Raw genomic sequence first — 57,671 nt, 5'->3', positions numbered from 1 at the left:
GCGTCTTTTCAAAGATTTTCTCGTTCTTTCTTTCTGTTAAAGTTCTGGTTTCATTTAATGCTCTGGTAGAGTCGTAATATGATCTGATGATTTCTGCATCAATGTTTAGGGCCATCATCGCGATGAACACCAGATACATCAGGTTGATCATCTTCTGACGAGGGGTCTGTTTTCCTTGTGCCATTCTCTTTTCTTTGTTTTTTGATTAAGTAGTTAAATTTAGAAATGGTTAGGAATTAAGACTTCATAGCAGTTAGCATACCACCATAAACTCTGTTTAAATTATTCAGATTAGAGGTTAAACCTTGTAGCTCTTGGTTGAATTTTTCAGATTGCTCTGCAGATTTCTGCATATCAGCAACATATTTGTTTGCGTACTCAGATTGTTTTTTACCATTCTCAAGTTGCATAGCATATAAAGCATTCATACTTTCCATATGCTGAGCAGCTTTATTCAACTGATCATTATATTTATGAGTAGAAGCTGATACATCTACAGTTTGGTTGATTTGATCTACAGAATTTGAAAATTTATCAATTCCTGTTCTTAATCTGTCAAATAACTGAACATCCAATTTAGCATCCTCAAGCATCTTATCCAATTTCTTAGAAAGAGAATTTTCCAATTCGGCAAATTGAGCTGCAGCATTGTTATTTCTAGAAGAAACATTAGAATGTAAAGGGTTTGGGTTAGCATGCTTATCTAATAGTTCAGGATAAACATTTTCCCATGCATAAGACTCTTCAGATTTTGGAGGGTCGAATGCAAAAATGATAAAGATAATTGCCTCTGTAATAAGCCCTACTGTAAGAGCGATATTACCATTAATGGGTCCCAAGGTAATGTGAGTAATTTTAAGCCAAGCTCCAAGAATTACAATTGCAGCACCGAATGAATAAAAGAAATTCATCCAAGCATCTTTAGTCTTAAACATATTGAGTTAGTTTTTTTATGTTAAATAAAATTGTTTTGAAAAATAATTGTCTCGTTATCTGTTAACTCTTCTTGGTTTCACAGCTGCTTCAGGAATATCCTGAACAGTTCTGAATCCGATATAGCTTCTAGCAGAATCTTTTCTTTCCCAATCTCTTGCCCCTGTCATCAATGCATATCCTATATCTTTCCAAGATCCACCTCTTACAGATTTCTTAGTATCCTTTTTATCTTTTGTAGAAGGATTTAATGTAGAAGAGAATCCATATGAAGAATTGTTATATGCAGATTCTGTCCATTCAGAAACGTTTCCAGCCATATCAAATAACCCAAATCCATTTTTCTTAAATTTCTTAACTGGAGCTGTATATGTATAAGTACCTTTTTTCTCGTCTTCCATGTAGTTACCTCTCTTAGGTTTAAAGTTTGCTAAGTAGCAACCTCTGTCATCCATCAAATATGGACCTCCCCAAGGGTAAGTGGCATTTTGCATACCGCCTCTTGCAGCATATTCCCATTCAATTTCTGTTGGAAGACGGAACTGCAATGGTCTTTGTTTTTTTCTTTTTAAACTTTCGTTGTAATCTGTTTTCAATTTAGATCTGAAGTTACAATAAGCTCTTGCCTGATCCCAGGTTACTCCTACTACAGGGTAGTTTTTGTAAGCTTTGTGCCAGAAATATTGTTCAAATAATGGTTCATTGTAAGCAAAGTGGAAATCTTTTACCCAAACTGTAGTATCCGGATAAATCGCGATACTTTCGCTTTTAAGGTAATTAACTCCTCTTTCGTTATCAGCAAGTGCAGCATCCATATCTCCCCAACGGTAAGTATATTTAAGCTTACTAACATCTAAAATTCTTTCGTTTCCAATTCTGGAAGATGCAGGCAAGTATAATGCCTCTAAAACCTCTGCATACTCTACATCCGGATATTTTGAAGTACTCCAATGTAATGGAATTTTCCAATCTAATCTTTTGCTGGCATCATAGGTTCCATCTTCACGGCCTCCCTGGCCTTCCATATATTCCTGATAAGGCGTTAAATTCTCTTCTTTTTTAGCAAGGTATGCATAATCTCCTATGCTTGCTCCTTTACCTCCGCCTTCATCACCACCTTCTCCGGCAGCTTCAGCAAGTAAAGTTCTCGCAATAGAATCTCTTACATAATTGATAAATACCCTGTATTCTGAGTTGGTAGTTTCTGCTTCATCCATGAAGAAAGAAGAAACAGTAACGGTTTTCAATGCTGTTTTTTCAGGTGTATGTGTTGGATCCTGATCTGCGAGACCAGCAACAAATGAACCTGCAGGAATTGCGACCATTCCGTATGGTCTTTCCGCAACAAATGATTTCGTTTTTTCTCTTGGTATCAATTCTCCTTTTGTTCCAGGCTTCCCTACAGAAGAGCTGCCACCACCTGAACAAGATACCGATGCTACCGATGCAGACAATAATAAAAGAAATATCCTTTTCATGTTAATTTTTATAATTAAGCCGTAAATATATAATTTTTTTAAGAAACTTTTAAGATTTTTTTTGAAATAACGGAAGAAATCTAAATTTATTTTATTTACAACAACTTTTTATTCAACAGTAACAGATTTTGCTAAGTTTCTTGGCTGATCAACGTTTGCGCCTCTATAAACTGCAATATAATAAGCAAGCAACTGCAGAGGCACTGATGCAACGATTGGTGAAAAACATTCTGAAGTTTCAGGAATTTCAATCACATAATCTGACATTTCACTTACCTGACGGTCTCCTTTGTTGACTACAGCGATAATTTTCCCTTTTCTAGCTTTAATTTCCTGAACATTACTTACAATTTTATCATAATGCCCTTTTTTAGGTGCTATAATAACAATTGGCATGTTTTCATCAATCAAAGCAATAGGGCCATGCTTCATTTCTGCTGCCGGGTATCCTTCTGCATGGATATAAGAAATTTCTTTTAATTTTAAGGCTCCTTCTAAGGCCGCAGGATAGTTGTACCCTCTTCCTAAGTAAAGGAAATTGGTAGTTTCTACAAAATCTTTTGCAATTTCCTGAACCTGCTCATGGGTAGCACTTAAAACTTCTTCAATTCTCTTAGGAATAGCGTCCAATTCAGCAATTAAGCTCATAAATTCAGCATTCCCCAAGTTTCCGTTATGTTTACCTAATTTAAATGCAATAAGGGTAAGAATGGTAAGCTGAGCTGTAAATGCTTTTGTAGAAGCCACTCCAATCTCAGGACCTGCATGGGTGTATGAACCTGCATCTGTAATTCTTGCAATAGACGAATCTACTACATTACATATCCCGTATATAAATGCACCTTTTTCTTTTGCCAGTTTTAGAGCAGCCATTGTATCTGCTGTTTCTCCGGATTGAGAAATTGCAATAACCACGTCTTTATCAGTAATAATAGGGTTTCTATATCTGAATTCTGAAGCATATTCTACTTCAACAGGAATTCTTGCGTATTCTTCGATAAGATATTCTCCGATAAGACCTGCATGCCAAGATGTACCACAAGCAATAATAATAATCCTGTTGGCATTTTTAAATCTTTCTACATGATCCCAGATCCCTGCCATTTTAATAACTCCCTCATCTACAAGAAGCCTCCCTCTCATGGTATCATGGATAGACTTTGGCTGTTCAAAGATTTCTTTAAGCATAAAATGCTCGTAACCTCCTTTTTCAATCTGCTCCAGGCTCAGTTTAAGCTGTTGGATTTCCGGCTCGATTTTAGAGTTTTCATTGATTGTTCTAATATCCACTCCGTTCTCAAGAGAAATGATAGCCATATGTCCTTCTTCCAGATAAATTGCTTCTTTTGTAAATTCTACAAAAGGAGAAGCATCTGAAGCAATAAAGTATTCATTTTCTCCGATTCCTATTGCTAAAGGTGAACCTAATCTTCCCACTACCAATACTCCAGGATAATCTTCATGAAGTACAGTAATTGCATAAGCTCCATATACTTCATTCAATGCATATCTCACCGCTGTCGGGAAATCAATCTCAGGATTCAGTTCCATGAAATACTGAATAAGATTCACCAATACTTCTGTATCAGTTTCTGATTGGAAAGTATACCCTTTCTCAGTAAGCATTTTTTTAATAGTATCATAATTCTCAATGATCCCATTATGCACAATAGCTATTTTTCCATTATTTGACAAATGCGGGTGTGAGTTTCTGTCACTTGGAACCCCGTGAGTTGCCCAACGTGTGTGTCCCATCCCAATTTTGGCTGTTCCTTTCAATTCTGCTGAAATATTCACCAAATCATCAACCTTACCTTTTGTTTTTTCTACTGAAAATTTCTTTTCTGTATTTTCTAAAACAATTCCTGCACTGTCATATCCTCTGTATTCTAATCTTCTAAGACCATTGATTACTATTTCGTAAGCATCTTGAAAACCTGTATATCCTACTATTCCGCACATATTTTATTTTGTCTAGTGTTATGTTTGTTGTTTATTTTTTTGTACCGTATGTAACTCTCAGCTGAATTCTATTCGCACTTTTGTCACTTCCGGTCAATATCGTTCTGTTCATATCAAATGCTCTTGTTGTAAATGTTGGTCCAAAATAGGCTCCTGAACTTACAACTCTTGCAAATGCACCCTGATTGATAATTAATAGATTATTTTTAAACTGATACTCATTATCCGTAGTAATTTTAATACCATCTGAAGGTCCTTCAACAATACCTTTAATAGTCTTTGTTACCACAAAATCATAATATAATGGTTTTTCATTGATCAGATAAAGAGGGAATCCTGCTGTTAAATCTGCAGTAAAGCCTGGCGAAACGAATTCTCCGTCTTTTCCTTTGTCTTTATTTACAGGAAGAAGTGTAAATCTGCTGTCTCCAAATTTTGAATGCTTATTAGACCATGTCAATGGATCTACATAAACTCTGATCTTTGCACTTATAATTCCTGCTTTATCTTTTACATATAAACTTTTAAGCTTATTAATCTCCTCTTCCGGAATTTTCACTCCTATAGAAGGACCTCCCATTCCCTGAGCATAAAGCTTCGGATCACCAGTGGTTTCATTGCTTGCTGCTAATGCAGATTCAACCTGAGATCCTGTTCTGTTATAAGTATACTGACCTATGTGAACATTACCTCCTCCTAAATTAAATTTAAGCGTAGTTTGTGGTCTTGTCGTTGTACCATTATCTGTTTTATCATATTTATAGTACATAATAAGCTCCATATCATTAGGTGAAAACTGGAAAAGGTATCTATCCGTTTCACTTACTGAAATTTTAATTCCTCTTAAGTATCTGATAAAGTTAGCTGTATTTTGCAATTCAGGCATTCCTTTTTTATCTACAATTCTGGTTTGGAAGAAGTCTTTGTCCAATTTCATTCTAAAGTCATTAGTAGAATTGAATAACGCGGTATTATCAGATTTTTTAGTCACTGCTACCGTGCTTACTCTTCCGTCAAATACTGCTGAACCTAATAATCCGCCCGTACTCACATCTACATTTGAACGGGTGAAAGGTTTAGCGTTAGCATCCAGGAAAGTTGTCACTTCATGTACATTTATGGTCATAGAGTTATACTGACCTCCTATTTTACCATATTTAAAAACCGGGTATGTCTTTTTATCTATAGAAACAGGTACTGTTTCGTTCCCTACCGGGAAATCACTTCTGTCATAAGCACCTGGTGCTTTTACTGAATCTGTGATATAGTTTGGTGTTTTTATAACCAGGACAACAGAGTCTACTTTTGCGTTAGGTCCGGTAAAATCGAAGTTATCGGTAGGCATTCTCAATTGTGTAATATAAGATGCTTTCTGGCCTCCGAACTGACCTTCGGTAAAGGCACCCAGAACACCAACGGTTGTGAATCCTCCTGCAGCATTCTGCTCACTGATAAGTTTGGAAGCATCACTTCTGATGGAATCATGATTATTAATATTATATGCAATAAGATCATATAATGTTTCATTTCCATCTGCTGCATCTTTTATAAACAGTTGTTCTCCAAGGGCATCTGCATCCGGTTCACAGTTATAAAGAATTGCACTTCCGAAAATCGCCAGTAAAAGCATGGCGAAAGTCTTTTTAAGATTATGAGTCATTAAAAATGTGTTTTTAATAAAGTTGGTTTATAGAATCTACGTCAAGATATTCTGACTTTTGGGTAGCTGTTTCATTGAAAGCCTGATCAAGGTCTTCATCCAGAAACTCATCTCCCTTTACAACTGCATCCACGTAGTTCATACTTTCGATAACAAAGCTTTTAATTGTTGGATTATCTAACGCTTTTAATCCTGAAATATTATCAAACTTCAATTTTTCATCAATCTTTTTATCCAAGGCAGCGTCTTTCTCGTTATACAGGGAAAGAACAATTTTAGCGTCTTTGAAATAAGTATCGGATTCGTAATACGTTTTAAGGTAAATAGGGACAAAAGAAGACATCCATCCGTTCAGGTGAATAACATCCGGTACCCAGTTCAGCTTTTTGATGGTTTCAATAACTCCTCTTGCAAAGAAAATAGCTCTTTCGTCGTTATCCTCGAAAGGATTTTCTTCGTCGTCAAAATAGTATTGCTTTCTTTTGAAGTATTCTTCATTATCAATAAAGTAAACCTGAAGTCTTTCCCCCGGAAGAGACGCTACTTTAATAATTAAGGGCTGGTCCAGGTCATTGATAATAATATTCATTCCTGAAAGACGGATTACCTCATGAAGCTGGAATTTCCTCTCACTTATTTGTCCAAATCTTGGCATAAAAACTCTTACATCATTGCCTTCATTGTGCATCTTAAGTGCCATTTTGTTTACCACTGCAGCCATATTGGTATCTTCCTGATATGGATACATCTCTGTAGTAATGTACAGTATTTTTTGATTCGGCATAAACTTTCTATCTAATTTTTTGTAAAAATGCTTTAATGTGCAAAATTACAAAAAAACATCCAACATTATTTTAATTAACATTTTTTTACGAAAATTCCCTTTTCCAAATTATTAAAAACACACTTTATTATGTGATATTTTTAGTATTTTTGAAATAGTATTAAAATAAACTATGGAAGTTATAAGAAATAGGAAAGTCCTTCAGGATTTCATTGAAAGACAGAAAGAAATGGGAAAAAGAATAGGCTTTGCCCCTACTATGGGAGCCCTTCATAAGGGGCATCTTTCTCTATATGAAGAAGCAAAAAAGGAGAATGATCTTGTTATTTCATCAATTTTTGTAAATCCGACTCAATTTAACAATCCTGAAGACCTTGAAAAGTATCCTAGGGACATTAACAGAGATATTTTAATCCTTGAAAACTCTGGGCTTGTAGATGCTGTGTATATTCCCGAAGTAGCAGATATCTATCCTGAAAAAGCAGAAAGCAAGCATTATGATTTTGATGGACTTGAGAATGAAATGGAAGGAAAATCACGACCGGGACATTTTGACGGGGTAGGAACCGTAGTAGAAGAACTTTTCATACAGGTAAAGCCTGACAGCGCTTATTTTGGAGAAAAAGATTTCCAGCAATTAGCCATTATTAAGAAAATGGTTGAAAAAACACATCTTCCGGTTAAAATAACAGGAGTTCCCATCTATAGAGCAGAAAACGGACTTGCACTAAGCTCAAGAAACCAAAGACTTCATGAAGACCGAAAAGAAGCTTCAAAAATCATTTACGAAACCCTGAATAAAGTAAACGACTGGTTCCGAACGGTAACGATTACAGAAATTAAGGAAAGGGTAAAGGATATTTTTGACAACCAGCAAGGAATGCACCTGGAATATTTCCTGATTGCTGATGAAAATACATTAAAAGAAACTGATTTCTTCTATAAAGACAGAAATTTCAGAGCCTTTATTGTAGTGGTGGTAGATGGGGTAAGATTAATTGACAATATACATTTAGATTAAAAAACTATATAACACCTATATAATTTTTATAAAACACAAACTCTGATGGTAACGTCAGAGTTTTTTGATCAGTCTCAAAAGTTGTGGACTAAGCAAATTGGTTAAATCTAGCTCTCAACTTTTGCACCTGATCCGTTTTTTTGATTTATTACTTCTTATGATTATTAACACAAAAAATCAAAGGTCTCTTGAGGAGACCTTTGAAACACCAAATCACAAAATATTAATATGAAAAAAATTTACTTTTCAGTAAACTTGTGACCCGGCTGGGATTCGAACCCAGGACCCATACATTAAAAGTGTATTGCTCTACCAGCTGAGCTACCGAGTCGGCCACAATTAAAATGAATTACTTCATTATTAATTATAAATTTTCTTTGCAGTGCCTGCGACTGGACTCGAACCAGCACATCCTTAGGAAACCACCCCCTCAAGATGGCGTGTCTACCAATTTCACCACGCAGGCAATAAAATTACAAAAAAATAAGTAATTTTTATTGCTAGTGACCCGGCTGGGATTCGAACCCAGGACCCATACATTAAAAGTGTATTGCTCTACCAGCTGAGCTACCGAGTCGGTCACTTACACATCAAGTTTCATTTAAGTAATGTCCCTTGTTTTAAGTGGTGCAAAGATATGACTTTTTTCTTTATCTCAAAACTTTTTCGCAAATTTGTTCAAAAAAAATTCATGATAATTTCACTGATTGGATACATGGGAAGTGGCAAATCTCACATTTCCAAAATATTAAGCGAAAAAATAGATTTTAAATTAATTGACCTCGATAAAGAGATCGTCAGGAGAAATAAATTAACCATTCCTGAAATATTCGAAAAAAGGGGGGAAATCTATTTTAGAAAGCTGGAAAGAGAGGCATTGGAAGAGATTCTGGCTTCTGAAGAAAACGTGGTTTTAAGTCTTGGTGGAGGGACTCCTGTGTATTATAATAATATGGAGATCATTAATCATAACTCAAAGAGCATATTTTTAAGAACATCGGTAGGAACATTGGTAGAAAGACTTTCAAAACAGAAAGAAAAAAGACCAATAATTGCTACTATTACAGATGAAGATCTCCCCGAATTCATTGCCAAGCACCTATTTGAAAGAAATCAATTTTACAGCAAGGCACAGTACAGTTTAAGCACAGATTCCAGAGAACCTGAGGATATCGTTAAGGAAATAATAGAAAAGCTCTATCTCTAGAGCTTTTTATTTTAATCTTCTTTTTCGGTTTCATTGTTTGTTTCTCCAAAGAAATCGTCCCAATCTGTAAAGTCTCCATCAATATCATTTCCTACATATTCATCCATTTCCCTTCTGTCTTTTTTAGTAGGCCTTCCTTCTCCTTTATTTCTGTAATAATCCTGGGACATTTTACGAAGTTTCAGCAATTCATACTGTTCCTTATCTGTCACATCCTGTATGTGAAGTGAGACAAGCTTTGCTCCTATCCTGCTTTTAGGAATCTGAACTACCTTTATTTTATAATCAATCTGATTTTTCCGAATTTTAATAACATCTCCCTCTTTTACCTCTTTTGACGACTTTACGGCGGACGTTCCCATCGAAACCCTGTTCTTTTTAATTTCCTCTGTTGCAATACTTCTCGTCTTATAAAAACGAATGCACCATAAAAATTTATCTATTCTCATAATTTTTTATACTTTTGCCGTTATATTATTTGTAAAGTAATTAAACTTTTTTGAAATGAAAAAAATATTTTTATATATCCTTGCAGGATCTTTATGTTTTACGGCGTGTAAAAAAAATGATGCAGTAGATACCATTAATGAACCTGAAGACATTAACGTCCAAAACAGCTATGACGATCAGGCGATTAAAAAGTTTATGGATGAAAATTACCTCGATGCACAGGGAAATGTAAGAACTTTCAGTACAACAGACGCCAGTGATGATAATGAAAAGAAATTATCAGCTCTTCCTAACGAAACTTTACCATCAGGTACTGTTTTCATTACAAGACCTGATGCTCAGCCCACTAATGGAGTAGCAATTACTAAAGGAGACAGTTTACGTATCATGATGAACGCGCTGACTTTTGTAGCCACCGATAACAACGGAAGTGTTGTATATGGAGCAAAAACACCTTTGACTAATTACAACACCATCAGTGAAACCGGAATTCCAGTAGTAGATCCAAAATTCTACTATATTAAAAATTACAATAAATTAATCAAAAATGCTACTACAGACATAGCGAAGCAAAAAAGTTATTATATGATTGAAGGCTTTAATGAGGCTTTACAGAAATATAAAGCTTTTGATAAAGCAGATGGAGAAAGCTATAATCTTCAAGGGGTTATTATAGTACCGTCCAGAGCGGCTTTTGCAAGAGATCCTCATTACAATTACAGTGGATATTCTTTCAGAAACAGAACTTTTGTCTTCAACTTCCAGGTCTATAAAAATACACCAAGAGCCGCTGATTAAGCTCAATAAAAAATAATAAATCCCCACAATGAAAACCATTGTGGGGATTTTATTTTATACTCTGTTTTACATTTAAGACCTTGCTTTTTGCTTTACATTACCCAGAATATCCGGGAAGTATAAGTCAGCAAGATGATCAAACTCATCTCCTCTCATAAACATGGTAGCATCTACTTCTTCATAAGAACTTCTTCCGGCAGCAGCAATCAGTTCATTACAGGTATGAAGCGTATTTTTGTGGAAGTGATATACCCTTTCGCTTTTATCAGTAACATCCAGTCCTTTAATCAGCATTTTATCCTGAGTAGCAACCCCGGTAGGACAGTTATTGGAATTACAACGTAAAGCCTGAATACATCCTAAAGAGAACATAAAACCTCTTGCGTTGTTACACATATCTGCTCCCATAGCAACAGCCCTTAAAATGTCCAGGCTGGTAAGCACTTTACCGCTGGCAATTACTCTTAATTTATTTCTTACGTTATAGCTGTTCAGTGTTCTGTTTACAAAGATCAGTGCAGGTTCCAAAGGCATTCCCACTCCATCTGAAAATTCCGGCGGAGCAGCTCCTGTTCCCCCTTCTGCTCCATCTATCGTGATAAAGTCAGGATAAATTTTCAGCACATTCATTTGTACGCAGATATCTTCAAACTCTTTAGTATCTCCTATACAAAGCTTAAACCCGACGGGCTTACCTCCGGAAAGCTCTCTCAGGTGCTGTACAAACCACAGCAATCCTGCTGCATCATGAAAAGAAGAGTGTGATGGAGGTGAAATAACAGTCATCCCCGGGGTAACGTGACGGATTGCTGCAATTTCCGGAGTATTTTTCACTCCCGGAAGCACTCCTCCATGTCCTGGTTTGGCACCTTGAGACAATTTGATCTCAATCATTTTTACATTCGGCAGGTTCGAGTACTTTGTGAATAATTCAGGGTTAAATTTTCCTTCTTCATCACGGCATCCAAAATAACCGGTCCCAATCTGCCAGCATAAATCTCCTCCTTCCATATGATGGGGCGATATTCCTCCTTCTCCTGTATTGTGGTAAAAATTACCTTTTTTAGCACCTCTATTTAAAGAAATCTGAGCCCTGTCACTTAATGCACCAAAACTCATTGCTGAAATATTAAATAAAGAAGCATGGTAGGGCTGTGTACATTGTTCGCCACCTACCCAAACTCTTGGAAGTTCTTCAGATGGTGACTTTGCATAAATAGAATGTTTAATTCCTTCATATTTTCTATGATTAACTTCCAGCTGGGTACCAAAAGCAACAGTGTCACTTAAATTTTTGGCACGCCTGTATACTGCAGAACGCTGATTCCTTGGAAACGGCTTCCCATCTGTCTCTCTTTCGATGAAGTACTGCTGCATTTCCGGCGAAATACTTTCAAAAAAGTACCTGAAGTACCCTAATACAGGAAAGTTCCTCAGAATAGCATGTTTAGACTGGTACGCATTGTAAACACCTAATGCATAGATGGCGGACAGCAGGATGGGTATCCAATAGTGCGCTCTGATCAGTAATGCTACAATCCACGTAGCAGTTACTAATACAATTCCCCAAGATAAAAACTTATCTCTCATGAATGTAGTATTTAAAGTTAAAAATAAATTTAGTAGAATTTTTGCAAAGAGCCTATGCTTTTGCTAAAAAATTTTGGTAGGAAGATTGCACAGAAACCGTGCCATCTGACAGGATTTTTTCTAAATTTAGAAATTCTATTTGATTGACAAAGGCAGGATCAAAGTCTTTCTGGACTCTCACGTAGTTTTCTGTGAAGCCAAACATTTTTCCTTCTTTATTTTCATGCTCCCAAAGTACGGGAAGCGTTTTACCCAGTTGAGTCTGATAAAATGCCATTTTCTTCTTTTCAGAAAGAATTCTAAGCATTTTATTACGTTTTTTTCTTTCAGCTATAGGAACTACTCCGTCCATATCAGCAGCTTCTGTATTTTCTCTTTCAGAATAAGTAAATACATGAAGATAAGTAATAGGAAGTTCATTCAGGAAATTATACGTTTCCATAAACCGTTCCTCAGTTTCGCCAGGGAATCCGACGATAACATCTACTCCAATAGCAGCATCAGGCATTACTTCGCGAATCTTATTTACCCTGTCATTATAGAGCTTGGTAAGATAACGGCGTTTCATTTTTTTCAATAAATCATCACTTCCGGACTGCAGTGGAATATGGAAATGCGGAACAAAGCTTTTACTTTTGGAAACCAGTTCTATACTTTCATCTTTTAAAAGATTAGGCTCAATAGATGAAATACGGATTCTTTCTATTCCTTCCACTTTGTCAAGTTCAGAAATAAGATCTAAGAAAGTATGTTCATGTTTTTTGTTTCCAAACTCGCCTTTTCCGTAATCTCCAATATTTACTCCTGTAAGAACAATTTCTTTAATATCTTTGGCTGCAATTTCTGTAGCATTTTTAAGGACATTTCCAATGGTATCAGAACGGGAAATCCCTCTTGCCAGCGGAATGGTACAGTAAGTACATTTATAGTCGCATCCGTCCTGAACTTTAAGGAAAGCTCTGGTTCTGTCACCAATTGAATAACTTCCAATAAAAAAGTCGGTTTCTTCAATTTCACATGAGTGAACGATTCCTTCGTTTTCCGTTTTCTCCAGATCGTCAAGGTAACTTAAGATATTGAATTTTTCTTTCGCTCCCAATACCAGATCTACACCGTCAATCTGTGAAATCTCTTCAGGTTTCAGCTGTGCATAGCAACCTACAATAACAACCAGCCCTTCCGGGTTAGCCTTCATTGCTCTTTTTACGTGAAGTTTACATTCACGGTCTGCATTTTCTGTTACTGAACATGTATTGATGACATACACATTAGCCTTATCATCAAAGCTTACCTTATTATAACCTGCATCTGTTAATTGACGGGCAATAGTAGATGTTTCTGCAAAGTTTAATTTGCAGCCAAGTGTGTGAAACGCGGCAGTTCTGTGAAAAGTAGACATTTGTTACTCCTGAATTTTATGGGTGCAAAGATAGTAATTTTTACTAAGAAGCCAAGATTGATTCAATCTATTGCTTGTATTCGTCCCTTACTTCAGGGCTGTTTTGAAAACATACGGGAGATGAATTAAGTCCAGATTCTTCTCCGGAAATTTTATTTTTCATCTCTGTGTTAAACTCCTGTGACTTATTCCTTGCAATAGAAAGCGTCTTCCACTCATCATTTTTCATCATTTTTGCCAGGTATACAATTTGTCCTATGTGATAGGGATAATGAGCCAGCTGCCTGAAGACAGCATCAATAACGGAATGGGCTTCTCCCCTAATGTAAATTGTAGAATATATATTATCATCACTGATCTGGTTCAAGGCATCAAAAAGACACTTCCATCCTTTTTCCCAATATCCGGTAACTTCTTCTTTTGTTTTAAAAGTGTTGTTAAATTCCTCATCACGGTGACGCCATGATTTTTCGCCGTCTTCAGTCAAAAAATTGGTCCATCTCGAAAGCATATTTCCTGCAATATGTTTTACAATGACCGCAATAGAATTACTTTCTTCATTATACTGCCAGAAAACCTGTTCATCAGACAGTTGTCCGAATGTTTTATCACCAAGAGATTTGTAATATTCAAAACGCTTAATAAAGAGCTGCTTCATACTTTTAATTTTAATTTCTAAAATAAGATTTTTCAAGAAAAGAACCATCTCAAACGAAGTGGTTTTGTCTATCTATAGTATTTACTGATTTATGTCTCTTATTCTCTGTTTTTTACCAGTACCCATCCGGAAAATTTGACAGGTGTATTTTTCTTATCACTTTCATTCCAGGTTATAGAATACCAATATGTTCCTGTCGAAACTTTTTTCCCTCCTTCTGTACCATCCCATTTGTAACCGTTGGTTTTGTCTGCTCGGAAAATTCTATTTCCATATCTGTCGAAAATATCCATGACAAAGTTCTGTTTACCGGCTAATGCAGAGTAATCAATACCATCATTGACGCCATCCTGATTGGGAGTAATTACATTTACTAAATTCGGAACTACAATGTCAATTTCAATAGGGTCACAATTGTAAGCATCTTTTACAAATACTGTATGATCACCTCTTGAAATATTTTTGAAAACATTGGAATCCTGCCAGTTTATATTATCCATAGAATATTTATATGGAGGATTTCCTCCCATTACAGATACAGTAACTGTATTATTCGCAATATCAATTCCTGAAACCACAGGCTGATCAGACGGCAATACTTTTACGTTCTGTATCGCAGTACAGTCTCCGGTCTTAAGCTTCACCCAATAGGTTCCAATTCCTACATTGCTTATACTTTGAGTAGTAGCTCCTGTACTCCATTCATAACTTTTAAATCCAGGGCCTGCATCTAAAGTAGTGGTATCTTCTGCACAAATGATTTTATCTTTAAGGATATCCGAATATACCGGCGGGATAACTGTCAGAGTAATCTTAGCAATATTATAACAGCCTTGTGTATTGTAAACCCTTACATACACATATCCGCTTGGAGCAATATAATTGGAAGCATTAGAAATTTCATTGGTTTGATTGATGGCATCCGTAAGGGATGGGTAGTATTTTTTCCCTGCTCCCGGCTGTGCAGTTACGCTCGCTCCGGTAAGGTTAAATAATGCCGTAGAAGGATTCGTTTCAATAAAACATGATCTTATTACAGCATCATTGACAATGATTGCCGGATAGAATTTTAAAGTAATCTGCGCAACAGCAGTACATCCGAACTCAGAAATTACTTTTACATAGATTGTAGCTTCAGCAGATATAAATGCCATTGGTGTGGTAATCTCATTCATTCCCGCATCGAGGTCAGCCATGGAATGGTAGTATTTCTTAACTACAGTAGTACTTCCAATAATATCTGCCGATGTAAGATCAAACAATGCCGTACCTGCGTTATTATTGTTACAAGCTGTCAAAGTAGCATTTTTTACCTTGATAGAACCGTCTTTGAATTTAAATTTTCCGATCTGTTTACATTTATTAAGTGGGTTATCCGGATTTGTAGGATCTGTATAACTGATACTATAATAAAAAACAGTAGTGGTGTTCACCGTTCTGGGAGCGGTAATAGGATTGGCTCCCGTTAACGCTTCGTTCTGACTGGTATGATAGCTCACGCTAAAGCTCTGATTTCCATTAAGAATTCCTGCGGATAAAGTAGAAAAGTCAAACAATTCAGTACTTCCACATATAATAACTTCTCTTGGGTCAGCCGGGTTTACAGGAGCAATACCTGGAGGGATAAATGGATACGTCTGAATATTCGGGTCTGTAAATGGCGATGCCAAGGTAGCTGTACCACCCCATGTCAAAGAAAACGGTGCTGTTGTGCTGCTGGTGCTGCTCACCCAGTTGTCAATAAACAAATAATACGTTTGCCCGGGTAAAACATCCATATATTTACAGTAAGGAGTGGAAGAACCACCAATAGCACTTAGGAGCGTACTTGTCATATTTAACCCTGTAGAAGGACCTACTCCAATCACTGTTGCTGCATTACAACGTATGGGGGATCCCAGACTTCCGCAGGTAACATTAGGCCCAAAAATAGCCCAGTCATAATCAGCATCCGGATTATTAGGAACCAGGTCGAAGGTAAGTGTTCCTCCTGTGGCAATGGTAATTTTGTACCAAATCGAATTATGTTCACCGACTGCATCTATGCAGCTTCCTGAGTTTACCAATTCTTTAATATTGCCATATCCTGAAGGGCTGTAGGTAATATCTGAGTTTCCACAGACAGCTAATGCTGTTGCACAATCTGCCTGGGAATAAAAAGTTTGAGATATACAAAAAAGAATGAAAAGTAAAAGTTTCCTCATAGATATATGTTTTTATGGTTAAATCAGTTTAAATCAGGCTGATATCAACCCATACCAAATATACCTATAATTTAATTACAAATAATAAAATTCCAATAATTTTGAAATATTATAAATAAAAACAATAATTTATTATAGAATTCATTAAATGAATTATTTTATGCTTGTGATGTTTCCACAAAGATTTTCAAGATGGAATATTTTATGAAAAGGACTTTTCACCTCATTTAAATGTTCTTTATCCTGAATAAAAGTATATCGTGAGGCTATAGAATTCATATCAGAAACTATTACCAGCCAGCATTCATCTACAGAAGTATCATAATATGGGAATTTCTCATTTTTCTTTTCAATAAGCTCCAGGATTTTTTCCGAACAGAGTTCATCGAAAAGATTCATATTATATTCGTGGGTGATAAAGACATTCCTGCGGTGGAAAGATTTCCGCACGCTTTTCACACAGCCAACAGCTTTATTTCTTTTAATACTTTTATAAATACTGATAATATTTTCTTCCTGTTGTTCCAGATTATCAAATCTTACGTTAGTGTGAAATTCTAAAAAATAAACACCACGATATTTCGTAGTGTCCTCTTGTTCCAATAATATTTCTGCCTGACGGAATATCTTATTCAGGGTACTTTCCATCTTTTTCATTTCCAGATGATTGATCACTTCAGTCAGCTCTATTCCAATTTTTTTATCATTTAATTTGGCAATAAAATCAGGGCTTTCACAAGTGAAATCCTCAAATTTGACCTCGGGAAAGTGATGCATAAAAGAGTTGAGAAGTAATATTTCGGACTTCTTTCTGTATTTTTCACGGTCATGCAGCTGAGATTCATCTATTGTACGGTGGTACTTTTCTATGGGCTTTTTTTTCAAATGCCTGTTCAGGTAATATAAACTTAGATTCTTTATCAGATCTTCTTCAGAAAATGTCTTTTTCATGTGTGATTTTTTTATTGAATTAAAGAACACATGCAGTCATCGGTTTTCACCACTAAAAGTTTTTGATAATCAAAATTTTACACTCTTAAAGGTAAGTAAAAAAACAATCCCATAATTACTTTCCAATTTAATTTATCAAATAATTAATGTAAAGTTTATTTTCATAATCAATACCTTTGCCTCTTCTAACACAAATCAGCATTTATGGATTTCAGGAATTTCAAAATACCTTACAACGTTAATCCCCAATATTCAAAAAAAACCGCCTATTTCTCAATGGAATTTGCCCTTGAGCAGGTATTGAAAATATATTCCGGAGGTCTTGGATTTTTAGCAGGTTCCCATATGAGAAGTGCTTATAACCTGAAGCAGGATCTTATTGGAATCGGTATTCTTTGGAAATTTGGTTATTATGATCAGGCAAGAAATCATGACCAAACGCTACAACCGGTATGGACAAGAAAAATGTATAGCTTTCTGGTGGATACAGGGATAAAATTTCAGATTGAAATCCACAGTTCCCCGGTTTGGGTAAAGGTATGGTACCTTGATCCTGAGACTTTCAATACAGCTCCCATGTTTTTTCTTTCAACAGATGTTCCGGAAAATGATCATGTTTCCAAAACAATCTGTCACAAATTGTATGACGCCAATGAATCTACAAAGCTTGCTCAGTATATTTTATTAGGGCAAGGTGGTGCTAAATTACTGGAAGAGATGAATATCGAAAGAGAGGTATATCATCTGAATGAGGCCCATGGACTTCCGGCTGCGTTCTATTTATTAAAAAAATATAATGGAGACCTCAATAAAGTAAGAGAAAAATTAGTCTTTACAACTCATACTCCGGAAGAAGCCGGAAATGAAAAGCATAACCTCAAATTGTGCTATAATATGTCTTATTTCTCGGGCTACAGTATGGAAGAAATAAAAAGTATAGAAGGAACGGATGATGAGCGGTTTAACCATTCTCTTTGTGCTTTAAAAATGGCCAGAAAAGCCAATGGGGTTTCTCAGCTTCACGGAACAGTTTCCAGAACAATGTGGAGTAAATATCCGGGAATTTGTGAGATCACGTCTATTACCAATGCTCAGGAATTTAAATATTGGGCAGATAAGCTTCTTTATAATGCTAAAGATGAAAATGATGCAACTGTTTTCGACTATAGAAAAAAGCATTTAAAGAAAAAACTTTTCAGCACTGTTGCAGATCAAACAGGAAATTTATTTGACCCCAATATTTTCACCATTGTCTGGGCCAGGAGGTTTGCTGGTTACAAAAGAGCAGAACTTCTTTTGCATGACAAAGACAGATTTTACAGACTTCTGAACAATTCTAAATATCCTGTACAGATCATTTGGGCCGGTAAGCCTTATCCCATGGACTATTCTGCTATTTCCATCTTCAACACGCTCGTTGAGGAAAGTAAGAATCATAAAAATATAGCCGTACTTACAGGCTATGAGCTTTCTTTAAGCAAATCTTTAAAGCAAGGTTCAGATCTTTGGCTAAATAACCCAAGGGTTCCAAGGGAAGCATCGGGAACTTCCGGAATGACTGCCGCCATGAATGGTTCGGTCAATTTATCCACTGATGACGGATGGATTCCTGAATTTGCAAAACATGGAGAAAATTCCTTTGTGGTTCCTAAAGCAGATTATCTGAATATGAGCATCTATGAGCAGGATAATTATGATTTAAACAAATTATATGAAATCCTTGAGAACGAAATCCTTCCCACCTATTATGACCATCCTGATCAATGGAGAAAAATTCAGCACAATGCAATGGATGATGTAAAGGAACAATTCAACAGCGATAGGATGGCAGACGAATACTATAAAATACTTTATAATAGCCAGGATTAATAATACTTGCCAGAGTGTTCCAACTATTAAAATATAAAAGTCCGTGGAGAAATTCTTCGCGGACTTTTCATTAACTATTATTTGCTTTTCTTTTTTGAAGGCACTTTTAAGCCTTTTTCTCTTGCTTCAGAAATACCGATTGCTACGGCTTGTTTTCTGCTTGTCACCTTTTTTCCGGAAGAAGATTTCAATTTCCCTTCCTTGAATTCGTGCATTACTTTTCCTACTTTGTCCTGAGCTTTTTCTGAATATTTTGTCTTGCTCATAATAGATTTTTTTAAGATTTTAACAGGGATACCCCTAGTTCATAAACACAGGCATGTTTCAAATATTTTGAACGTTCTCGTGAAGTGACCGATTCAAAGTGGTCATTTTTTAATACAATAATCGGATCCTCAGCATTTTCAATTTCAAAATTCGCTAAATATCTTTCATCAGGAGCATCCTGACGCATTTTCGCTTTTATTTTCTGCAATTCATCAGCATATTTTCTAAATCCGGGATCTGATGAATGGATAAATTTGTATTCATCGCCTGCATACACATAGTAGTGAAGTTTTTTTTCTATCAAACCGGCTTCATCTGTAATCTGAGGGTTATCATTTCCATCTTTAAAACTCACTTCCACCAATGTTCCTCCTTTTTTATTGGCACATTCTTCAGCATCTTTAAAGCTGGAAAAACCTGTATAAACAATTCTGTCATTCAATACATAACGGTTCAGTTTCTGGTTGTATGCATTCGTTTCCATAATTATTATTTGATTTGATTATACTTAATGATATTCAATTTTTCTGCCAAAAGTCTTATTTGAAAAGCTTTTTTTACACATTTTAATAAAATTATTATCTTTGAAATCCATTAATGCTAGAAATGAAGAAACTATTTTTAACGCTTACGATTGCTGCGGCATTCCAAACTGTATCGGCACAGGAAATTACTTTAGATAAAATATATTCAGGATATTACCGTGGTAAAGGTATTGCCGGGATTACATCTATGAAAAACGGCGAAAACTATCTGGTTATAGAACCGGCAGGAATCGCAAAATATTCTTACAAGACTTCTCAGAAAGAAGGAAACCTTGTAGAGGGAAAATTTGAAAGCTATGAATTTTCTGATGACGAGTCTAAAATTCTTTTACAAGTGGAAAGCCAACCTATTTACAGACACTCTTTCCTTGGAAAATTTGACGTAAAAGATTTAAAATCAGGAAAGGTAATCAGCCTAAATGACGGCAAGACTGTTCAGGAGCCTAGATTTTCACCCGATGCTACGAAAATAGCTTTCATCTCTGATAATAATTTATTCTATCAGGATCTGGCTTCTGGAAAGATCACACAAATAACGAACGATGGTAAGAAAAACACCATCATTAACGGATTGGCAGACTGGGTATATGAGGAAGAATTCGGACATGCAAGACAGTATGAATGGACAAAAAATTCTGATGCTATTGTATTTGTAAAATCTGATGAGAGCCAGGTTCCGGAAATTTATATTCCTATCTATGGGAAGAATCTTTATCCGGCTGAAATGCGTTACAAATATCCTAAGGCCGGCGAAAAAAACTCTGTAGTTTCTGCACAATTATACCGTTTGGATAATGGAAAAACAATGCCATTGAATTTAGCCTCTTTTAAAAATTATTATATCCCTAACGTTTTTCAAACGGCAAAAGCAGATGAAATTGTTTTGATTACTTCCGAAAGAATTCAAAACGCTTCCGATATTTTAAAAGTAAATACTAAAACAGGAGCGGTTCAGAAATTATTCACTGAAACGGATGACAAGTGGATTGATACGGATAGCCCTACTTTAGAATTTCTAGAAGACAATTCCTTCCTTTGGGCTTCAGAAAGAGACGGAAACCGTCATTTATACTGGTATGACAAAGATGGCAAGCTTAAAAAACAGATCACTAAAGGAAACTGGGAAGTAACGGATTATTATGGCTTCAATCCAAAATCTAAAGAAATCTACGTTCAGACTACTGAAAAAGGAAGTATCAACAAGGTAATTTCTAAAGTAAATATTGAAAACGGAAAATCTCAGCTTATTTCTAATGCTGAAGGAAACAATTCTGCCAACTTCAGTAAAAGTTACAATTATTTTATTGAGACCTCTTCTACAGCTTCAAAACCTTACACGTATGTTTTAAAAGACGGAAATGGTAAGGCTGTAAAAGAACTTCAGAACAATAACGATCAGTTACAAAAATTAAAAGCTGATAATTTTACTGAAAAAGAATTCATTACCATTCCCAATGCAGTGGGCGATCAGATGAATGCATGGATCATGAAGCCTAAAAATTTCGATCCAAGCAAGAAATACCCGTTATTCATGTTCCAATATTCAGGTCCGGGATCGCAGCAGGTTTCCAATTCCTGGGATAATGGAAATGCCATGTGGTTCAATCATTTGGTACAGAAAGGATATATTGTTGCTTGTGTAGATGGACGTGGAACGGGCTATAAAGGGGCAAAATATAAGAAAGTAACGTATATGAACCTGGGTAAATATGAGATTGAGGATCAGATTACTGCTGCCAAATGGTTCGGTACCCAATCTTATATCGATAAGGGCAGGATCGGAATGTTCGGATGGAGCTTCGGTGGCTATATGACCAGTTTGGCAATGACTAAAGGAGCAGATGTTTTCAAAATGGGAATTGCCGTTGCACCGGTAACCAACTGGAGATATTATGACTCTGTATACACCGAAAGATTTATGAAAACCCCTCAGGAGAATGCTGACGGATATGATAAAAACTCACCTACAGAATATGCTAATTTATTAAAAGGCAAATTCCTGTTAATCCACGGGACAGCCGATGATAACGTACATTTCCAGAATTCTATGGAGTTTTCCGAAGCTTTAATTCAAAATAAAAAACAGTTTGATTTTATGGCCTATCCGGATAAGAATCACGGAATTTATGGAGGTCAGACAAGACCGCAGCTTTATCAGAAAATGACTGATTTTATCTTAAACAATTTATAAGAAAACATATCTTACAAATTAAACTCACTATAGATCCCTTTCAAAATTTGAAAGGGATTTTTATATTCATCAAGGGTATTTTACGGCTTTATCCAATTCTATAGGATTATTAAAAGCTTTTATTTTTTTTCTCTCATTACCTTCAGCAGGCTTCAGCTGCTCTTTAGAAAGAACAGTTCCGTCATCCAACAATAATTTCTGCCCTTCGCGCATAGTCAGATTTCCATTCAACACATATTTAAAAGGATTGGAATAGAGGTCCAACATTAGTGTATTTAAATCTTTCCTGGTAATGGGAATTGCTCTGGGTATATAATTATTTAATGAATTACGTTTATAATCATCCGGAATCTTTTCACTTTTAATCACATTAAAATAGTAATTCTTTTGAGTGTCATACAATTCCATAATCAATCCTGGCAATCCGTTAAACTTATAAGGTCCGTAGGGCATTGGGATATCTTTAGTAAACCATGCAATCCAGTTTCTTCCTCCGAATTGAGCAGTAGCTTTCTGAAGCCGGAAATTATCAGAAACTTTTGTACTGTCTGTAATAGTCCATTGTTGCTTGGCTTCCTCAGACATTTTATAAAAATTCACATCTCCGATATATTCATAGCTTTGATAGACATTATTATTGTTCTTTTTGATAAGAAAAGAAGTCAACCTACCAGGCGAATATTTTCCAGTAACATTAAATATTGAATCATTAATATAATTCAGTCTGTTATAGTAGGCAATATCTTCTTTTGTGATATCCAGATAGTAATTTTCCCTGATGATCTCTTTTGAGGTTGAATCTTTCTTGTATTTCACCTCATAGATGAACCTGTTGTTCTGAGAAAAAAACATCACAGTTCCCAGCAATATAAATAATAAATTTTTCATAATCGGTTTTAATTTTCTGATAAAAATTCGGGGATAAAATACTCCAGATCCGCTCTTTCATACTGAATGGGATATTCCGTATCATTGAGGAAAATATCAGGTGTAAAGTGAATGCTATTAGCCGTCACCCAATTTTCATGCCTTCTTAATAGATTAAGAGCAGCTTCTGAACTTCCGAAGTATTTAGAATATTTTGTATACCATCCATTTTTGTTTTCACTATACGCTTGAACTTCATACCAATTGCTCAAAGCCTCTAAAAATTCTGCCTTATTTCTACTATTGAGATAAATATTGGTAAGGTTGACATGAACTGTTTTGTTGTCCTCGTCACCTCTGTTAAGGTCTATATCGAAGAAAATATTAATTCTCAGTTCATCAGAATACATCTTAACCAGCTTTAGAAAAACAGGATAAAATTCTTTACAATGTTTACAGAAAGGATTGGTGATAAAGGTTAAACTTTGATCGGCATGTTCATTCCCAAATACAAAAGCACCTGAAAAATCGGTATCCATTAGTTTCTTTTGAATGGATAGATTGTTTTTAAAAAACAAATAGTTTCTCCTGAATTTCAGATTTCTCTTGATGCTATTTTCATTTTTCTGTGCAATCCCATTTTTCGTTCTTAAGTTCAGCAAAACAGCTAAAGAACCAAAAATTCCAATTAAAAATAAGAATACAGAACCCGGATTTATTTTCTTGGCATCAAAAGGTATAAGATTAGCTGTGAGTAATTGGATACACACACAGGTTATAATGATCATACACACCGGACAGTATTTTTTGACCACAAATACCTGATAGTATAAAGATAAACAAGCCATGGGAATAAATGTAAATAAAGCATATTGATAGACCGTAAAAAAGAATTCAATGTTTCTTGCGAGAGAAGATAAAATGAAGCAAACTATCTGACTGGTAAAAAACAAAAGTGAAATCTCAGATAAATCTATTTTGTTAAAAATTTTCCATTTTTTAGAATTAAAAACCAAATCGCAATCCGTATTCAAATAATTGCTTTTGCACACTCCCACCGGAATAAATGTTCCCTTCCCATGCGTCTTTTTATAAGCTTCGTAAGCAAATACAAATCCTATTAAAGAAGTAAGTGCGAAAGTTGATTGTAAAATTATATTGGAAGAATTGTATCCTAATAGAAATAAAAACAATATGATAAGGATTCCCCAATTGATGTAGGAATAATTAAGTCTTGATTTTGTAACAGCAAGTTCTTCTTCTTTTTCAATAACAAGTATTATATTTTCCCATTTTGAAAAAAAATCATTTGTCGGAGAACCGTTCATGATAAGTTGATTATTCTTATTTTTCACAGCAGCCAGCTCTCCCTCCACTAAAGCCAGAAAATCTTCCGGTAAAATATCTTTCTCATCATTATCTATTCTGTAGCTGTAATTTTCAATATTGAAAAAGTGTAACGCATCAGAAAATGCTAAAAGACTTGGAAAATCCGGATGCCCCTCCAACTGGAGCTCAAATTCATCCCGGTCAACATATATTTTATGATTCTCTAAATAATTGATAACAGCAGTATAACTTTTGTGTGTCATTTTTTTTTGTCATTTACTTTTCAAAAAACAGCAACAGTTTCCTGTTGCCATTTTAAAAAATAAGTCTTAATTATCCGCAACAAAAAGTCCCGTTGCAATAAGAATCTCCATTGCCTCCATGTGAAGCAGCACACTGTGCGTTTGTACATGCACATCCCAGATCAGTATATGGATCTTCTTCTCTTACGCCTCCTTTAATTTTTCTCTGCTCATTTCTGGATAAGCTTCCTTTCAATTTTTTTAAATCGATTTTTTTCATAATGCTTTCTATAAAATTGTTTTGCGTCATTATTGACCTATCAAAACTAAAAACAATGATCACCATAAAGAGAAATACATCATGTATATTTTTTGTTTTTTCTTTTCGAAATATGTGCAATATCTACTCGTTGTACATACATATTGATCAGGTTTTGCAAAATTTGATTTATAGTATCCGAAACAAAAAGTTTCTATTTATTTCATTAATCATTTCGTCAAGTATTATTTATTTTATCAATTGAAATTAAAAACTTATTTTTGGGAAATTTGAAAATTGATTATATGAAGACTAAACATCCTAAAGGGCTACCCTTCCTCTTTTTCACTGAAATGTGGGAGCGTTTCGGATATTACCTGATTCTCGGAATCTTTGTACTATATGTTATTGAGCCCACGGGTATGAAAGGAGGCCTGGGACTGCCTGACAAGACCGCAGATGATATTTTCGGAACTTATATTGCCCTCACATATCTTACCCCTTTCATTGGTGGATTTTTGGCAGACAGAGTTTTAGGATATATTAAATCCATCTACCTTGGTGGATTTTTAATGGCTGCAGGGTACATTGGGATGGGAGTTTTCAAAGACTTACCCTTATTTTACTCTTCTTTGGCCTTAATTATCATTGGAAATGGTTTCTTTAAACCTACGATTTCCACTCTTTTAGGAAACCTTTATTCTGAAGAACCCTATAAAGCCAATAAAGATTCCGGATATAATATTTTCTATATGGGAATCAATATCGGTGCATTCATCTGTAATATTATTGCTGCCTTTATGCGTAATAAATTTGGCTGGGGTGAAGCATTCATCACCGCCGGAGTTGGAATGCTGATCGGTATGGTTATTTTCACTATCGGAAGAAAACACTATATTCATGCTGCACAGATGAAACCTGTACAGGAAGGAGACACGAAACTTTCAGAAATTATGCTTAAAGTATTTGTTCCTGCTATTATTGCCGGAGCAATCGGTTGGTTTATTCCTAACAATATTTTTGGGAGTGACAGCACAGATGCCTTTATATTTGCATGTGTTCCTGTTATTTACTTTTATGCCTCTCTTTATTTCAAAGCTAAACCGGATGAAAAACCTTCAATTGGAGCATTACTTTCTGTATTCCTGATCAGTATGTTCTTCTGGGCGGTATTCAAACAAAATGGTACAGCCCTTACAAGATGGGCCAATTATTATACAGACAGAAGTGTTCCCGCTTCTTTAGAAAAACCTCTTGAAAGCATCTACATGGTGGAAGGCAAGAGTTATGAGGACAAAGAGGTTCCCATTTATGATGAACAATTCAGATCCCAAAAAGATGAAAATGGAAAACCTTTAAAAAAAATAGGAAAGGATATTTATTTCGAAAATATTTCAGAATTAGATCGTAAGGACCTGGGAGGAACCTCACCACAAAAAGTATATTTATATAATACCGAGCTGTTTCAATCCATTAATCCGTTTTGGGTAATTGCCCTAACACCGGTTATCGTAGGTTTTTGGGCACTTTTAAGACGAAAAGGAAAAGAACCATTAACCCCTACTAAAATAGTGTTAGGACTTTTTATTTCAGGACTATCCTGTCTGGTGATGGTATTAGCGGTAATGGCCGGAGACAACGGAGCGGTAAAAGTTTCTCCTTTATGGCTGGTAGCCAGTTATGGAGTAATTACTATTGGGGAATTATGCCTCTCTCCTATGGGACTTTCTTTTGTCTCAAAACTGTCACCAGCAAGAATTACAGCACTGATGATGGGAGGATTCTTCCTTGCCAATTCTGTAGGGAATAAGCTTTCAGGAATCCTTGCCAGTACATGGTATAACTACGAAAATAAGACGAATTATTTTCTTGTTAATTTCGGTTTGTTAATATTTGCTACGCTATTAGGCCTTTCTATGTTAAAAAGATTAAATAAAATTATGAAGGAAAAAGGGCACTAATCCTTGGTATTTATAAAGAATATAAAGCTGCAGAACCATTCTGCAGCTTTTTTATTTAAAAATAAAATTAAAACCTTGCCAAAAACCCAAAATAAACTATATTTGTCAGTCTTAACAAAAATTAACAATAGAAATGGATAATATTGAAGCAATAAGTCCGAAACCGGATGAATTTGTAGAGAATAAGAATTCCAGACATCCGAAAGGATTGTGGGTTCTGTTCGGAACAGAAATGTGGGAGCGTTTCAACTTTTACGGAATGAGAGCTCTTTTGACGCTCTTTATGGTAAATTCCTTATTGATAAAAGAAGCTGATGCAGCTATTATCTATGGTGGCTTCTTGGCTTTATGTTATTTAACTCCCCTTTTAGGCGGATTTATTGCAGATAAATATATAGGAAACAGGTTTGCTATTATCATTGGTGGATCATTAATGGCCATTGGTCAGTTTTTATTATTCATTAGTGCTTCCACTTTTTCTGCAGATCTTGGAAGCGCCAAGCTTATCATGTGGCTGGCTTTATTCGTTATTATTTTTGGTAATGGATTTTTCAAACCGAACATCTCATCTATGGTGGGAAGCTTATATCCAAAACAAGAGAAGTCTAAACTGGATTCTGCTTTCACTATTTTCTACATGGGAATCAATATTGGAGCATTTTTAGGTCAGTTTATTTGTCCTTATGTAGGAGACGTAAAAGACGCTGCTACAGGAGTAAGAGATATCTTCGCCTTCAAATGGGGATTCTTAGCCGCTTCAATTGCCATGGTGATTGGAACTATTACATTCTTTATCCTTAAAAATAAATATGTAGTAACACCTGAAGGAAGACCTATCGGTGGATTACCAAAAAACAATACCAGTGCAGATTTTGAAGAAGGTGAAACGCAAACAGCAAAATTCTCAGGTATGGCTTTAGGTATTACCGGAGTTATATTTGTTATTTTATTCTTTGCTTTCCGATATTTACTGGTAGGAGAACTTGGATTTAAAGCTGTAGAAATGGGTCAATTGATCAAAGGAATTATTTATCCTTTCATTTATTCAGCAGGTATTTCTTTGGCCTTCCTTATTATGAGTTCTGCTGAAAACAAAATTGAAAGACAGAGAATATGGGTAATTTATATCGTATCATTCTTTATCATTTTCTTCTGGGCAGCTTTCGAACAGGCAGGTTCTTCATTAACATTCATCGCAGATAACCAAACTGACAGAAACATTTTTGGATGGAATATGCCACCTTCAATGGTTCAGATCTTTAATGGTATTTTCGTTGTTCTGCTAGCCGTTCCTTTCAGTTTGTGTTGGGATAAACTGAGAGCAAAAGGAAAAGAGCCTGTATCTCCATTCAAACAGGCAATGGGACTTGCATTAATAGCTTTAAGTTATTTTATTATAGCGCACAACGTAAAAGATTTAGGAAACTCTGGCCTGTTGGCTATCAAATGGCTGATGTTACTGTACTTCATTCAGACATGTGGTGAGCTTTGTCTTTCTCCAATTGGTTTATCATTAGTTGGTAAACTGGCTCCAAAAAGATTCGCTTCATTATTATATGGTGTTTTCTTTATTTCTAATGCTGCAGGCTATGCCTTAGCAGGTTCACTAGGAGCTTTGATCCCTGCAACAGGTGATAAATTTACAAAAGCACAGGAAATAGGAGTAAATCTTCAGGATGTTTTAGATAAAAAAATAACATTAACTGCTGATCAGGTAGCAGCTTTCGATAAAGCTCAGTTACCGCTGCACAATCCTACATTCGCAGGATTTGAAATCCATAATTTATTTGAATTCTTTATGGTATTCGTGGTACTTTGTGGTATTGCTGCTGTGATTCTAGGTTTAATTTCACCTATCTTAAAGAAAATGATGCACGGTGTAAACTAACTGCATTAACAAAATATGAATAAAACCTCTGCTAAGTCAGAGGTTTTTTTTAATTTCGTACGATGGAAATTTCCGAAGATTCTTTATTCCAATCCGTAAAGGAAATTATTAGACAATCGCGCGAAAAGGTTTTTCGGATAGCGAATTCTACCTTACTGCTTACTTACTGGCAGATTGGAAAACTGATTGTTGAAGATGAACAACAGGGAAAAGAACGTGCAGAATATGGAAAATATATTTTAAAGAATCTATCTCAAAAGCTAACTTTGGAGTTTGGAAAAGGATTTGACTATACAAATTTATCTAATATGCGTAAATTTTATATGTCTTTCCCAATTGTTGACACATTGTCTCTACAATTGAGTTGGTCTCATTACAGACTGCTTTCAAGTCAGGATGATAAAAATAAAAGAAATTATTATCTCAATGAAGCGGTACAAAATAACTGGAATGTCAGGGATCTAAAAAGACAAATCAATTCCCTTGCTTACGAACGGGTTTTAAAACATAAAAAATCTTCCACAGAAACTATTCACAGTGTTTTAAAAGATCCTTATATTTTTGAATTTCTTGGCTTAAGATCTGATGAACAATTTTCCGAAAAAGAAATTGAAACAGCAATCATTGATCATATTCAAAAGTTTTTACTGGAATTTGGAAAAGGATTTGCTTTTGTAGCCAGACAACAACATATTTCAACTGATACATCAGACTTCTATATTGATCTTGTCTTCTATAATTACATATTGAAATGCTTTGTCATCATCGACCTAAAAACCGGAGAACTTTCTCATCAGGATATTGGGCAGATAGACATGTATGTAAGAATGTATGATGACCTTAAACGCGGTGAAGGAGATAATCCAACCATCGGAATTCTACTATGCTCAGAAAAGGATGAGACCATTGTAAAATACTCCGTTCTCAATGATAAAAACAATTTATTCGCCAGCAAATATTTGCTGTATCTCCCAAAAGAAGAAGAATTAAAACAAATTATTGACCAGGATAGAATCCGTTTTGAGCTGGATCAGGAAAATAAAAACCCTAATTAAAAATAATCATATTATCATTATGAGCTTAACTTTAGATGAAATACAAAATTTCAAAGGAAAATACCCCCAACAAATCTGGAGTCTGTTTTTCTCTGAGATGTGGGAACGCTTCTGTTTCTATGGAATGCGTGGAATGCTGGTTTTCTTTATGATCTCACAGCTCAACTTCCATGAAAAAGAAGCCAACCTTCAGTACGGAGCCACCCAGGCTTTTGTATATGCCTTTACTTTTATAGGAGGTCTTTTTGCAGATAAAATCTTAGGATTCAGAAAATCATTGTTTTGGGGTGGGCTTCTGATGATTATCGGAAGTTTAATATTAGCAACCGATCCCCATAAATTCTTTTTTCTGGGGATTGCATTTACTGTAGTGGGAACAGGCTTTTTCAAACCGAATATTTCATCAATGGTTGGACAGCTGTATAAATCTAATGATTCAAGAGCAGATGCCGGATTCTCACTTTTCTATGCAGGTATTAACCTTGGCGCACTATTAGGTGGTTATTTATGTATTGCAATTGGTAAAGGAGAATTCCTAAGCAATATTATATCCGAAGAAATGAGATGGCATATTGCTTTTGGACTTGCAGCAGTAGTAATGGTTATCAGTTTAATTAATTTCATATTTACTCAAAGGAGATTAGGAACTATTGGACTTCAGCCGGGACATCCTTTAGCAGAAATCAAATCTGCACCGATCCCAAAATGGAAAGAATATGGAGTCTACGTATTATCATTGGTTTTTGTACCCATCATTATGACTATGGTTGCCAAAACAGAATATACAGATTATTTTATGTGGACTATCGGGCCATTGACATTAATTTATTTATTCTATGAAATGTCTAAAGTAACAGCTTCAGAACGCAAGAAGCTTTGGGCAGCATTGGTCTTCATTATCTTCTCTATAGTGTTCTGGGGAATTTATGAACAAAGTGGCGGCTCTTTAAGTATTTTTGCCGCTAAAAACCTGAATAAAGATCTTTTTGGACTAGACCCGAATGGAGTGAATAACTCCGGAGGTGCATTTTTCATTATTTTCCTGGCTCCACTTATCGGACTTCTTTGGATCTGGCTGAACAAAAGAAAAATTGAGCCTAATACTATTATCAAATTTGGATTAGGTTTTATTTTCCTTGGACTGGGATATTACGTTTTATTTGCTACCCGTTTGTTTGCCGATCTTCAGGGAATTACTTCATTAAATTTCTTCACACTGGCATTATTGATTATTACCCTTGGGGAATTATGCCTCTCCCCTATCGGATTATCCATCATGACTAAGCTTTCCACCAAGAACCTTCAGGGGATGATGATGGGAATGTGGTTCCTTGCCTCGGCTTATGGACAATATGTTGCAGGGATTATCGGAGCCAGCCTGGCTACAGCAAAACAGGGCTCTACCAATTATGATGAATTGATCACTTATACTGATGGATATAAACAATTGGGATTATACGCTGTAATTGCCGGAGTAGTATTAATTTTGATATCTCCATTCGTAAAAAAATTAATGCAGGATGTAAAATAAAGAATAAACTATTATGCTTATTTTTACATAAATATCACAAATCATTATGAAGAAAATTTTAAGCATAGTACTCTTATTATTATTGAATTTCAGTTTTGCACAAATAAAGTGGATGACTATTGAAGAGGCTTTAAAAGCTCAAAAGACCCATCCTAAAAAAATTCTTATTGATTTTTATGCAGACTGGTGTGGGCCTTGTAAGATTATGGATAAAAAAACATATGGCCATGCCGTGATTTCCCAGATCTTAAATGAGAATTACTATCCTGTAAAATTTAATGCTGAAGAAAAAAATAGTATTGAAATCTTTGGAAGAACATTTTCAAATCCAAATACGGAACAGAAGAAAGGAAAAAATTCCCTGCATGAGTTTACCCAGTACATGAACGTAGGAGCTGTACCAAGTACTGTTTTCCTGGATGAACATGGAGATCCTATCACCATTCTGCAGGGAGAGTTATCTGCTAAAGAACTGGAACCCTACCTGGAACTGATATCAAAGGATTTATTTAAAAAAATCCGTACCAGAGAACAGTGGGAAGATTACCAGAGAAAGTTCAAATCTAAAATCAAAGACTAATATAAATCAAAGGCTTTCAGAATCTGAAAGCCTTTTTTAGATATTTACCTCAAGATTCTGGTATTAAAAATTTCAAATTCCAGCTATTTTACCGAAATTAGGGCTCGTTTTTTAAATGACTTTAGATACTTCAATAGAATACGTAAAAGGAATAGGTCCTGAAAGAGCCAAACTCATCAAAAGTGTGCTGGGCCTTTCCACTGTGGAAGATCTTCTGAACTTCTACCCTATCCGTTATCTGGATAAAAGTAAAATCTATACGGTTTCTCAGCTTCAGGAAACTAATCTTGATATCCAGCTAAAAGGGAAAATCACCCAGATACAGGAAATTCAGACCGGAAAAACAAAAAGACTTTCTGCCAAATTTAATGATCATACAGGCAGTATAGATCTTGTATGGTTTCAATATTCAAAATGGCTGAAAGAGCAAATTCCCGTCAATCGTGATGTATATATATTTGGAAAGATCAATGTTTTCAACAGGCAGTTTTCTATGCCGCATCCGGAAATAGAAGCTGAAGAAAGTAAAGATGGTGACACCCGTCTGAAGCCCATTTATCCAAGTTCTGAAAAACTTACTAAAAGGGGGTTGGGTCAAAAGTTCTTTCAAAATGCTCTTAAAAATATCTGCAAAGAGATTCCTCAGCTTATTGAGGAGAACTTTCCGGAATATTTAATGAAAACATTCAATTTTATCTCAAGGCAGCATGCTTTTCTGAATGTGCATTTCCCAAAAGATATGGAGCATTTTGATAAAGCAGATTTCAGACTAAAGTTTGAAGAGTCATTCTTTTTTCAATTAGGTTATGGCTTGAAAAAACTGCATCATAAAACTCAGTCACACGGCAATCCTTTTCCTATTATTGGGGATCATTTCAATGATTTTTATGAAAATCACCTTCCTTTTGATCTTACGAATGCCCAGAAAAGGGTTTTAAAAGAAATCCGCATGGATATGAAAAAACCCATCCAGATGAACAGGCTTTTACAGGGCGATGTAGGATCCGGAAAAACAATGGTGGGACTACTGACCATGCTGATTGCACTGGATAATGGCTTTCAGAGCTGTATGATGGCTCCTACAGAAATTCTTGCCCAGCAGCATTATAACGGAATGAAGGAATTATTGCAGGAAACGAATATCAACATCCGTCTTCTTACAGGTTCTACCAAGGCTTCTGAAAGGAAGATTATTCATGCAGAACTTGAAAGTGGCAGTCTTTCTATTCTGGTAGGTACCCATGCCATATTGGAAGATAAAGTTAAATTTAAAAATTTAGGACTGGCTATTATTGATGAACAGCATAGATTCGGGGTAGCCCAACGGGCGAAACTGTGGGCAAAAAATAAAATTCCGCCTCACATTCTTGTAATGACCGCAACTCCTATTCCGAGAACATTGGCAATGAGTTTTTATTCGGATCTTGATGTGTCTGTGATTGATGAAATGCCGGTGGGAAGAAAACCTATAATCACAGCTCACAGGCGTGAAAAAGACAGGTCGTATGTTTACAATTTCTGTAAAGATGAGATAAAGAAAGGAAGACAGATTTATTTTGTTTATCCACTTATTGAAGAATCTGAAACATTGGATTATAAAAACCTGATGGAGGGGCTTGAACATGTCATGGAATACTTCTCAGATTATAATGTTACCATGCTTCATGGAAAAATGAAACCTGATGAAAAAGATGCAGCCATGACTTATTTTGCTTCAGGAAAAGCAGAAATTATGGTAGCAACAACGGTTATTGAGGTGGGAGTAAATGTTCCTAATGCATCTGTAATGGTTATTGAAAGTTCAGAAAGATTTGGTCTTTCACAGCTTCATCAGCTTAGAGGACGTGTAGGAAGAGGAGCAGAACAAAGCTATTGTATTCTGATGACCTCAGATAAATTATCTAAGGAAAGCAGAACCCGTATCCGAACAATGACAGAAACCAATGATGGTTTCAAAATCTCTGAAGTTGACATGCAGCTTCGCGGTCCCGGAGATATCCTGGGAACTCAGCAGAGCGGCGTGGTAGATTTTAAAAGATTAGACCTTATCAATGATTCAGCAATCATTAAGACTACCAAAAATACAGTAGACAGAATTCTGGAGGCTGATCCAATGCTGGCAAGACCTGACAACCTTGTCATCAAAAATTATTACATCAGGTATTACAAAGGAAAGAATAAGTGGAGTAAAATTTCATAAAAAAAACCGCAGAAAATCTTTCCTGCGGTCCCCTTATAAAACTGTTATTTAGAAGAAATTACTTCTTGTCTGCCTAAAGAAAATTTATTTTAATAGTTTAGGTTTAATATTTTGTGATGTGGTGTGAAAATATTTATATATTATTTGAATAGATTTCAAACCATAACTATTAAAATAAATTATAAAAAAAACAAAATGAATTATTTTTCCAACTTGCTTATTATAAAAACTAACTGAATATAGAAGGAGACGAGGGAATGAAACGAATAAATAGGTCTCCAACTACTTTTGAGTTTTCATGATTGTACCGTTTTGTTTAAAGATCTTCTATGCTTTATAATTGGAAATTAATATAATTCATTTTGTTAAATAACATCGTGATTTATATAAATACTTGTTGTGAAACAATTACTATTCATTCATCTGTATCTTTTATTTATATCAAATTTGTGTCGCTGATTCTATACTACAAAAGTCTGCATTTTTATTGAAAACCTTTTTATATTATTTCAGTTATTAGTTATAAAATTTTCACCTATTTGTGAATACTATGTAATAAATATCGTTAAATTATCAAAAAATAGAATTAAAAAAACTACTGCCGTTTATACTTTCAGAATAAAATTCTCTTTATTCAGTCCTGATGTATGATACTGCCAATTGATAGTGATAACTTCCGTGAGTACTTTTTTCAATTTCTCAAATGTTTCAGGCTTTTTAATATAAACATTCCCTCCTTTTACAAAGAGATCTTCAACTTCATTTTCAGGGATTGATTCAGAATATACTGCTATTACCATATTGTTAAACTTCAGGTTTTCGCGAACTTCTTCAATCCATTCCAAGCTATTTTTGTCAGGAATTTCATATTTCATAAAAACAATTTCAGGAATAACAGCTTCTTCATTATTCAGATATTTCATCAGGGATATTCCACTGTTAAAGCATTGAACTTTAATAGAAATTTTTAGCTCTTTAAATATATTTTTAAAAAAAGTAAGTGTGTTTTCATTATCATCTGCTACGATTACGTTCAGAAATTCTTTATTCATACTGCATTTTATGGTTTATGGCCGTATTTTGGGCCCTGCGTCTTTTCCCTAGTATTTTTTGAAACTGGGATGGCGTAATGCCAGTTGTATTTTTAAACTGTGTGCTCAAATGGGCTACACTGGAGTAATTCAATTTGTGGGCAATTTCTGTGAGACTTTGCTTATTTCGTATAATTAACACCTTAGCGTGCTCTATTTTCTGCAAAATAATAAAGTTCTCGATAGAAGTAAAAGCAACTTCTGAAAAAAGGTTGGAAAGATATCCATAGCTGTGATTCAGCTTTTCAGAAATATAAATAGATGCTTTTACAGGAATAATCTCATCAGAAAAAACAAGCTCTACGATAGCATCTTTTATTTTTTGTACTAAAGCCGTTTTCTGGCTTTCAATAATTTCGATACCATACTCTCCAAGATGTTTCTTAAAAAGATGATGCTGTTCCTGCGTTAGGGGCTCGTAAAACTCTACCTCTCCAAAGTTCAGCAACCTGTATTTCAGCCCGTGTTCTCTAAGTTTTTCATCTAACACCTTCTTACAGAGAGTGTTGAAATCAAATTTTACATACATTTTCATCCTATTATAGTAAGTCAAATTTTCAGTAAATATAATGATTTATTTCAATTGAATGTGAAATAGCCTTATTTTTTTCAAGAATTGACCCACAAAAAAATTCCTGCATTCAAGAATACAGGAATTTAAACACTAAGGATGAAAAAAATATACTGATAAAAAGCTAAATCAGCTCAAAACCAAGCATATGAATGTATTATTAAAAAGTGATTTGGTTCTGAAACAAAGATGATTCAAAAAAAGAAATCACTTGTTATAGAATTACAAGATAAAGTTACAAGATTTTAAGTCAATTATTTGTGAATTAGAAACTCCATCAGAAAATCATCCATTATAAATCCTTTTCCAATATCGAAAGCTCCTTCTCCAAACACGTTGTATCCCTGGGATTCATAAAAATTTCTGGCAGCGTTATATTTATTTACATTCAAAATAATTCTTTCATCTCCATTTTCAGCTACTTTAAGATTCAAAAATTGAAGTGCTTCTTTTCCAAAACCTTTTCCTTTACTTTCCGGAACCAGATAAATACGGTGAAGTTTCGTTGTCTGGTCTTCATAATGGTGTTCATATCCAATAAAACCTTCAAAAGAACTGTTATGTTCATCCTGAATCAAATAATAATGATAATACGGATTTTGGAAATGGTTTGTAATTTCTGTTTCAGAATACATTTCTGCAAGCATATACTCCATCTGTTCCGCCGAAAGGATATCGGCATACGCATTTTCCCAGGATCTTTTTGCCAAATCCTGAATCAAAGGAATGTCCTTTACTGTCGCTTCTATTAATTTCATTATTTTCATTTTATGATTAAAAAAAGTGAAAAGTCTGAACTTTTCACTTTATGAGATTATATCAATTATCATCTGTTTTCAACAGTGAATTCATAAATTGTAATACAAATTCACTACTGATGATTGGTATTCAATTTAAATAGTTGCCATTTCAGCCTTGATCTTTGCATAAAGTCCTTCTGAAGCAGGAACCAAAGGAAGTCTAAGATGATTCTTAATAATTCCTTTTTCAGCAAGAATTACTTTAATACCACAAGGGTTTCCTTCTGCAAAAATTAAACGTGTAATTTCCACCAGCCTATTATGAATTTCATAAGCTTCTTTCACCTTTCCGTCAAAAGCCAACTGCACCATTGTGGAAAACTCTTTAGGGTATCCCTGCCCAATCACAGAAATTACCCCCTTTCCACCAGCCAACGTTACCGGAAGTGTATATTCATCATCTCCGGAAACCAATGAAAACCCTTCAGGCTTTTTTCTTAAAATATCAAAATACTGAAGAATATTGGGTGCAGCTTCCTTGATCATAAACAGATTAGGAAATTCCTTTGCAATGCGGATAGTAGTGTCTGCATCAATATTCTGCCCTGTTCTTGAAGGAACATTGTAAATGATTATTTTTTTTCCTGTAGAAGCCAAGACTTTGTAATGTTGGTAAAGTCCTTCCTGGTTAGGTTTATTGTAATATGGAGATACAGAAAGCACTGCTTCAAATGCAGAAAGGTCTGCTTCTTCAATCTGTTTCTTTACTTCAAGAGTATTGTTACCGCCAATTCCTAATACCAGAGGAAGACGCTTATTATTCACCTTAATGATATGCTCAATTACCTGTTTCTTTTCCTCATCAGAAAGCGTAGCGGCTTCTGCCGTAGTTCCTAATACTACCAAATAATTGGTTCCGTTTTCAATATTGTATTCAACAAGTTTTGTTAAACTGTCGAAGTCAACGGATAAATCTTCATTAAAGGGCGTTACCAATGCAACACCTACTCCTTTTAAAATGCTCATCTGTTCGAATTATTTTTGTCAAATTTAATAATTTACAATAAGAATTTGTAATAAATAATAATGTTTTATTATTCATATGGTTATATTTGCATATACTAAAAGATATTATGAAAAATAAATTCTTGTTACTAGGAATTGTTCTGGCATCGCTTACCGCCTGCAAAACAGCATCCACGCTGCAGCTTGCAAACGTAGAGACCCAGAAGAATATTTCTATTAATAACGAGCTAAAGAATGATGAGGAGTTTGTAAAAGTAATTGAACCTTATAAAGAGAAACTGGACCGGGAAATGAACCAGAAAATTTCTCATACCAGTGTAGACCTTACCAAACAGGGAGACAACAGTAATCTCGGTAATCTTTTAGCTGATTATACATTTGAAGGAGGAAATGAATGGGCAAAAATAAATCTTAAGAAAAATGTAGATGCTGCCTTGATCAATATCGGAGGAATCCGTACTACCATTGGAAAAGGTGATATTATGCTGAAAAACGTTTTTGAAGTAATGCCTTTTGAAAATGAGGTAATTATTGTGAAAATGAAAGGGACGGATCTTCAGGGTCTTTTTGATTATTATGCAAAAACCCAGGTGAACAACCCTGTTTCTCATCTGTATATTGAAACAAAAGACGGACAACTTAATCAATCGTTAATTAACGGAAAAAAAATAGACACTGATAAAGACTATTATATTGCTACCTCAGACTATCTTGCTTTGGGTGGAGATAATATGAAATTCTTTGCCAAAGGAGAATCAATTCCGACAGGGATAAAACTTAGAGATTTATTCATTGAATATTTCAAAAAAACTCCGGAAGTAGTGCCTAATACGGATGTTCGTTTAAATTTTATCGGTAAAAAGTAATGGATAGAAAAAGTTTTTTAAAAGCAATAGGTGGTGGAACTTTAGCAATGGCTTTAGCTCCTAATATGATGAAGGCGGAAGGATTAGCTATTCCTGGTTTACAGTCCGCTAATAAACTAACTATTCTTCATACCAATGATCAGCACAGCAGAATAGAGCCTTTTGATGCAAGTTATACCAAAAACCCGAATCAGGGAGGTTTTGCCAGAAGAGCTAGCTTAATTCAACAGATCAGAAATCAGGAGTCTAATGTATTACTTCTTGATTCCGGAGATATTTTTCAGGGAACACCGTACTTTAACTTTTTCGGAGGCGAACTGGAGTTTAAGCTAATGTCTATGATGAAGTATGATGCTTCTACTATGGGAAACCACGATTTTGACAATGGTTTAGATGGATTTTCTAAGGTTCTTCCCACGGCAAAGTTTCCATTTATCTGTTCTAATTATGATTTCAAAAATACAATACTTGACGGAAAAACTTCTCCATATAAAATCTTTAATAAAAACGGTATTAAAGTAGGGATTTTTGGAGTAGGAATCCAACTGGACGGTCTTGTAGGTAAAAAACAATATGGAGAAACCGTATATTCTAACCCCGTTGATGTAGCACAGCATTATTCGAACTTTTTGAAAAAAGACCAACAATGTGATCTTGTAATCTGTCTTTCCCATATTGGGTATGATTACAAAGACGAACCCAATAAAATAAGTGATAAAATTTTAGCCGCCAGTACAGAAAATATTGATATTATTTTAGGTGGCCATACCCATACTTTCCTTCCTGAGCCTCAAACTTTCACCAACAGACAAGGTAAAAATGTCCTGGTGAATCAGGTTGGATGGGCAGGACTTCTTTTGGGTAGAATAGATTTTCACTTTGATACAAATAAAAACGTACAGCATATCTCCTGGAACAATCAGGTAATAGACAGCAGCATAATAGCATAATATGAAAAAACTCTCTTTAATTTCTCTTGGTATTTTAGCATCCCTGCAGTTTACAAAAGCGCAGGTCATTTCATCAAAAAAATGGGCAGATCTTTTTTCCTACAATAATGTCCTGGCCATGAAAGAAGACAATGGAAAAATAATAGCCGCCACAGAAAACGGATTATTCTATTATACTATAGGAAGTGGAGAGATTACAAAGCTGTCTAAAGCTAACGGACTACACAATATAGGGATCACCGCCTTTGATTATAACTCACAAACCAAGACAGGTCTTATCGGTTATTCTGACGGATCTATGGATGTCATTACTCCTCAGGAAATTAAGTACATCGTTGACATTCCTATTGCCACAGGTTATAACGGAAATAAAAAAGTCAACCATATTTCTATTACAGGAGATAAGGCAGTTATTTCTGTAGGGTATGGAGTATCTATATTTGATCTTAAAAAGAAAGAGTTTGGAGATTCTGCATTTTTCCTTAGCGGAGGTATATATGAAGCCAGTAACGAAGCAACAATATTTGGAAACAAGATTTATTCTGTAACCAATACTGGATTGAAAAGCCATGAGATCAATACTACATTCCCTGTATTTTCTACATGGACAACGGAAGTTCCCGGATCATTTAAAAATATAGATGCTGAATCTGAATTGGTATTTGCATCTGCCACCTCTGCATTCATGTATAATAACGGTACTCCAACTCCGCTTCCTGCAAGCTTTGCAAAAATTCAGGATGTGGTTATTACCTCAAATAACATTATAGTAACCGATAACAGAATATATACCTTTGGTCTTAATGGTATTTCTTTAAATGCGATAAGCCTTGGTGAAGATTGTAATACGGCTACCATAGCGGGTGGAAAGGTGCTGGGTGGAACTGTATTATCCGGAATAAAGGATGAAGGCAACAACACCTATAAACCTTCCGGTCCGTATTTTAACTTTGCCTACAAAATAAATCTTTACGATAACAACCAGATGCTTGTTTCCAGTGGAGCAAGGGCCGATATTTATAACTTTCCGGTAGAAAATCCTAAAAAACCAGGATTCTATTATTTTAACGGTACAGAATGGATATATCCTTCTTATTTTAGTAAAGGGGACATAGGACAAGTCAATGTGCTCGATGCAGTTATGAGCCCTATCAACAATAATGAAGTATTTTTCACCAATTATACGATGTTTAACAACGGGGTCTACAAAATGAAATACAATGCAGGCAGTAAAGACTTTGAGCTTGCAAAATATTATAGCGTAGGGGGGGAAGCATTTTTAAGACGTCCTGTAGGTTTTGCTACGGATGCCCAAAGCAACCTTTTTGTTTCCATTGCATTTACAGACAACGGAAACCCTTCAATAGGAATTTACGATAAAGCAGCAGATGATTTTACCATAAAAAAGAATACTATTTCAAGTTCAGGGGTACAAAAGCCCATTTTATTTGAAAATATGGTTTGGACGCCTCTGCCGAGAACAAATAACTTCTGGGTATATGATTATAAAAATGCAGCTAATCTTTCTGATGACACCGATTATCTATTAAAAGAATCTAACGGAATTGCAGGTGAAGGAACTTTATCTGTAGCATTTGATAAATCCGGAGATGCATGGATTGGTAGTGATAATGGTTTAAGGATCCTTGCTAATGCAGCTTCCGAAATAAAAACGCCAAGTCCTGCAGCATCCCCTATTATTATAGAACAAAACGGGCTTGCCGAAGAACTTTTCAGAGATTCACAGATTCTCCAGATTGAGGTAGATGCAGGAGATTATAAGTGGGTATCTGTAGAAGGAGGTGGCGTATACTATCTTTCTTCTAATGGAGAAAAGACCATAAAACATTTTACAAAAGAAAACTCACCGCTTCCTACCAATAGTGTTACAGACATCAAGGTAGATAAAAAAACCGGTAAAGTATATTTCGTTACTTATAACGGTATTGTAACTTATCAGGGAGATGTTGCCGATGTCAATTCAAATTTTGGAGATGTATTGGTTTACCCGAATCCTGTAGTGTATTCTAACTTCAAAGGAAAGGTTACCATTAAAGGGCTGGCAGAAAAAACAAATATAAGAATTGTAGATGCAGCAGGAAATGTAGTTCATTCAGCTGTTGCAAGGGGAGGTTACTATGAATGGGATCTTAATAATCAAAAAGGAACCCGTGTAGCTTCAGGTATTTATTTTGTATTAATGACTAATGAAGACGGTTCTGATAAAGCTACAGCCAAAATAGGGGTAGTCAATTAATGAATTCACAAAACGGATTTTTACTTTCATTTATAAAGTACGGGGAAAATGATGCTGTACTGCATTGTTTTACAGAAGAGGAGGGCTTCCAGACTTATTTTCTTAAAGGGGTTTATTCCAAAAAAAATAAAAAGAAAGCCCTGTTGCAGCCGTTGAGCAAACTCAGTTTTTCAATAAACCCGGTGAGGGGTAACGGTATACCATCGGTTTCAAAATTTGAACTGGTAAAAAACAATGATATTTATAATGATATAAAAGTAAATACCGTTATTTTTTTCATTTCAGATTTCCTAAGTCAGATTCTTAAGTTTGAAAACAAAAATCTCAATATATTTTTTAGTATTGATGAATTTATTGATCAGCTTATCAACAAAAATTATCAGTCACATCTTCTTTTTTTACTTGCTGTTTTAAAGATTCAGGGTGTTGCTCCTTTAATTGGTGAAGGAAAATTTTTAGATCCGGAAACGGGTACTTTTTCAGCCGGTTCTACCCATCAGATCTTCAATGAAGAAATTTCATTACTGTGGAAAACAGCACTCACCGCCGAAAACCTTTATACCACTAAAATACATTCTTCTGTAAGGAAAGATTTCCTGGATAGTCTTTTGGTGTATTATCACTATCACATTACCGATTTTAAAACACCCACCTCACTGGAAATCATCCAGCAGATATTTGAATAAAATAAAGCCAGTCCGCAAATTTACTTTTCGCTATTTCGCTTTCTCCGGCATTTCAGTTTCAGATTCTGCTATTTCTTTTTTGGTAAATCTTGGCTGCAGAATTTTTGCGATCAGCCCTGTCCAGCCTGTCTGATGAGAAGCTCCTACCCCACGGCCATTATCTCCGTGAAAATATTCGTAAAATAAAATATAATCTTTAAAATCGGGATCCGTCTGGAATCTTTCGTACTGGCTATTCACAGGACGTTTTCCGTTTTCGTCTTCTAAAAATATTTTCGAAAGCCTCTTACTTAAAGAATCTGCAATCTGATCAAGATTAGAATAGTTTCCACTTCCTGTAGGGTATTCCACCATAAAATCCGGACTGTAGTAAAAGAAAAAACGTTGGAGGCTTTCAATAATGAGAAAATTAATAGGAAACCAGACAGGTCCACGCCAGTTGCTGTTTCCGCCAAAAAGCCCACTGTCACTTTCTGCAGGCGTATATTTCACACAATAATCCGTTTCATTAAGCTGTAAAGTATATGGGTTCTGCTCATATTCTTTCGACAAAGCCCGGACTCCGTAATCGCTTAAAAACTCCTCCGGGTTCAGCATTCTGCTCAACAGTCTTTTTAAACGGTGCCCCCGAAGTAAAGATAAAAGGTGCTTGGAATCCTGTCCTTTAACTTCCCATCTTGAAACCAGAGATGCGAGTTCCGGCTTATTTTCCAGTACCCATTTCATTCTTTTCTTAAAGTTGGGAAGGTTTTCAATCATTTCGTCATCTATCACCTCAACAGCAAACATGGGTATCAACCCTACAATTGTTCTTAATCTCAAATACATATGGGTATTGTCACTGGAAGCAATCGCATCATAAAAAAACTCATCTTCCTCATCCCACAGGCTGAAGTTTTCATCACCCATATTATCCAACGAGTGCGCAATAGACAGGAAATGTTCAAAAAACTTCATTGCCATCTCTTCATACACATTGTTATATAATGCCAGCTCCAGTGCTATTCTCATCATATTCAGGGCAAACATAGCCATCCAGCTTGTTCCGTCGGATTGTTCCAGCTGCTCCCCATTGGGAAGCGCAGAATTTCTGTCGAAAACACCAATATTATCAAGTCCTAAAAATCCTCCTTCAAAAATGTTGTTACCGTTGCTGTCTTTTTTATTCACCCACCAGGTAAAATTCATCAGCAGTTTCTGAAATGCACTTTCAAGAAATTCAAGATCCGGTTTATCTCGAATATACTCATCAATTTTAAACACTCTGAAAACAGCCCATGCATGTACCGGAGGGTTAACATCACTGAAATTCCATTCATAAGCAGGGAGCTGCCCGTTAGGATGCATATACCATTCAAACAGGAAAAGTTTAAGCTGATGCTTGGCAAAATCAGGATCAATTATAGAAAAGCTAATGGCATGGAAAGCCAGATCCCAGGTTGCATACCATGGATATTCCCACTTATCAGGCATGGAAATAATATGGGCATTGTTAAGATGCTTCCAGTCGTAATTCCTTATTTTATCCCTGGATTTTGGCGGTGACATTTCTGCAGGGTCCCCTTTCAGCCATTTTTCAACATTGTAATGATAGAACATTTTGTTCCAAAGCATTCCTGCAAATGCCTGTCTCTGCACCATTTTTTCATCTTCCGACTGAATTCCCTTCTGAATTTCAGCATAAAATTCATCTGTTTCTTTGCGTCTCAGATCAAAAATTGATTCAAAATCACTGAACGGCTCTTTCAATTCTTTATCCGTCATCCTGAATTCAAAAGTTTTTGATTCTTTACCTTTAAAATCCTCATCGATAAAGAACGACGCTTTTGTGCCTACATTTTGGGAATTAACCGACTGTGAATTCCCTGTAAGTATAAAATTATTAATTCCGTCTTTACAGTATTCTGATTTATCTGGTGACTGATAAAGTCTTTTGTTGTTGGTTTCATTATCACAAAACAAGGTCTTTATAGATTGTTTTGCATAGATATTTTTCACTTCAAGGTCTTTATGACTTATTCTGATACGGTCAGCTTCATTAGCGCTCAGCTGTGGTTGATAATCGTCATAGCCCCAATTCCAGGTATTTCTGAACCAGACGGTAGGCAGTATAACAAGAGAAGCTTCTTTTTCAGCTTTATTGATAATGGTAAGTCTTATCAAAATATCATTGGGTCCTTCTTTAGCATATTCAATAAAAATATCAAAGTATTCATTAGTATCAAAAATCCCGGTGTCAATGAGCTCATATTCAGGTTCTGTCTTACCTCTTTCTGCATTGGTTTTCACAAGATCTGTATATGGGAAGGCATTTTGCGGATATTTATACAGCATTTTCATATAAGAATGGGTAGGGGTAGAATCGAGGTAATAAAAATATTCCTTCACATCTTCACCATGATTTCCCTGCCCGTTGGTAAGACCAAAGAACCGTTCTTTTACCATTTCATCCTTTTTATTCCAGAATCCGACAGAAAAGACCAATTGCTGAACGTCATCACATATCCCACATATCCCCTCTTCACCCCATCTGTATGTTTTAGCTTCTGCGGTATTATGATTGGTATAATTCCAGGCATCACCATTCCCGCTGTAATCCTCACGTACAAGTCCCCATTCCCGGTTACTTACATAAGGTCCCCATTTTTTCCAAGAAATATCTGAAATTCTTTCTTTTTCTGACATAGTGAAATCATTAGTAATTTAACGTCCTTTATTCTGAAATTTTATAAAAAACAAGCATTAATCTATGATCTTATCTTTCCCAATGCTCTTTATTTTAAACCTTTTCCTCCTCACCCCTCACCCTCAACCCTCAACCCTCAACTCTTAACTCTTAACTCTTAACTCTTAACTCTTAACTCTTAACTCTTACCCACTCCTCTATCCCCCGGTTGAAAAGCTCTCAAACGTAGTCATTCCCCCATCAATAAAAATGCTGGTTCCGGTGATATAATCTGCGAGGTCACTGGCAAGAAATGCTGCTAAGTTTCCTATATCTTGTGGTTGTCCGATTCTGTTGTAAGGAATAAGGGTAAGAAGTGAATGAAGTGCTTCAGGAGTATCCCAGGCAGCTTTATTTATAGGAGTCTGAATCGCTCCCGGGCAAATAGAATTGACCCGGATCCTATCCGCTCCATATTCCTGGGCTAAGGTCTGCATTAGCATTCTGATAGCCCCTTTACTTGATGCATAGTTGGCATGTCCTGCCCAGGGAATAATTTCATGAACAGAACTGATATGAATAATTTTACCACAGGCAATGGAGCGTGATGGATCAATGCCCCGACGTAAAAATTCTTTGATTGCTTCTCTTGCGCAGAGAAATTGCCCAGTCAGATTGACACCAATCACAGCATTCCACTGATCCATTGTCATCTCTGTAAATTGAGCATCTTTTTGAATGCCTGCATTATTGACCAGTATATCCACTGTGCCTAACTGAGAGACAACATCCTGAAACATTGTCATTACCTGGTCTTCTTTAGAAACATCACACTGGTAAGTTATACCTTTTCCTCCTGCATCTGTAATTTCTTTTAAAACAGCCTGTGCTTCTTCTAAAGATCTTTGTGAAGAGTGGTTCACAACTACTGAAGCGCCTGCAGCAGCCAAAGATTTTGCAATTCCTGAACCTATTCCGCTGGATGCTCCTGTAACCACAGCCACCTGATTATGAAGTGATATTTCCATGTTTTGTAATTTGATGATACTCAAAGTTATGGAAAGAAATCAGGAGGACAGGAATTTTGAATTTAAAATTTTCTTAAAGTTTTTTGTACATGAGGTATTGAGGCCCGCTCCTTCCGATTCTCATTTTACCTTCATAAGAATATCCGGTTTTAAGATAAATCTGATAGGCAGATTCATTTTTTTGATTGACAGCCAGTACAATTTCATTGCAATCTTTGAAATGACTTCTGACAAAATCATCCACTTTCATCATGGCTGCCTTTCCTATTCCCTTTCCCTGCATTTCAGGATTTACAGATAAAGATCTCACCAAAACAGAATTTTTATTATCAGTCAGTTCAAACTTATCCTGTCCAAAATCAAGCACAAAAAAGCCGACAGGATTCCCATCCTCGAAAATGGTAACAGGAAATGCATCATGATCATCCCTTTCTGCTATTCTCTGCAGGGCTTCTTCCGCCAGTGCCGTAAATTGTGACTGCTTTTCATCCAGCGTATATGTAATGGCTGAAAGATGTTCCGGATTAAAAAATGCTAAGCTTACCATAATCAAATTTAGTGATGATAGATATCTTCATACATTACTCCGGCACGTATTTCCACAGGAAGTTTATTTTCTTCAGGCACAATAGGACAATTATAGTCGTAGGCATTGTAAGCACAATAAGGATGGTAGGACTGATTAAAATCCAGTACGATTGTATTTCCTTTCGGAATTTTCAGATCCATATATTTTCCCCCGCCATAGGTTTCTTTTTCATTGGTAGCATCCCGGAAGGGAAGAAAAAGATAGTCCTGATATTTCTTCTGCTTAATCAAATCCAAGCTTTGGTATAAAGTAAGGGTATAAGATTTTCCATCTAACTCAAAGCTTGCCTTTCCATATTCCTGATAAGACTTTGTTTTCCCTGAAGAAGTGGGAAGATCAAAAGGTTTTGTATCTTTTGATTTAACAAACTTTGCTGTAATTCTATATTTTATATCAATCGGAAAAAAAGGATGTTCTTTAAAATTTTTAAAGTTATCACCCCGTAAAGGCGTTTCTTTCGGATTCAGATATTCAGCATTGAGTTCTTTCTGAAATTTTTTCACCTCCATCACTTCTTTAGAAGTCGTTTTTTGGGAAAAAGCCCAAAGAGGGAGGATCAAAAAGAACAATAAAATCTTTTTCATAAATGCTATAAATTATAAGTAAAACTATGAATTTTTCAGAGTATAAACAGTTAAAATTATAATAAAAAAGCATAATCTGTTTTAAATAAAACACCCATTCGTGAAGCTAGCATACTTTTTGAGAAACAAAGCTCATGAACAGGAAACAATTCATTAAGACAAGTGTATTAGCGGTATCAGGCTTTTATTTTCTTCAATCTGATCTATTCCGGGCTGCGGAGCGGAAAGACGATCAGCAAAACGAAATTATAGAAGCTCCGATTGTTATCATTGGCAGTGGATATGGAGGTGCTGTATCTGCTTTACGTCTTTGTGAAGCCGGGAAAAAAGTAGTGCTGCTGGAAATGGGGCTCAACTGGGAGAAGGCAGGTATTCCTTTTTCTAACCTGCTAAAACCTGGAAAAAGCTCTGCATGGCTTAAAAAGAAAAGCATTGCCCCGTTCATGAATATTTTTTCTCTGACTCCTTTTACCGGGACCTTGGACCGTCTGGATTTTGATCATATTAATATCTGGGTTGGAAGGGGTGTTGGCGGCGGATCACTCGTTAACGGAGGGATGGCCGTAACTCCTAAAGAGAACTATTTCAAAGAGGTTTTCCCCCATCTGAATGCAGAAAAGTTCTATAGCCATTATTTTCCTTTGGTACAAAAAGAACTTAAAGTAAACGTGATTGATGAAGAATTTTTAAAAGACTGTCCTTATTACAAATTTACACGGGTGGGAGAAGAAGAAGCTCATAAAGCAGGTTTTAAAACAATGAGAGTTCCCAATGTATATGATTTTAAATACATGGAAAAAGAATTTCTGAATGAAGTTCCCCGCTCTGCTCTTAATACTGAAGTGATCTATGGAAACAACCATGGTAAAAACAGCTTAGACAAAACCTATCTCAAAAAAGCACTGGAAACCGGAAATCTTGAAATTCTTGATCTTCACCGGGTAGACGATATAAAACTGAATGATGATAAAACGTATACCGTCAGCGTACAGCAGACTGATACCTCTGGAGTTTTAATTGCAGATAAGATGTTCTACTGTAAAAAGCTTATTCTTGCGGCAGGCACAATGGGAACTTTACAGCTCCTGTTACGCTCCCATGCTGTAAACGGATTACCCCTTCATGAAGGTATTGGAAAAAACTGGGGTAACAATGGTAACTTTATGACCGGAAGAAATTGGGTAAAGCCTCTGTCTGGAGGAACAGGAGCAAAGCAATCTACCATTCCGGTGGGTGGCATTGACAATTGGGATGATAAGGAACATACTTTCTTCACAGAGATTGCCCCTTTGCCTATGGGAATGGATGTGGCCACGGCCTTGTATTTATTAATTAACCGCGTTGATAAAAAAGGGGAAGTCACGTATGATACCATCAATCAGTCTCTGAAGTTGAATTGGGATGAAAGTCATACGGCCAAAATGAAGGAAAATGCCAAATATTTTGTCAGAAAAATGAATAAAGCCAATGGAGGAACCAGAAGTCATTTTCTGTTTAATAATGGTTTTGGAGCAGATATCTGCTATCATCCGCTCGGAGGATGTGTATTGGGTGAAACAACTAATGAATATGGTAAATTAAAGGAACATGAAAATCTCTATGTTTTAGATGGATCATTAATTCCCGGAACAATTGGAGTGAATCCTTTTGTTACCATTACCGCCATTGCAGAATACTGTATTGAAAACCTGATCAGAGAGAACGAATTTGCTTAAATCATGGCATTGATTTTACTTCGAAAAGATAAGTTCGGATATCACTTTCAAGTTGAGAAGGGTACGTAAAGCTCAGTTCTTGAGCTAAAGCAGTGCCCAATTCATGAACCAGATCAGCGAAAGCAAATAAAGCAGTCCAGTTTTCTTCGATAGAACTTCCGGAAAATGTAGCTTCCACTCTACTCCACAAATCTTCAGACAGGTATTTTTTAAAAAGCCTGCCATGCTTATTCGCAGTTATGTTATCCCAGTTATGTCCGTTACCAATATGCCATTCAACCAGACTAACCAAATATTCTGCTCTCAGGATATTTTCAGACATGAATTTAGCATAAAAAATATCACCCCGCTTCAGACATTTTGCCACATAGGTGGTATCCCACCAAAAATCATTCATCAGCTGCTTAAATTCTTTTTCATCAGGCTTATGAATCATGATTGACTGATAAGTCGGAGATTTCAGATCTTTTGTCAGATCATCTTTATCAATCAGCACTTTATACCCTACGTCCCAATCTTCAGGAAGCGTTTCTTTTTGTACTTCCTGCATAAATTCAGACACCTGGTACAGCTTAAAATCAACTTTTACATGGTCTCTGTACAAAACCATTTTCATGGCATGTTTTCCCTCAAAAACGGTATCATCTTCCTCAATCATAGAAATGGGGTCTCCAAAAAGCTGAAGCCAGCTATTTTCGGCTTCATAGTCTTTCCGGCTTTCAAAAACCAATTCTACATCAAGATCACTCAAATCATCTACGGGAGCATAGGGATTCACCAATGAGCTGGTCAGAAGAACAGCCCGGATATCGGGATTGTTTTCAGCCCACTGAATAATCTGTTCCAGCTTTTCTTCTCTTATTTTCATACCAATCAGGATTCTGATATTTTTACACGGTAGACATCTGAAGAATTTCTCTTAATGGATTCCACAAAGAAACCTCCTTCTTCAGGAATCACTTCTTTTAAATCAAAACTTTTACAGTCTTTCGGAAGCCCGGAGAATATCAAGGTAAACCAAAAATCCTTCATGAAAGGAACCGGTGTCCAATAAGGGGAAATTGAGATGTTTTCGGCATGAATCATCTTACTTCTATGCTCAGACTGATTATCAAAAAGATAAGTGGAATGCCAGATTCTTATCAGATTCCCTAAGAATGGTGATGCCGGGAAGCAACAGTGTATAATCACCTGTTTCTCCTCTTCTATTTTTGTCTGAAGAGACTCCAGGAGTTCTTTTGCTATAAGCGGCTTTACAACTACTTCTTCCACCTTTTTTATAAGTAATAAATAATCAGCAATGAGTAATTCTGCTTGTATTGCTTACTACTCATTGCTCACTACTGATGTTAGTATTCTAATTCTAATTTTTCTTTTGTATAATTTCTTACCTCTTGGGTAAGTTCCGGATGTTCTGCCAATTTCTTCCCGTAAGAAGGCACCATTTCAAGCAATTTATCTTTCCATTCGCCCTGAAGTTTTTCCGGGAAGCATTTTTCAAGAACATTCAGCATAGCATATACCGCTGTGGAGGCTCCCGGTGAAGCTCCTAACAAAGAAGCAATAGTACCACTCTCGTTTACAACCACTTCAGTTCCGAATTCAAGTTTACCTCCTTCTTTTTCGTCTTTTTTAATAACCTGAACTCTCTGTCCTGCCACTTTCAGTTCCCAGTCTTCTTCTTTGGCATCTTTTACAAATTCTCTCAAATGCTGCATTCTCTGAGACTTTGTCATGGCTACCTGCTGAATAAGGTATTTTGTCAACGGGATATTATGCCACCAGGCACCAAATAATGATTTTAAATTTTTGGTATTAACACTTTCTGGGAGATCAAGATAACTTCCTTCTTTCAGGAACTTTGTTGAAAATCCTGCGAAAGGTCCAAAAAGAAGCGCTTTCTGGCCATCTATAATTCTAAGGTCAAGGTGCGGAACAGACATAGGTGGAGCATCCACTGTTGCCTGTGTATACACTTTAGCCTGATGTTTTTCCACCAGCTCCTGATTATGGCTTACCAACCACTGTCCGGAAACAGGGAAACCTCCATAGCCCTCACTTTCCTTGATATCTGAGCTGTCTAATAACTGAAGTGCATATCCTCCGGCTCCGATAAATACAAAATCAGCAACAACCTCCTGTTTGTGGCTATGAATTCTGTCTTTTACCTTCATTTCCCATTTACCGTCTTCTCTTGGATCAATATCTTTCACTTCATGGTATAAGAAGACCTCTACATTAGAATCTTCAAGCAGGTGTCTTCCCATTTTTCTGGTTAACGTTCCAAAGTTGACATCCGTCCCCATATCCATTTTCGTGGCTGCCATTATTTCAGATTGGTTTCTTTTGCTCATGACCAGAGGAATCCATTCTCGCAGCTTCTCATGATCGGAAGAAAATTCCATTCCGGAAAAAAGAACAGAGTCAACCATTTTATCATGACGTTTTTTAAGATATTCAGCATCTTTTTCACCAAATACCAAACTCATGTGTGGGCATGAATTGATGAACTCTTTAGGCTCTTTGATATATCCTTTGGTAATCAGATAAGACCAGAACTGTTTTGAAATTTCAAACTGTTCAGCAATACTTTCTGCTTTTGTTATATCAATGCTGCCATCCGGTTTTTCGGGAGTATAATTTAGCTCACAAAAAGCGGAGTGCCCTGTTCCGGCATTGTTCCATGCTGCTGTACTTTCTTTGGCAAATCTTCCTAGCCTTTCGAAGATCGCAATTTCAAGATTGGGATCAAATTCATGAAGCAGCGTTGCTAAAGTAGCACTCATAATTCCGCCGCCTATCAGTACAACGTCATATTTAGGCTTCGGTGTTCTGCTTGTAAGCGATTGTGGCATATTTTTAAATTTACTTCAAATTTCGGGAAAAGTTTTAAAAAGAGAAACGATTTTAACACGTTAATTTTTAATGGAAACAGACTTCTTTAGTATACAACAAAAAATCATGGAAAATTTCGATATGTTTTCATTGAAATGATTGATAATAGCAACAACTCAAATAGGTAAAAACTCAAAAATACAGTTCCCGGTCTCAGCGAATACCTTTGATCATCACAGAAATAAACCCATAAAAAAAACCAAGCTGGGAAGCTTGGATTCAAATATATTAAAACAAGGTTTATGCAACCTTCTTTTTTTAATTCAGTTTCGCTGTCAGTTTTTTGAACTGCTTTTCAGCATTCTTACCTTCATAAAGAATGGCGTACACCGTATCAATAATTGGTAATTTAAGTTTTTTCTGCTTTGCTGTTTTATAGATGGAATCTGCAGCGTAATATCCTTCTGCCACCATATTCATCGACTGTATTGCCGATTTTACGGTATATCCTTTCCCGATAAGGTTTCCTAAGTTTCTGTTTCTTGAAAAGAGTGAATAGGCGGTTACCAAAAGATCTCCCAGATAGGCACTTTCATTCACATCTCTTGGGGCTTCATAAATGGCTTCCAGGAAGGTTTCCATTTCACGGATCGCATTGGATACAAAAACAGCTGTAAAGTTATCTCCATATCCCAACCCACTTGCTATACCGGCCCCAATGGCAAAAATATTTTTAAGAATAGCACTGTATTCATTTCCTAAAATATCTTTACTGGTTTGAACCTTAATAAAATCTGAACTGAAAATTTCTTTTAATTTTTCAGAAGTTTCATCTTCTACCGTGGCAATCGTAAGATAAGAAAGTCTTTCCATTGCGACTTCTTCTGCATGACATGGTCCTGCAATAACCGCCTGATTTCTGAAACCTATTTTAAATTCATCACGCAGATAATGCGCTACCACATCATTTACTTTAGGAATAATCCCTTTAATAGCCGATATAAAGATTTTTTCTGAATATTCACATGTCATTTTTTCTAATGTATCAGACAGGTAAATGGATGGCGTTGCCAAAACAATAACATCACAGGCAGAAACCAATTCATTGATGTCCGTGGTTAGTTTTAAACTTTTAAGGTTAAAATGAGCTGCTGTAAGATAGGTGGGGTTATGTCCACGAAGCTCAATAGCTCCTTTTACAAACTCACTTCTTACACACCAGTGTACAACTTTACAGTTTTCAACAAGCATTTTTACGATAGCGGTTGCAAAACTTCCGCTTCCTACTACTCCTACAGAAATATCCTTTTTATTCTTTTTTGGATGAGAAGATTCTGACATTATTTTCTTTTTAGCCATAATTGGAATGTGAAATGCAAAGATATTAAAACATAGACGTAACAAAGCTTTTGAAACAATGATAAAAGCCGTTTTCTGAAAAAATTAACACTTCAACACAATTAAATATCTAATTAAACGTTAAATACAGAAAATCATGAGTTTTAATTAAAAATAAGTCATAAAGATTAATTTTAATTAAATTTGCAGCTTCAAACCGTTTTAAACTTACTAAGAGAGGAAATATGAAAAATTTTCTAAACAGCAAGAAGAACGTAAACATTCTCCTCGGAGGGCTTTTACTAGTAGTTTTTGCACAAGGGATATGTATTGCCAAGTTATTCTCAGAAAAGGATGACAAAAACTACGAAGTCAACCTTGTAAAAATAAACACTGAAAGGGACAGTGTAGATTATTTGAAAATGAAAACAGATCTTAATCTTGTAGATCAGACTGTTTCACAGCTCAATTCTTTCCTGAAATCTAAAGACATTTCCAACGAAAAACTAATGGTTCTCAGCCAGGACAGCATTTCAAATTCTGTTTATCTCGCCAAACAGGCCAACCGATATAGTCAGTATTTAATGGATCTGCAGAAAAAACTGATGCAGGTTCCCCTGGGAATGCCTACTGACGGATATATTTCATCTAACTTTGGAATTAGAAAAAATCCTATTCCCTATAAAACCGTTTATGCTTCTGTAAAAACAAATGCTGCAACAGAGTCTAAGCCTGTAGTGGCGGCAGCTCCAAAGCCGGAAGTAAAAGCTGAACCTGTAGAAAAAATTATTGAAGTGACAGACAGCTATGGTATTAAAAGGGAGATCAAGGTAATGGTAACTCCAAAAGCCGCTCCAGTTGCTGCTGCAACTCCAGCTCCCACAGCTGCAAAAGCTGTTGCCGGTACCGCTTCTTCTTCTAAGACCATCGCAACTGCTGAAAAAAATAACCCGCCTGCTGAAGCTGATCAGATGCAGTTTCATAAAGGATTAGATATTGCGGTAGCCTATGGTTCTGATGTAAGAGCTGCCGCTGCAGGAACCATCATTTTCTCTGGGCAGAAAGGAGGCTACGGAAACTGCGTTATTGTTTCTCACGGAAATGGATTAGCTACTCTATACGGACATTTATCACAGCTTGTTTCAAAAGTAAATGATAAGGTAAAAGTAGGCCAGGTAATTGCTAAATCCGGAAATTCCGGCCGTTCTACAGGACCTCATCTTCACTATGAAGTACACAAAAACAATACTCCGGTTAATCCGAAGCTGTTTATGAATCTATAAAAATAAAGGCTGTCCGATGGGACAGCCTTTTTCTTGTTATATTCAATTAAAAACTTTGTGAGCTATGAAATTGATATTTATTTCATACTAGGTTTTATTGTTTATATCTTCATCTTAAAGGTGCTAAAAGATAGAATCAATAGGCAGATTTTTTTTATTTTAAAATCTTCAGAGTCCCCTTCGGATGGGTAAATGTACCGTCAGGTCCTGCAATATTTGAATATATTATATTTTTATTATAATCCTGAATATGGATTACATTGAAACCTAGGTGTGGTTCATGCCAATATACCATAAAGACATTCTTAGCCACTTCCACTGCAGTATACTGTACCGTATCTGTGGTATCTTTCGAAGGTCCGGCTGTTCCAACGAATGACATGGTTTTGTTATCTTTAAAATCCAGGATGAATTTTGTTGTTCCAAAATCTACCTCCACCTTATTTTCAATTGCCGGATACGGTGATTTTAAATCCCAGGCCATTTCTCCCATAAAAACCTTCACGCCCATTTCCAATTCTTCTTTTCCCGGAAGTCCTGTATACTTTTTTACCATAAAATCTACGATGGCAGAACTTGTTTTATTTTCTGTAACTGCTTTTTTATAGTTTTCAAGATAGCCTTTAACAAAATCCAGAGACTGAGAAGATAGAGACTGTTCTGAAAAATGGGAAGGAATCACCTGCTGAGGTTGTAAAGCTTTCATAGCATCAATCTGTGCAATCCACTGATCAATAGCTTTTACATTTTGAGTATCAGCCATCCAAAGATGTGAGCCCGTAGAAACTGAAATCCCTCCAGCCACTGTTTTTAAAGACGGAATCCAAAGAAAACTATGGGCAGGGTCTTCAGAATTCTGCCTGATCTCCATTTTATTTCCTTCAAGATCAGGAATTGCAGTAACGGCTTCCGGAATTATAATTTCTGAGGGAGCATCTCCTTTCATCTGTGGTTTCCAGACAGCCATTTTATCATCTTTTGAAGCGGATATCAAATAAGCAGTCTGAGCTGTTGAAATAATTCTAGCATTGGGAAAGGCTTTTTTGATCACATCCAATCCAAAATAAAAATCGGGGTCACTGTGTGAGATATAAACGGTTTTCAGGTTTTTGCCTGTCGCTTTTATTTCTTTCACCAATTGTTCCGCATATTGCTTCTGAAACTGAGCATCAACAAGCATCGCATCTTTATCTCCATAAATGATTGTTGAGGTAATGGGAAAAATCGCTTTAGATCCGGGATTATACACTTTTATTTTAAGGTTCCCGGCCCACACAAGACTTACGAAACCAAGCATTACTGCCAAGGATAATAATTTCTTTTTAAACATTTTTGTTATTTTTTATAATTAGTAAGCTGCAGTAAAACGTTCACGGATGTGATTATTCTGTTCCAATTCATCTACTAAAACTACGGCTACATCTTCAACAGAAAGGCGACTTCTTCCGTTTTCGTCAAATACCGGAGTTTCCAATGATGTTCTGTACTGTGCAGTTCTTGCTCCTACATTAGCCTGATTCATTTCTACTGCCGGGCTGAAGAAAGTCCAGTCCAATGTATTATTTTCTTTGATCTTGTTCAGATAATCTCTTGCTGCCGTTGCTCCCGGCTTATATGCCTCTGGAAAATCAGGGGTATCTACAATCTGTACATGGTCTGGTGTGTATAGGCTTCCTGCTCCCCCCACTACGATAAGTCTTTTTACTCCAGCCTGTCCTACTGCTTTTTCAATGTTTACGGAACCATTTAAAAAATCATTGTAAAGGTTTGGATTCGTCCACCCGGCATTGAAAGCACTAATTACAGCGTCACTTCCTTTTAAGGCTTCTGCCAATTCATCTACATTGTTTACGTCAACGCTTTTTGCCGTTACATTCTCTTGTGTTTTTACCTTCGATGCGTCCCTTACTAAAGCTTCTACAGCATATCCTCTTTCAGTTAATTCTGTTACTACGCGTGCTCCTACAAATCCTGTTGCACCTATTACTGCTACTTTTTTCATAATGTTATATTTTAAATTAAATTGTAATAAAATTTGTTACATTTATAGTTAAAAAAATTTTATCTGAACTGATCAGCGAATTCTTTCAATGATTTATCTCCTAAAAAGTTAACTACCAATTGATCTGTTTCTTCAAATAATGTATTTAAATGAACATTGATTTCTTTTCCGACACTACATGCGGGATTGGGATTCTGATTTTTTTTACCTAATACTTCTGTATTTTTTACCGCTTTGTACACTTCAGAAATGCTAATCAGCTCCGCATTCTTTGCCAGCTGGCTCCCTCCTTCTTTTCCCTGTCTGCTCATGATAAGGCCTGCTTCTCTTAGTACACTCATCTCCTTTCGGACAATAACCGGATTTACATTGATACTACCCGCAATCCATTCAGAAGTGAGCCACTCCTGAGGACTTTTCGCCAATAGGGTCATGATATGTACTGCCGTAGCAAATCTTGTATTGTTCATTATAATTACATGGCAAAGATACGACTTTTTTTAACTGTAACAAATTTTATTACAATTATTTTTTTCTTAGAGGATAAGACGATCCAAATCTAACAGAAGATAACTTATATTTTGATTGATCTTTCGGGTAGCAGACTGCATCTGGTTGAGCATCGATGCACGGCTGTGAAGATCATCAGCTCTGTATATACCTCCGTCACTGAAAATCACCGACTGGTCTGCAGCATCTTTATTACCGTCGAACTGGTAATTGAGCCATATCTCTTTTATATTGGCGATAATAGATTTTGTTTCCATGCTTGAAAACCTTCTTTCCGTGTACATATACCAGATGAAAGGTGGGAAATTTGACGATTCCAGTTTTCCTCTCCATATATCTCTCAGCAGATTTCTCTTATGGATAAATTCCACTTTTTTACCTTTCGGATTAAGTGTTGCCAGTCCAAAACCCGCTCCTAAAGCTCCACCACCAATATCAATTGCATTGCTCCATCCATCACTTTTTATAATACCCCCTGCTATGGAAGCAGCGGCCCCTGTTATAATAGAATACAAAATCATCTTGTTATTTCTGGAATTATTAAGATCGTTCACATAATTCTCAATTTGCTCTACCCTTTCTCCTTCACAGTCAAACTCTGCTGCTACGGCATCTAATTCTGTTAATGAAATAGCAATTTTGTTGTTGATTTTTCCTTTTAGCTGTAAAACTTTAAGTTGAGAAGCAATAGAAGAGTCTTTTTTGAGTGCTATAATCTTATACACCTCATCCAAATTATTCAGGGCATTCAGAATCAGGATACTTTGCTCAGAAAGTACATTTTTAAGCTCTTTATTAGCCGTCAGAATGGAATCAGAATTATACGACGGAAGTTTATTAATAAAGTCGTATTTAAATGGTGCCTTACAGTAGCTGTCTTTAAGGGTCAGTATATTCTGCTGAATAGCTTGATTTTTCCTGGAAACACAAGATATCAATAAGCTAAAAATAGCCAAAAGGTAGAATAGATTTTTCATTCATTTATAAATTTGTGCAGTAACTGAACAATCATAATCATGATTAACAGTTGTGAAGCTGTCATCTGTTTCTATGATG

Annotated in this window: 50 protein-coding genes and 3 tRNA genes (1 of these 53 cut by a window edge); 17 read left to right on the top strand and 36 right to left on the bottom strand. The window is 35.9% G+C overall.

Annotated elements, in window-relative coordinates; translation table 11 throughout:
• The 6 genes from MP478_RS10795 to MP478_RS10770 all read right to left on the bottom strand — a co-directional run.
• On the bottom strand, positions 1–184 hold the 5' portion of the coding sequence (locus tag MP478_RS10795; protein WP_230038704.1) for a GldM family protein. The gene continues 1,406 nt to the left of window position 1, outside the view; only the first 184 of its 1,590 coding nucleotides appear in the window; it begins with the start codon at positions 182–184; its stop codon lies off the left edge, out of view.
• Positions 185–236: 52 nt separating this feature from the next.
• Positions 237–935: a gliding motility protein GldL gene (gldL, locus tag MP478_RS10790; protein WP_257191459.1), complete on the bottom strand. Its 699-nt coding sequence runs from the start codon at positions 933–935 to the stop codon at positions 237–239.
• A gap of 54 nt (positions 936–989) precedes the next feature.
• Positions 990–2,411 carry a gliding motility lipoprotein GldK gene (gene gldK / locus MP478_RS10785; RefSeq protein ID WP_230038700.1) on the bottom strand — a complete coding sequence of 474 codons (1,422 nt, stop codon included), beginning with the start codon at positions 2,409–2,411 and terminating at the stop codon, positions 990–992.
• 108 nt (positions 2,412–2,519) lie between these two features.
• Complete coding sequence (glmS, locus tag MP478_RS10780; protein ID WP_230038698.1) at positions 2,520–4,373, bottom strand: glutamine--fructose-6-phosphate transaminase (isomerizing); 1,854 nt, start codon at positions 4,371–4,373, stop codon at positions 2,520–2,522.
• 31 nt (positions 4,374–4,404) lie between these two features.
• Positions 4,405–6,033 carry a DUF4270 domain-containing protein gene (locus MP478_RS10775; protein ID WP_257200461.1) on the bottom strand — a complete coding sequence of 543 codons (1,629 nt, stop codon included), beginning with the start codon at positions 6,031–6,033 and terminating at the stop codon, positions 4,405–4,407.
• 13 nt (positions 6,034–6,046) lie between these two features.
• On the bottom strand, positions 6,047–6,817 hold the full coding sequence (locus MP478_RS10770) for a glycogen/starch synthase (RefSeq protein ID WP_257191458.1): 771 nt from the start codon (positions 6,815–6,817) through the stop codon (positions 6,047–6,049).
• 172 nt (positions 6,818–6,989) lie between these two features.
• Here MP478_RS10770 and panC point away from each other — a divergent pair, with 172 nt between their 5' ends.
• Positions 6,990–7,838, top strand: a complete 849-nt coding sequence (gene panC, locus MP478_RS10765; RefSeq protein WP_257200460.1) for a pantoate--beta-alanine ligase — start codon at positions 6,990–6,992, stop codon at positions 7,836–7,838.
• Between the two features lie 258 nt (positions 7,839–8,096).
• On the opposite strand, the gene MP478_RS10760 is transcribed toward panC, so the two are convergent.
• From MP478_RS10760 to MP478_RS10750, 3 genes are all read right to left on the bottom strand, one after another.
• Positions 8,097–8,169 (bottom strand) — tRNA-Lys (locus tag MP478_RS10760).
• Between the two features lie 52 nt (positions 8,170–8,221).
• Positions 8,222–8,304, bottom strand: a tRNA-Leu gene (locus MP478_RS10755).
• Between the two features lie 38 nt (positions 8,305–8,342).
• Positions 8,343–8,415: transfer RNA gene (locus tag MP478_RS10750), tRNA-Lys, on the bottom strand.
• 114 nt (positions 8,416–8,529) lie between these two features.
• Between MP478_RS10750 and MP478_RS10745 the strand changes: the two genes are divergently transcribed.
• Complete coding sequence (locus tag MP478_RS10745; RefSeq protein WP_257191456.1) at positions 8,530–9,045, top strand: shikimate kinase; 516 nt, start codon at positions 8,530–8,532, stop codon at positions 9,043–9,045.
• 11 nt (positions 9,046–9,056) lie between these two features.
• On the opposite strand, the gene MP478_RS10740 is transcribed toward MP478_RS10745, so the two are convergent.
• Positions 9,057–9,494, bottom strand: coding sequence for an RNA-binding S4 domain-containing protein (locus MP478_RS10740; RefSeq protein WP_257191455.1), 438 nt, complete (start codon positions 9,492–9,494; stop codon positions 9,057–9,059).
• 55 nt (positions 9,495–9,549) lie between these two features.
• On the opposite strand from MP478_RS10740, the gene MP478_RS10735 reads away from it, so the two are divergent.
• Positions 9,550–10,293, top strand: coding sequence for a hypothetical protein (locus MP478_RS10735; RefSeq protein WP_257191454.1), 744 nt, complete (start codon positions 9,550–9,552; stop codon positions 10,291–10,293).
• 72 nt (positions 10,294–10,365) lie between these two features.
• Here MP478_RS10735 and MP478_RS10730 read toward each other — a convergent pair whose 3' ends face one another.
• From MP478_RS10730 to MP478_RS10710, 5 genes are all read right to left on the bottom strand, one after another.
• A complete protein-coding gene (locus MP478_RS10730) occupies positions 10,366–11,883 on the bottom strand; it encodes an FMN-binding glutamate synthase family protein (RefSeq protein ID WP_257200459.1) in 1,518 nt (505 codons plus the stop codon).
• Between the two features lie 52 nt (positions 11,884–11,935).
• Positions 11,936–13,282, bottom strand: a complete 1,347-nt coding sequence (gene mtaB, locus MP478_RS10725; protein ID WP_257200458.1) for a tRNA (N(6)-L-threonylcarbamoyladenosine(37)-C(2))-methylthiotransferase MtaB — start codon at positions 13,280–13,282, stop codon at positions 11,936–11,938.
• Between the two features lie 67 nt (positions 13,283–13,349).
• Entirely contained in the window at positions 13,350–13,940 is a 591-nt protein-coding gene (locus tag MP478_RS10720) for a DUF1572 domain-containing protein (RefSeq protein ID WP_230038681.1), read from the bottom strand.
• Between the two features lie 98 nt (positions 13,941–14,038).
• Positions 14,039–16,144 (bottom strand): gliding motility-associated C-terminal domain-containing protein, encoded by a 2,106-nt coding sequence (locus tag MP478_RS10715; RefSeq protein ID WP_257200457.1) that lies wholly within the window; start codon positions 16,142–16,144, stop codon positions 14,039–14,041.
• Between the two features lie 153 nt (positions 16,145–16,297).
• On the bottom strand, positions 16,298–17,095 hold the full coding sequence (locus MP478_RS10710) for a hypothetical protein (RefSeq protein WP_257200456.1): 798 nt from the start codon (positions 17,093–17,095) through the stop codon (positions 16,298–16,300).
• Positions 17,096–17,299: 204 nt separating this feature from the next.
• Here MP478_RS10710 and glgP point away from each other — a divergent pair, with 204 nt between their 5' ends.
• The gene (glgP, locus tag MP478_RS10705; RefSeq protein WP_257200455.1) at positions 17,300–18,964 is read left to right on the top strand and encodes an alpha-glucan family phosphorylase; all 1,665 of its coding nucleotides are present in this window, start codon (positions 17,300–17,302) and stop codon (positions 18,962–18,964) included.
• Positions 18,965–19,041: 77 nt separating this feature from the next.
• Here the strand turns inward: glgP and MP478_RS10700 are convergent, their stop codons facing one another.
• Positions 19,042–19,230, bottom strand: a complete 189-nt coding sequence (locus MP478_RS10700) for a DUF6496 domain-containing protein (RefSeq protein ID WP_002984739.1) — start codon at positions 19,228–19,230, stop codon at positions 19,042–19,044.
• 11 nt (positions 19,231–19,241) lie between these two features.
• Complete coding sequence (locus MP478_RS10695) at positions 19,242–19,715, bottom strand: hypothetical protein (RefSeq protein ID WP_230038673.1); 474 nt, start codon at positions 19,713–19,715, stop codon at positions 19,242–19,244.
• 122 nt (positions 19,716–19,837) lie between these two features.
• Between MP478_RS10695 and MP478_RS10690 the strand changes: the two genes are divergently transcribed.
• Positions 19,838–21,967 (top strand): S9 family peptidase, encoded by a 2,130-nt coding sequence (locus MP478_RS10690; protein ID WP_257200454.1) that lies wholly within the window; start codon positions 19,838–19,840, stop codon positions 21,965–21,967.
• A gap of 69 nt (positions 21,968–22,036) precedes the next feature.
• Here the strand turns inward: MP478_RS10690 and MP478_RS10685 are convergent, their stop codons facing one another.
• From MP478_RS10685 to MP478_RS10675, 3 genes are all read right to left on the bottom strand, one after another.
• Positions 22,037–22,855, bottom strand: a complete 819-nt coding sequence (locus MP478_RS10685) for a GLPGLI family protein (protein WP_257200453.1) — start codon at positions 22,853–22,855, stop codon at positions 22,037–22,039.
• An 8-nt stretch (positions 22,856–22,863) separates the two neighbouring features.
• Positions 22,864–24,426 carry a vitamin K epoxide reductase family protein gene (locus MP478_RS10680; RefSeq protein WP_257200452.1) on the bottom strand — a complete coding sequence of 521 codons (1,563 nt, stop codon included), beginning with the start codon at positions 24,424–24,426 and terminating at the stop codon, positions 22,864–22,866.
• Positions 24,427–24,496: 70 nt separating this feature from the next.
• Positions 24,497–24,685, bottom strand: a complete 189-nt coding sequence (locus MP478_RS10675; protein WP_230038665.1) for a hypothetical protein — start codon at positions 24,683–24,685, stop codon at positions 24,497–24,499.
• A 284-nt stretch (positions 24,686–24,969) separates the two neighbouring features.
• Here MP478_RS10675 and MP478_RS10670 point away from each other — a divergent pair, with 284 nt between their 5' ends.
• The 6 genes from MP478_RS10670 to recG all read left to right on the top strand — a co-directional run bounded on the left by MP478_RS10670 (position 24,970) and on the right by recG (position 33,879).
• Positions 24,970–26,625 (top strand): peptide MFS transporter, encoded by a 1,656-nt coding sequence (locus tag MP478_RS10670; RefSeq protein ID WP_257200451.1) that lies wholly within the window; start codon positions 24,970–24,972, stop codon positions 26,623–26,625.
• A gap of 133 nt (positions 26,626–26,758) precedes the next feature.
• The gene (locus tag MP478_RS10665) at positions 26,759–28,513 is read left to right on the top strand and encodes a peptide MFS transporter (RefSeq protein WP_257191444.1); all 1,755 of its coding nucleotides are present in this window, start codon (positions 26,759–26,761) and stop codon (positions 28,511–28,513) included.
• Positions 28,514–28,575: 62 nt separating this feature from the next.
• The gene (locus tag MP478_RS10660; RefSeq protein WP_257200450.1) at positions 28,576–29,568 is read left to right on the top strand and encodes a YhcG family protein; all 993 of its coding nucleotides are present in this window, start codon (positions 28,576–28,578) and stop codon (positions 29,566–29,568) included.
• Between the two features lie 19 nt (positions 29,569–29,587).
• Positions 29,588–31,099 carry a peptide MFS transporter gene (locus tag MP478_RS10655; protein WP_230038657.1) on the top strand — a complete coding sequence of 504 codons (1,512 nt, stop codon included), beginning with the start codon at positions 29,588–29,590 and terminating at the stop codon, positions 31,097–31,099.
• Between the two features lie 46 nt (positions 31,100–31,145).
• Complete coding sequence (locus tag MP478_RS10650) at positions 31,146–31,679, top strand: thioredoxin fold domain-containing protein (protein WP_230038655.1); 534 nt, start codon at positions 31,146–31,148, stop codon at positions 31,677–31,679.
• A gap of 115 nt (positions 31,680–31,794) precedes the next feature.
• Complete coding sequence (gene recG / locus MP478_RS10645; protein WP_257200449.1) at positions 31,795–33,879, top strand: ATP-dependent DNA helicase RecG; 2,085 nt, start codon at positions 31,795–31,797, stop codon at positions 33,877–33,879.
• Between the two features lie 605 nt (positions 33,880–34,484).
• On the opposite strand, the gene MP478_RS10640 is transcribed toward recG, so the two are convergent.
• The 4 genes from MP478_RS10640 to dapA all read right to left on the bottom strand — a co-directional run bounded on the left by MP478_RS10640 (position 34,485) and on the right by dapA (position 37,307).
• A complete protein-coding gene (locus MP478_RS10640) occupies positions 34,485–34,931 on the bottom strand; it encodes a response regulator (protein ID WP_230038651.1) in 447 nt (148 codons plus the stop codon).
• Positions 34,924–35,505, bottom strand: a complete 582-nt coding sequence (locus MP478_RS10635) for an AraC family transcriptional regulator (protein WP_230038649.1) — start codon at positions 35,503–35,505, stop codon at positions 34,924–34,926. The genes MP478_RS10640 and MP478_RS10635 overlap by 8 nt, the downstream gene beginning before the upstream one ends.
• Positions 35,506–35,795: 290 nt before the next feature.
• Entirely contained in the window at positions 35,796–36,299 is a 504-nt protein-coding gene (locus MP478_RS10630) for a GNAT family N-acetyltransferase (protein ID WP_230038647.1), read from the bottom strand.
• A 135-nt stretch (positions 36,300–36,434) separates the two neighbouring features.
• Positions 36,435–37,307 (bottom strand): 4-hydroxy-tetrahydrodipicolinate synthase, encoded by an 873-nt coding sequence (gene dapA, locus MP478_RS10625; RefSeq protein ID WP_230038645.1) that lies wholly within the window; start codon positions 37,305–37,307, stop codon positions 36,435–36,437.
• Positions 37,308–37,414: 107 nt separating this feature from the next.
• Between dapA and MP478_RS10620 the strand changes: the two genes are divergently transcribed.
• Genes MP478_RS10620 through recO form a run of 4 tightly spaced genes read left to right on the top strand, consistent with a single transcriptional unit; the run spans position 37,415 to position 42,066 of the window.
• Positions 37,415–38,173, top strand: coding sequence for a 5'-nucleotidase C-terminal domain-containing protein (locus tag MP478_RS10620; protein ID WP_230038643.1), 759 nt, complete (start codon positions 37,415–37,417; stop codon positions 38,171–38,173).
• Complete coding sequence (locus MP478_RS10615; RefSeq protein WP_230038642.1) at positions 38,173–39,123, top strand: bifunctional UDP-sugar hydrolase/5'-nucleotidase; 951 nt, start codon at positions 38,173–38,175, stop codon at positions 39,121–39,123. The genes MP478_RS10620 and MP478_RS10615 overlap by 1 nt, the downstream gene beginning before the upstream one ends.
• Before the next feature lies 1 nt (position 39,124).
• Positions 39,125–41,380: a T9SS type A sorting domain-containing protein gene (locus MP478_RS10610; protein ID WP_257200448.1), complete on the top strand. Its 2,256-nt coding sequence runs from the start codon at positions 39,125–39,127 to the stop codon at positions 41,378–41,380.
• Positions 41,380–42,066: a DNA repair protein RecO gene (recO, locus tag MP478_RS10605; RefSeq protein WP_257191440.1), complete on the top strand. Its 687-nt coding sequence runs from the start codon at positions 41,380–41,382 to the stop codon at positions 42,064–42,066. The genes MP478_RS10610 and recO overlap by 1 nt, the downstream gene beginning before the upstream one ends.
• Positions 42,067–42,096: 30 nt before the next feature.
• Here recO and MP478_RS10600 read toward each other — a convergent pair whose 3' ends face one another.
• The 4 genes from MP478_RS10600 to MP478_RS10585 form a co-directional block, all read right to left on the bottom strand.
• Positions 42,097–44,751, bottom strand: a complete 2,655-nt coding sequence (locus MP478_RS10600) for a glucosidase (protein ID WP_257200447.1) — start codon at positions 44,749–44,751, stop codon at positions 42,097–42,099.
• 198 nt (positions 44,752–44,949) lie between these two features.
• Positions 44,950–45,759 (bottom strand): glucose 1-dehydrogenase, encoded by an 810-nt coding sequence (locus tag MP478_RS10595; RefSeq protein WP_257191438.1) that lies wholly within the window; start codon positions 45,757–45,759, stop codon positions 44,950–44,952.
• A gap of 73 nt (positions 45,760–45,832) precedes the next feature.
• Entirely contained in the window at positions 45,833–46,306 is a 474-nt protein-coding gene (locus tag MP478_RS10590; RefSeq protein WP_257200446.1) for a GNAT family N-acetyltransferase, read from the bottom strand.
• Positions 46,307–46,314: 8 nt separating this feature from the next.
• Positions 46,315–46,932: a DUF1684 domain-containing protein gene (locus MP478_RS10585; protein ID WP_257200445.1), complete on the bottom strand. Its 618-nt coding sequence runs from the start codon at positions 46,930–46,932 to the stop codon at positions 46,315–46,317.
• Positions 46,933–47,066: 134 nt separating this feature from the next.
• Here MP478_RS10585 and MP478_RS10580 point away from each other — a divergent pair, with 134 nt between their 5' ends.
• Positions 47,067–48,647: a GMC family oxidoreductase N-terminal domain-containing protein gene (locus MP478_RS10580; protein ID WP_257200444.1), complete on the top strand. Its 1,581-nt coding sequence runs from the start codon at positions 47,067–47,069 to the stop codon at positions 48,645–48,647.
• Between the two features lies 1 nt (position 48,648).
• Here the strand turns inward: MP478_RS10580 and MP478_RS10575 are convergent, their stop codons facing one another.
• The 4 genes from MP478_RS10575 to MP478_RS10560 form a co-directional block, all read right to left on the bottom strand.
• Positions 48,649–49,515 carry an AadS family aminoglycoside 6-adenylyltransferase gene (locus MP478_RS10575; RefSeq protein WP_257200443.1) on the bottom strand — a complete coding sequence of 289 codons (867 nt, stop codon included), beginning with the start codon at positions 49,513–49,515 and terminating at the stop codon, positions 48,649–48,651.
• Between the two features lie 5 nt (positions 49,516–49,520).
• Positions 49,521–49,919, bottom strand: coding sequence for a hypothetical protein (locus MP478_RS10570; protein WP_230038624.1), 399 nt, complete (start codon positions 49,917–49,919; stop codon positions 49,521–49,523).
• A gap of 77 nt (positions 49,920–49,996) precedes the next feature.
• Positions 49,997–51,502 carry a malate dehydrogenase (quinone) gene (gene mqo, locus MP478_RS10565; RefSeq protein WP_257191432.1) on the bottom strand — a complete coding sequence of 502 codons (1,506 nt, stop codon included), beginning with the start codon at positions 51,500–51,502 and terminating at the stop codon, positions 49,997–49,999.
• Between the two features lie 298 nt (positions 51,503–51,800).
• The gene (locus tag MP478_RS10560; RefSeq protein ID WP_230038620.1) at positions 51,801–52,823 is read right to left on the bottom strand and encodes an NAD(P)H-dependent glycerol-3-phosphate dehydrogenase; all 1,023 of its coding nucleotides are present in this window, start codon (positions 52,821–52,823) and stop codon (positions 51,801–51,803) included.
• A gap of 242 nt (positions 52,824–53,065) precedes the next feature.
• On the opposite strand from MP478_RS10560, the gene MP478_RS10555 reads away from it, so the two are divergent.
• Positions 53,066–54,103, top strand: coding sequence for a M23 family metallopeptidase (locus MP478_RS10555; protein ID WP_257191431.1), 1,038 nt, complete (start codon positions 53,066–53,068; stop codon positions 54,101–54,103).
• A 154-nt stretch (positions 54,104–54,257) separates the two neighbouring features.
• Here the strand turns inward: MP478_RS10555 and MP478_RS10550 are convergent, their stop codons facing one another.
• From MP478_RS10550 to MP478_RS10535, 4 genes are all read right to left on the bottom strand, one after another.
• Positions 54,258–55,433: an MBL fold metallo-hydrolase gene (locus MP478_RS10550; RefSeq protein WP_257200442.1), complete on the bottom strand. Its 1,176-nt coding sequence runs from the start codon at positions 55,431–55,433 to the stop codon at positions 54,258–54,260.
• 18 nt (positions 55,434–55,451) lie between these two features.
• Positions 55,452–56,105: an NAD(P)-dependent oxidoreductase gene (locus MP478_RS10545; protein WP_257191429.1), complete on the bottom strand. Its 654-nt coding sequence runs from the start codon at positions 56,103–56,105 to the stop codon at positions 55,452–55,454.
• Between the two features lie 59 nt (positions 56,106–56,164).
• Complete coding sequence (locus tag MP478_RS10540; RefSeq protein WP_257200441.1) at positions 56,165–56,575, bottom strand: Rrf2 family transcriptional regulator; 411 nt, start codon at positions 56,573–56,575, stop codon at positions 56,165–56,167.
• A 66-nt stretch (positions 56,576–56,641) separates the two neighbouring features.
• Positions 56,642–57,592 carry a hypothetical protein gene (locus tag MP478_RS10535; protein WP_257200440.1) on the bottom strand — a complete coding sequence of 317 codons (951 nt, stop codon included), beginning with the start codon at positions 57,590–57,592 and terminating at the stop codon, positions 56,642–56,644.
• Positions 57,593–57,671: the final 79 nt, after the last annotated feature.

It is taken from the genome of Chryseobacterium sp. WG14 (genome assembly GCF_024586945.1).
Classification (GTDB): Bacteria; Bacteroidota; Bacteroidia; order Flavobacteriales; family Weeksellaceae; genus Chryseobacterium.
The sequence above is the reverse complement of the archived record's forward strand: the minus strand, read 5'-3'. Positions and strand labels throughout refer to the sequence as shown.

Excerpts from the sequence above, each read along its gene's own strand:
- gldL (WP_257191459.1), bottom strand. The coding sequence starts at position 935 with ATGTTTAAGACTAAAGATGCTTGGATGAATTTCTTTTATTCATTCGGT.
- gldK (WP_230038700.1), bottom strand. The coding sequence starts at position 2,411 with ATGAAAAGGATATTTCTTTTATTATTGTCTGCATCGGTAGCATCGGTA.
- glmS (WP_230038698.1), bottom strand. The coding sequence starts at position 4,373 with ATGTGCGGAATAGTAGGATATACAGGTTTTCAAGATGCTTACGAAATA.
- MP478_RS10775 (WP_257200461.1), bottom strand. The coding sequence starts at position 6,033 with ATGACTCATAATCTTAAAAAGACTTTCGCCATGCTTTTACTGGCGATT.
- MP478_RS10770 (WP_257191458.1), bottom strand. The coding sequence starts at position 6,817 with ATGCCGAATCAAAAAATACTGTACATTACTACAGAGATGTATCCATAT.
- panC (WP_257200460.1), top strand. The coding sequence starts at position 6,990 with ATGGAAGTTATAAGAAATAGGAAAGTCCTTCAGGATTTCATTGAAAGA.
- MP478_RS10745 (WP_257191456.1), top strand. The coding sequence starts at position 8,530 with ATGATAATTTCACTGATTGGATACATGGGAAGTGGCAAATCTCACATT.
- MP478_RS10740 (WP_257191455.1), bottom strand. The coding sequence starts at position 9,494 with ATGAGAATAGATAAATTTTTATGGTGCATTCGTTTTTATAAGACGAGA.
- MP478_RS10735 (WP_257191454.1), top strand. The coding sequence starts at position 9,550 with ATGAAAAAAATATTTTTATATATCCTTGCAGGATCTTTATGTTTTACG.
- MP478_RS10730 (WP_257200459.1), bottom strand. The coding sequence starts at position 11,883 with ATGAGAGATAAGTTTTTATCTTGGGGAATTGTATTAGTAACTGCTACG.
- mtaB (WP_257200458.1), bottom strand. The coding sequence starts at position 13,282 with ATGTCTACTTTTCACAGAACTGCCGCGTTTCACACACTTGGCTGCAAA.
- MP478_RS10720 (WP_230038681.1), bottom strand. The coding sequence starts at position 13,940 with ATGAAGCAGCTCTTTATTAAGCGTTTTGAATATTACAAATCTCTTGGT.
- MP478_RS10715 (WP_257200457.1), bottom strand. The coding sequence starts at position 16,144 with ATGAGGAAACTTTTACTTTTCATTCTTTTTTGTATATCTCAAACTTTT.
- MP478_RS10710 (WP_257200456.1), bottom strand. The coding sequence starts at position 17,095 with ATGAAAAAGACATTTTCTGAAGAAGATCTGATAAAGAATCTAAGTTTA.
- glgP (WP_257200455.1), top strand. The coding sequence starts at position 17,300 with ATGGATTTCAGGAATTTCAAAATACCTTACAACGTTAATCCCCAATAT.
- MP478_RS10700 (WP_002984739.1), bottom strand. The coding sequence starts at position 19,230 with ATGAGCAAGACAAAATATTCAGAAAAAGCTCAGGACAAAGTAGGAAAA.
- MP478_RS10695 (WP_230038673.1), bottom strand. The coding sequence starts at position 19,715 with ATGGAAACGAATGCATACAACCAGAAACTGAACCGTTATGTATTGAAT.
- MP478_RS10690 (WP_257200454.1), top strand. The coding sequence starts at position 19,838 with ATGAAGAAACTATTTTTAACGCTTACGATTGCTGCGGCATTCCAAACT.
- MP478_RS10685 (WP_257200453.1), bottom strand. The coding sequence starts at position 22,855 with ATGAAAAATTTATTATTTATATTGCTGGGAACTGTGATGTTTTTTTCT.
- MP478_RS10680 (WP_257200452.1), bottom strand. The coding sequence starts at position 24,426 with ATGACACACAAAAGTTATACTGCTGTTATCAATTATTTAGAGAATCAT.
- MP478_RS10675 (WP_230038665.1), bottom strand. The coding sequence starts at position 24,685 with ATGAAAAAAATCGATTTAAAAAAATTGAAAGGAAGCTTATCCAGAAAT.
- MP478_RS10670 (WP_257200451.1), top strand. The coding sequence starts at position 24,970 with ATGAAGACTAAACATCCTAAAGGGCTACCCTTCCTCTTTTTCACTGAA.
- MP478_RS10665 (WP_257191444.1), top strand. The coding sequence starts at position 26,759 with ATGGATAATATTGAAGCAATAAGTCCGAAACCGGATGAATTTGTAGAG.
- MP478_RS10660 (WP_257200450.1), top strand. The coding sequence starts at position 28,576 with ATGGAAATTTCCGAAGATTCTTTATTCCAATCCGTAAAGGAAATTATT.
- MP478_RS10655 (WP_230038657.1), top strand. The coding sequence starts at position 29,588 with ATGAGCTTAACTTTAGATGAAATACAAAATTTCAAAGGAAAATACCCC.
- MP478_RS10650 (WP_230038655.1), top strand. The coding sequence starts at position 31,146 with ATGAAGAAAATTTTAAGCATAGTACTCTTATTATTATTGAATTTCAGT.
- recG (WP_257200449.1), top strand. The coding sequence starts at position 31,795 with ATGACTTTAGATACTTCAATAGAATACGTAAAAGGAATAGGTCCTGAA.
- MP478_RS10640 (WP_230038651.1), bottom strand. The coding sequence starts at position 34,931 with ATGAATAAAGAATTTCTGAACGTAATCGTAGCAGATGATAATGAAAAC.
- MP478_RS10635 (WP_230038649.1), bottom strand. The coding sequence starts at position 35,505 with ATGAAAATGTATGTAAAATTTGATTTCAACACTCTCTGTAAGAAGGTG.
- MP478_RS10630 (WP_230038647.1), bottom strand. The coding sequence starts at position 36,299 with ATGAAATTAATAGAAGCGACAGTAAAGGACATTCCTTTGATTCAGGAT.
- dapA (WP_230038645.1), bottom strand. The coding sequence starts at position 37,307 with ATGAGCATTTTAAAAGGAGTAGGTGTTGCATTGGTAACGCCCTTTAAT.
- MP478_RS10620 (WP_230038643.1), top strand. The coding sequence starts at position 37,415 with ATGAAAAATAAATTCTTGTTACTAGGAATTGTTCTGGCATCGCTTACC.
- MP478_RS10615 (WP_230038642.1), top strand. The coding sequence starts at position 38,173 with ATGGATAGAAAAAGTTTTTTAAAAGCAATAGGTGGTGGAACTTTAGCA.
- MP478_RS10610 (WP_257200448.1), top strand. The coding sequence starts at position 39,125 with ATGAAAAAACTCTCTTTAATTTCTCTTGGTATTTTAGCATCCCTGCAG.
- recO (WP_257191440.1), top strand. The coding sequence starts at position 41,380 with ATGAATTCACAAAACGGATTTTTACTTTCATTTATAAAGTACGGGGAA.
- MP478_RS10600 (WP_257200447.1), bottom strand. The coding sequence starts at position 44,751 with ATGTCAGAAAAAGAAAGAATTTCAGATATTTCTTGGAAAAAATGGGGA.
- MP478_RS10595 (WP_257191438.1), bottom strand. The coding sequence starts at position 45,759 with ATGGAAATATCACTTCATAATCAGGTGGCTGTGGTTACAGGAGCATCC.
- MP478_RS10590 (WP_257200446.1), bottom strand. The coding sequence starts at position 46,306 with ATGGTAAGCTTAGCATTTTTTAATCCGGAACATCTTTCAGCCATTACA.
- MP478_RS10585 (WP_257200445.1), bottom strand. The coding sequence starts at position 46,932 with ATGAAAAAGATTTTATTGTTCTTTTTGATCCTCCCTCTTTGGGCTTTT.
- MP478_RS10580 (WP_257200444.1), top strand. The coding sequence starts at position 47,067 with ATGAACAGGAAACAATTCATTAAGACAAGTGTATTAGCGGTATCAGGC.
- MP478_RS10575 (WP_257200443.1), bottom strand. The coding sequence starts at position 49,515 with ATGAAAATAAGAGAAGAAAAGCTGGAACAGATTATTCAGTGGGCTGAA.
- mqo (WP_257191432.1), bottom strand. The coding sequence starts at position 51,502 with ATGCCACAATCGCTTACAAGCAGAACACCGAAGCCTAAATATGACGTT.
- MP478_RS10560 (WP_230038620.1), bottom strand. The coding sequence starts at position 52,823 with ATGTCAGAATCTTCTCATCCAAAAAAGAATAAAAAGGATATTTCTGTA.
- MP478_RS10555 (WP_257191431.1), top strand. The coding sequence starts at position 53,066 with ATGAAAAATTTTCTAAACAGCAAGAAGAACGTAAACATTCTCCTCGGA.
- MP478_RS10550 (WP_257200442.1), bottom strand. The coding sequence starts at position 55,433 with ATGTTTAAAAAGAAATTATTATCCTTGGCAGTAATGCTTGGTTTCGTA.
- MP478_RS10545 (WP_257191429.1), bottom strand. The coding sequence starts at position 56,105 with ATGAAAAAAGTAGCAGTAATAGGTGCAACAGGATTTGTAGGAGCACGC.
- MP478_RS10540 (WP_257200441.1), bottom strand. The coding sequence starts at position 56,575 with ATGAACAATACAAGATTTGCTACGGCAGTACATATCATGACCCTATTG.
- MP478_RS10535 (WP_257200440.1), bottom strand. The coding sequence starts at position 57,592 with ATGAAAAATCTATTCTACCTTTTGGCTATTTTTAGCTTATTGATATCT.